The sequence below is a fragment of the Streptococcus sp. 210928-DFI.4.42 genome, assembly GCF_020554365.1.
GTDB classification, from domain to species: Bacteria; Bacillota; Bacilli; order Lactobacillales; family Streptococcaceae; genus Streptococcus; species Streptococcus parasanguinis_S.
In genome coordinates, this window is record NZ_JAJCHF010000014.1 from 1 (window position 1) to 57,671 (window position 57,671).

Sequence of the window (57,671 nt, forward strand, 5' to 3'; positions counted from 1 at the left end):
CTGATGTAGAAGCTGACTCAGATGCTGATGCACTTGCAGATTCTTGTGCTGATGTAGAAGCTGATTCAGATGCAGACGCTGATGCAGATTCTTGTGCTGATGTAGAAGCTGACTCAGATGCTGATGCACTTGCAGATTCTTGTGCTGATGTTGATGCTGATTCAGAAAGTGACTCTGAAATAGATTGTGAAGCTGATTCAGTATTCGATTGAGATTGTGACTTAGATGGTGCTTCTGACTCTGATTGTGATACAGATTGTGACTTAGAAACAGCCTCTGACTGTGACACAGATTGTGACTTAGACACAGCCTGTGATTGTGATACAGACTGTGATTTAGATACTACTTCAGACTCGGATTGTGACTTAGACACAGCCTGTGATTGTGATACAGATTGTGACTTAGATACTACTTCTGATTGTGATACAGATTGTGATTTAGACACTACTTCTGACTCGGATTGCGAGTTTGAAGCAGAGGTAGAGAAAGATTGTGATTGAGATGCAGACTCAGAATCACCCATTTTCTCAAAGTAATAGTTTACATCAGTTGATGGTTTAATCGCAGTAGGAATTGAGTAGTTGTTTGAGAATGATGAATAACCCTTCAATTCAGAGTATACTTTACCATTTGGTGCTGTTGGGTCATTCGCAACAGATCCTTCTGCTTGGATTTCTGGAACTTTACCAGCAATGACATTGTAACTGTTGTTACCAGCACCCGCAGGTGTCAATGATGTGCTTGGAGCACCTTTGAATGGACGTGGATAAGTGTGTAGAGTTCCGTCCATTTGTTTATAAGTATCTGTCTCAGTAGCAGACGACCAACCAGTAATAATGAGTGATTTGCTTCCAGCAGTTTCGTTGACTTCAAGATAGTAATCACCATTTTTACTGTTTACTTTTGTAACTTTAGTCTCATCAGCCTTCCACTCTTCACCAGCCTTATTAACTTTACTTGTATAGATGAGTGTGTATTTCGATACATCTTCTGTACCAATATCAGATGTAGCAAAATTGTTCACTTGAGATGGATCAAGAGCGTAGAATTTCGTTACAGTTGAGCCTTCCGTATCAACGATTTCAGAAATACGTTTCACATAGTAGTGGTTGGCTCCACCTTGAAGTTCGACCAGTTTTTGACCGACAACACCCTTACCAAGGATACCAGATGTTTTTTGAGTAGAATCTGTTGTAGCAGCTACATGCTTGTAACCAGGGATATCACGGTTGTTTGAAGCTGTAAATTGTTGACCAGCAAGGCCTTTTTGCGTATAGCTTGCCAGATCTGTTTCATTTCCAGTAGGTTTGTAAAGTTGACCTGGAGTAGAGTTACCTTGGATAAGCTTATAGTGAGTTGTTTGCTCAGCAACTGCATAAGGAACCGAAGTTTGAACGTTTGGCTTGTCTTCATTTTCGTTACCTGGGTAGTTGGTATCACGAATTTGAAGTGTTTCATACTCAAGGTTAGCGTTGACCAATGAGAAGGTTACATTACCTGGATCACTTCCGTTAGCACCAGTGTAAGTCAAGGTATTGGTTACATCAGAGTTGTTGTTAGTGATGTAGCTTGGAAGAGAGATATTGCTTTCTCCAGCTTTGAGGGTACGTGTATAAGCTTCAGTACCATCAGATTTCTTCACAATACGCAAATGTACATCTGGGTTAGCTGAAAGGCTACCAGTGATGGCTGAACGGTCTACTGAAAGAGTAGCGTAGTAATCAAAATAAGTCTTATTGCCAGAAGCATGATCTGTCTTAAGGAATTGCCATACACCAAAGGTATAACGATCTGCGTTTGGATCTAATGCATAACCTGCTTTGTTGAAGGCTGCATCCTCAATCGTTGCACCGTTAGGATCTGCAATAGCTGGCACAGTAGTTTCAGGACCTTTAGTATCTGTAGAGATTGGTGCCAACTGAGCTGAAATTGCTGGAGCACCATTCACTGTTGTGTTACCAGTAAAACCTGCTGCAGTCAAAGTTGCCATCATGTCATCTACTGACTTGCTCAAGCGTTCGCGTTGGTCTGCGTAAGATTGAGCTGAAGCATTAGCGTTGATCAAGCTGTTGCTTGCTGTCAATTCTGTTTGAACTTTAGCGATGGCAGCTTCAAGTGCTGCTTTCTTTTCTGGAGCTGAAACAGTTGCTGAGTAGTCTCCTGCAATCTTGTTCAACAATGCTGCTTCTGAAGTGTTTTGTTCCAAAACAACTTTATCTTCAGCTTTCGCTACTGTTGTAGTGCTTTCTACACTTGCTTCAGAGCCAGCTGCTACAGTTGATTCGCTTGAAGCTGCTGAAAGTTCTGCTGAACCTTGTTCGCTCAATGAAGCTGAGTGAGATACAGATACGCTTGTAGAGGTTGAAGCACTTGCAGATGCAGAAGCGCTAGCTGATTCTGTTGTTGACTCAGTTGTTGATTCTGTTGTTGATTCAGACTGAGATTCAGTTGTTGAAGTTGTACCAAGTACTGTACTTCCTTGTTCTACAAGAGCTTCACTTGAAAGCTCAGATGCAGTCGCAACATCTGATCCAGTTTCATCTGCTTTTGCAGTGTTCGCTACTGTAGCTGCACCAAGAACAGCCCCAGCTGCTACGATCCCTTTGAGCAAGCCACGGCTTGTCATTTCTTTCACTGATACTGCGTCTTCACGCACTTCAGCTACAACAGTCTCTTCGACTTGACCACGAATGACCTTCAAAAGACCAAAGTTAGAAGTCGCAGCACGCAACCAGTTTTTACCTGATTTGATCAATTGAAACGAGTCACACGATCCGTTTCACGGAATTCACCGTTCGAACGTTTAAAAAACATTTCTGTCTCCTTATTACATTTTTTATTTCCCTTACATTATAGACTAATGTGTCGATTTTTGGAAGCAATTATCCTTAATTATTGCTATTTTTTTATAATTTTTGTTTTAGATAGTAATAAAATCGTTTTCAGTGGGATCAATTTGTCAAACCGGGGAAATTTTTTGAAAATCCTATAATACTTTTACTTTAGAGGTAAAACAAAAAGCCCCATTTAATAGGGACTTTCCTGATAATTATCTGATTTTTTCCAACATGCTTTCAATATGTTGGATGGATTTTTCGCGTCCAAGCAAGTAGATGGTATCTGGCAATTCTGGCCCATGCATCTCCCCTGAAACAGCGATACGAATCGGCATAAAGAGATTTTTCCCTTTGATACCAGTCTCTTTTTGAACCGCTTTGATTTGTGGGAAGATATTTTCTACTACAAATTCATCATCTGACATCGCTTCAAGTTTTGCCTTAAAGGCTTCTAGTACAATTGGCACGGTTTCACCAGCCATGACTTCTCGTTCAGCTTCTGTCAATTCTGGGAAGTCTGAGAAGAAGAGGTCTGTCAATGGAACGATTTCATCCACTGACTTCATTTGTGGTTTGTAAAGTTCCACTAATTTCTCAGCCTTGTCTGTCAAACGTCCTGCTTCTTCGAGGAATGGTTTAGCCATTTCAAAGATGGTCGCAAGATCCGCATTCTTGATGTACTCATTGCTCATCCAGTCCATTTTCTTTTGGTCGAAAGCAGCTGGAGACTTGCTGAGACGATTTTCATCAAAGAGCTTGATAAGTTCTTCGCGAGAGAAGATTTCGTCTTCCCCACCAGGGTTCCAACCAAGAAGTGCGATAAAGTTAAAGACTGCTTCTGGAAGGTAACCTTTCTTCCGGTAATCTTCGATGAACTGAAGGGTATTGGTGTCCCGTTTAGACAACTTCTTACCAGTTTCAGAGTTGATGATCAAGGTCATGTGACCAAACTCTGGCGCTTCCCATCCAAGGGCTTCATAGACCATGAGCTGTTTTGGGGTGTTGGCAATGTGGTCGTCTCCACGGATAACGTGAGAGATTTGCATGTCGTGGTCATCGATCACAACGGCAAAGTTGTAAGTTGGGTAGCCATCTTTCTTCTGGATGACCCAATCCCCACCGATATTACCACCTTCAAACTCGATATCGCCTTTGACCATATCATGCCACTTGTAGATACCAGACTCATTCACTGCCAAACGAACCGTTGGAATCACACCCGCTGCTTCACGTTCTGCGATATAAGCTGCTTTTTCTTCTTCGCTCATCCCAAGGTATTCGTTGATGTAGCGAGGTGTTTCACCTGCTGCTTCTTGGCGTTCACGTTCAGCTGCCAACTCTTCTTCTGTCACATAAGACTTGTAGGCTTTTCCTTCAGCCAAGAGTTGGTCGATGTATTTTTGATAGAGTTCCAAACGTTCAGACTGGCGGTAATTTTCATGCGTCTCAGGACTTTCATCCCAGTCCATGCCCAACCAACGCAGGTTTTCCAGCTGTGAACGTTCGCCGTCTTCTACGTGGCGCTTACGGTCCGTATCTTCGATACGGATGATAAATGTTCCACCATGGTGGCGTGCATACAAGTAGTTAAACAATGCTGTCCGAGCATTTCCGATGTGTAGTAGTCCGGTTGGACTTGGTGCATAACGCACACGAATATCTTTTGCCATGTTTCTCTCCTCTTGTCTTGTTCGCTATTTCTAGCTCATTTTTCAATCGTTCCTATTATACCACAAAGAAAGCAGGACTGAAATGAATAAGTGAGCTTTCTAGCTTTTCTTCCTATATATGAAAAAAAGTCAGAACAACTGCTCTGACTGATATCCAATCTATTTGTATCTTAGTTTAGTCTTTCTTCCAATTCAAAGTCAATTGGCAGGGTTTGTAAAAAGTGCTCCAACTCACGTTCCCAGTAGAACCATTCGTGCTTACCTGGGCTGTGGGTATAGGTGACATCCAAACCTAACTTTTCTAGTTCCTTGACTTCAAAATTATTGGCCTCATAGAGGAAATCCTGCTCCCCACACCAGATCCAGAGTTTGGTCTTCTTATCTGAAAACTTCTTGGCAGCAGTCTCTAGCGAATAGGGACTGGTCGTCCAATCCTCAATCTCTCCAAAGATCCCCTTCCAAAAAGCTGGTTGTTCCAAGTCATTGTTTTCAAAGTCCCGATCGTGGAAACTCAGAGCACCGGAAAAACTAGCCGCATGGGAGAAACGATTCGTCTTGAGAGCCAAGAGCATCGATCCATAGCCACCCATGGATAGGCCAGCAATAAAGGTTTTCTCCCGTTTCTTGGTCATATTAGGGAAGAAGCGAGAAAGAGTCTCTGGCAATTCCTCCGCAATAGCTGTGTAATAGTTGTAGCCATACTGGGTATCTGTGTAAAAACCATTATTGGTATTAGGCAGGACCACGATCAGATTGGTATTTCGCAAAATGCGCTCCACATTAGTCCGCTTCAACCAAGAGTGGTGGTTGCCATTCATCCCGTGCAAGAGATAAAGGACCGGAATATCCGTATCCGCTGGATCTTCCACGCGCGATGCATCGGGATAAAGGACGGACACGCCCCACTCCATCTTCAAGGCTTCTGAATAATACTCAATCTGCATAACTGCCATTTGATTTCCTCTTTCTACTGTTAAAAACACTCGGCAAGCCTCGGGCCGCCAAGCGTTTCGTTTTCTACTATTATTTTACTTCCATCACAACTGGTAGGATGGCTGGACGGCGTTTGGTTTGTTCAAATAAGAACTTAGACAAGTTGTCGCGTACCAAGCCTTTTAACTCACCCCAGTCAAAGCTGTCTTGTGCCAAATAGTCTTCAACGCTTTGGTTGACCAATTCGCAACTTTCACGAAGAATATCCCGACTCTTCTTGACATAGACAAAACCACGGGTGTGCACGCGCGCTTTGGAAATAATTTTCTTCTCTTTGCGATTCACGGTGAGCGCCACGATAAAGATCCCGTCTTCTGACAAGACCTTGCGGTCACGAAGGACGATATTGCCCACATCACCAATGGCATTTCCATCGATCATGACATCTCCAGCTGAGACGCTACCGGCAGGGACGAAGTCCCCCTTTTCGTACTCCATCACAGTTCCGCGTTTTGGAATAAAGATATTTTCAGGCAAGATACCGACTTCCATCGCTACTCGTGCATGGGCATCCAATTCGCGGTATTCCCCTTGGATCGGGAAGAGGTATTTAGGACGAAGAAGGTTGATCATCAACTGCAAGTCCCGTGCGTTTCCGTGACCAGATACACGCAAGCTTGATGTGATCAATTTGACAATCCCACCTGCTTGGTAGACCATGTTTTCCACACGAGCCACCACAGCTTCTTTAGCAATAGATGGCGTTGTAACGATGTAGACCAAGTCTCCATCTTTGATTTCCACATAGCGGTGACGACCAATCGACATCTTGCGCAAGCCGTTGATCGGCTCACCCATCCGGCCTGTTTCCAAAATGATCAATTCATGATCCTCGAAACGGCTCATTTCTTTTGGCTTGATCAAGAGTTTTTCGTTGGCAAGAGACAATTTGTTCAAGCGAATAGCTGTGCGGACGATGTTTTCCACATCGAACCCTGTCAAGACCACCCGACGGCCAGTTTCAGCTGCAGCGTCAAAGACCTGCTGGATCCGAGAAAGGTTGCTGGCTACCGCCGCCACGATGACACGACCATCCCAGTCTGCGATCGTATCTAAGATGGCATCACCTACTTCTTGCTCACTGGCAACTTGAATGTTACTATCCGCATTGGCCGAGTCACTCAAGAGAGCAAGTACGCCTTCACGTCCAATCTCAGCTAGGCGAGCAAAGTCTGTCGCGTAGGACTCGCTGGCAGTTTGGTCAAATTTAAAGTCTCCTGTATAGACGATATTGCCCTCAGGAGTGCCAATCACAATCCCGATACTTTCAGGGATGGAGTGGGTTGTTTGAAAGAAAGAGACGACGGCATCACCAAAATCAATCTCAGAATTTTGATCAATAACATGGAAGTCGTTGAATTTCTTCACACTGTCATTGCTTTTCACAAAGAGTTTAGCCAACTCAATAGTCAACTCTGTCCCGAATACAGGGACTTTCGCTTCCGCCAAAAGATAAGGCAAAGCCCCAATGGCATCCGCATGACCGTGGGTCAAGAAAACACCCGCAATGCGGTCCTTATTTTCAAATAGATAATCCATGTTGGGGATGACGACATCCACCCCAAGTTGCTCATTTTCTGGATACTTCAAACCTGCATCCAAGACAAAAATCGAATCGTTCACTTCGGCAACGTAGAGGTTTTTTCCATTTTCTCGAACACCGCCAAGAGTGACTAATTTAATACTACTCACTGTTGTCTCCTTTAGTGTGATTATTTTAATACTTACGGTCCTTGGTCGCCCAAGTCGAATTACAGCTTTGCAAATATTTGCATATCCACTTTATTATACAATTTTTTTCTCTTTTTTTCAAAAAGCATTCCACGGCAAAAAAGTCCTCTCATCTAAAGTAGATGAGAGGACTTCTAGGCGCCTATTTTTAGGGGGAAAAGACCCTAAAAATGATAATCTCCCCGTTTATTTTCAATGATCCGCATGGCTGCCTTGATCACATGGAATTTGCTTAGCAATTCCTCTAGGCGCTGACTATTTCGTTCGCTCAATTGGCCGTTTTTGACCGCTTGGGAAAGGCGATAAAAATCATCCAAGTCCTCCCCAATGTTTTCAAACAGCTCTTTGGCTTCCTTGAGTCGGTAGCGATTGACTAGGTGGTTCACATCTTTTTTGAAGGAAGCGACATTGTTTTCGTGAATGTCCGTATAGGCTTCCTCTTCTTCCTTAGATTCTTGGTAATTAACCGCCTTAAAGCAAGTGATGAACTCCCGACTTTTGATATTGCAAACAAAGATGACGCCATCACTGGCTACATAGGCTTCTGTGTTGGCGGGTTGAACCACATTACTATCATAAGGAGAGAGGGAGGAGAGGTGTTGGTTGATCCACTTATTCAAGTGCTGATCATCTACGCCAAAGCGCTCAAAAGCTCTTTGCCGAAAATGGTCCCGACAACTATATTCTTGTGCATACGACAATCCCATACTCTCACCTCCTCCTGAGTATTTTATAAAAATGGCCTCCAGTCTTACGGGACTAGAGGCCTGGTCTGCTTCACTGACTTGGTGCAATTAACCTTTTGGCTAACAAAACAATGTTTATGATGTTGATTTCATTTAATAGTATTTGTGTAAAATACCAGAGGTTTTCTTTGCTATCCTAAATCCAAATGATTAGTTTTCGACTGGACGCATCGAAGTTTGAAAACCTTTACAAAAAGCTTCTACCTACTATTTCCACGTTTTCTTATGTCTCCGGACAAACTAAGCAGGTTTGCCCGACCGTCCAACCGATCCGACACACACGACATGACTGCTCTTTTACGATAAGAGCATGAACAGATATCAGCAAAACAGGCCTAAAACGAAGTAACCTAAATTTTAAATCGATAAGGCATTGGTATCAATCCCTTCTTTATCTTTCTAACTATATTATACTCAGCTACCTAAGTAATTGCAAGCGATTTCAACTGAAACTAGTTCCAATTTTTATGCGGTTTTATAGATGATTTAAGAAAAAGAAAAGAGGATGGGAAAAAGTCCTAGCCTCTCAATTATTTTTGGATTGTCGAGCAAGACGCAGTGGTTGAGTGGGCTCTACTACGCTGATTTCATCAGCTTTTACAGCCCTACTCAACTGTGCGGAGGTGGGACGACGAAATCGAATTCTAACGAATTACCGATTTCTGTCCCACTCTCTAGCATGCAGACAAACTACTTCTACATCAAACCACCTAAGTGATGTCGCTTCTGTCCTACTCCCTATTTTCACTTTATCCGCTACGCCCTTTGTATCTTAGCGAAATGCGACAGGACGAAGGTGGATCGATACCATCCACCTGAGGAGTTAGTGAGTCGTGTAGGCAAGGTACCATAGTACTTGCCGTTACACGAATTGAACACGGGCTGCGGATTGTGTCAAAAAGATGAATTCTCCTAGAATCTGAAGATTCTGCGTCGAATTCCCTATTTTGACTGTATCCGCTACGCCCTTTGTATCTTATTCTTTCTCAAACAATTGATAGTAATCTGCGATGGTCATTTGGGCTTTTTCTTCTTGGTTGAGGTCTTGGACGATGTGCCCGTCTTTCATGACGATCAAGCGATTTCCATATTTCAAAGCATCTTCCATATGGTGAGTGATCATAAGAGCTGTGAGGGCATCTTGTTTCACAAACTCATCGGTCAAGGTCATGAGCGCCTGACTGGTTTTTGGATCCAAGGCTGCAGTGTGTTCGTCTAGAAGCAAGAGTTCTGGACGTTTCAGTGTCGCCATCAACAGACTCAAGGCTTGTCGTTGCCCCCCTGATAGAAACTCAACGGCTGTATCGATATGATTTTCCAAGCCATTACCGATCTTAGCAAGGACTGTTTGAAACTCTTCTTTATAGCTGGCCAGGTGACGCGGAATCAAGCCACGTTTTTCTCCACGAAACTTCGCTACCAAGAGGTTTTCTGCTACTGTCATACGAGGCGCTGTGCCCATTTTAGGATCTTGAAAGACCCGCGATAAGTATTTGGCTCTCTTTTCAGGAGAATAGTTGGTTACATCTTCCCCTAGAATATAAATCTTCCCGCTACTAACTGGAAGCGTCCCAGCAATGGTATTAAAGAGGGTTGATTTTCCAGCTCCATTCCCCCCCAAAATCGTGATAAAATCATGCTCTCGAATTTCCAAGGAAACATCATCTAGAATGACTTTTTCTTCGTTCATCCCATTGCTTACGGCTTTGGTTACATTTTTTAATTCTACAATTGCTGTCATTTACTGAGTTTCGCTCCTTTCATGATTTTTCCCTTAAAGGTTGGAATCATCAGGCAGATAGCCAAGATCAAGGCACTGAAGATTCGAATATAGCTGGTATTGATGCCAAGCGCAATCACGGCCCAAATCAAAAATTGGTAGGCGATCGATCCGATCGCAATACTGAGCAAGCGCTCTGTCAAAGTGACATTTGAAAAGAGCACCTCTCCAATAATGAGGCTGGCAAGCCCAATAACAATGACACCAATCCCACGTGAAGCATCCGCATAGCCTTCTTGCTGGGCCATCAGTGCACCAGAAAGAGCAATAATCCCATTTGAAATGACCAAGCCCATCAATTCCATCCGGTCGGTGTTGATCCCAAAGCTCTTGGCCATATCCGGATTGTCCCCTGTCGCAATATAGGCTTGACCCAAGCGTGTATCCAAGAAGAAGATCAAACCAAGGATCACAAGCGTTACGAAAATCAAGCCAATCAGAATCTCATTGAACCCACTAGCAAAAGGAAGAAATTCCTGAATTTTTTTATAGCCCAGAAGTCCCAAATTAGCCCGCTGCATGACAAAGAGAATAACCGAGTTACAAGACGTCATCACGAGGATCCCTGACAAGAGTGTCGGGATTCTTCCTTTTGTGTAGAGAAGACCCGTCGCAAGTCCTGCCAAGCACCCTGCTCCAATAGCAGCCAGCGTCGCAAGGAGTGGATTGACCCCTTTGGTAATCAAGGTTACCGCCACCGCTCCTCCAAGCGGGAAAGAACCTTCTGTCGTCATATCTGGAAAATCTAGAATTCGGAACGTCATAAAGATTCCTAACCCTAAAATGGCCCAAATCAAACCTTGTGAAACAATTGAATTAATCATAGTTTCTCCCTTCGATAATAGTAGTTTAATTGTATCACAAATATGGAGGAGAACCTATAGGAAATTCACAATATTTCTTGGATCACCAGCTTTTTAAAAATAAAACGGAACCCTCCTGATTATATGGAGCAGGAGGGTTCTATAATCTATTATAAATATGCAAAAAAGAAACCTGTGTTTGTTTCACAAGTCTGGTCTTAATAGGCTAACCGACGACAATAAGGGTGTGAAGTACTACCACTCCAAACCCTACTGTATCCCAATTCAAAGTGGATTCATTCCCCTTGTTGCCGGCAGTTTGAAAGATCAAATTACTTTACTAGTATACTGTTTTCCATATTTTAAGTCAACAAAAATCGGCTGAAACTAGTAACAGAATGAAATGACTAATGGAATAATTTCTGAAATATTTCATAATATATACCATTTTTTATAAGTTTCCAACAACAAACAAAGAGGCCTTGCTCTTTCGAGCAAAGCCTCTTCCTGTTGGATCTAAAATTGTCACCTCATCAACAAGTTTGCTGATGTCACCTCAATTTTAGTCTTCGCGTTTTTTGCGTTTTGCAAGTCCCGCAAGGCCAACCATACCAAGTGCAGCACCTAACAATGCAGCAGACGCTGATTGTTCTTCACCAGTTTCAGGAAGTGCTGGAGCTGGAGGAGTTGTAGGTGTTGGCGGTGTTGGCGGTGTTGGCGGTGTTGGCGGTATTGGCGGTGTTGGCGGTGTTGGCGGTGTTGGCGGTGTTGGTGGTGTTGGTGGTGTTGGTGGTGTTGGCGGTGTTGGCGGAATAACAGTGTTGTTGAACTCTGTATCTTCTGGCAGCTTAGTAGTAGCTACTAATACCTTACCTGCTTTATTCACCACGATACCAACAGTAGCAACCATCTTATCGTATTCAACGCTAGAATCTGTGCCACGGATTTCTTCTACATGGTAGAGATGAGTTCCTTCTTCACCACGCTTGAATTCAAGTGCTGAGAATTGGATCTTACCAGCCGCATCATTGGTTACGGTTTCGATCACATTTCCTTTTTCGTCCTTAAGAACGAAGCTGAATTCACCAGCCTTCAACTCACGACCTTCCAATTTCTTAGTAAATTGGAATTGAACCTTAACTGGAATGTTTACTACACGTTTTTCAGTTGGTTTTTCTGGTTTTTCTACAGACTTCTTAGTTGGATCGTATTGGTGTACGATTTGTGAAGCTGTATTTTCGATATCCACACCCTCTTGAGCAGATTGTTTAATTTCTGCAGGGATTTCAAACTTGTAGTAACGTCCGAAGGCCAACTTAGTTGTGTCGATAACTTGTGTATTTTCTGCGTCTCCAAGTGACTTAGTCAATTCTGCTTTAGAAGTTGCAGTAATCACACCGTTTTCAACCTTGATATCAAACTTAGCTGTTACATCTTCTCCTGTTACAGAGTCGTATGCCTTAATATCAGCTCCGTTGACATTCAAGTTTGCACTGTCATATTTATCTGTAACACCAACAGATTGAATATTGTGTGCTTCAGTGAATTTAGTTGTATCCAACCATACTTGGTAGTATACTTTATCACCCTTCTTGAGTGTCTTGGTATTGATATTTTGAGCTTCGTTGTTATCAGTCTTATCAACGTAAGGATTTGCGTTTGTTTCCGCAACTTTATCCTTCAACTCTTTATCATCGTCGAGAAGTTTCACACCTGTAAGATCGAATTTAGATTCGTTCAGGATGTATTTCTCTGGGTTGAATTCTGGAGTTTCAGGTGGACGAACAGTGTTATTGAATTCTTTGTCTGATGGATCCGTTACCTTAGTAAGGAGAGCTTTCGCTGTTCCATCATGAGAAACTTCAACTGTTACAACTGCTTTCATAGTGTCATAAGTAACGGTTGTATCAGTTCCTTTGACTTCTTCTACAGTGTAGTTGTAAGTTCCTTCTTGACCTTTCTTGAATTCAAGAGCTGAGAACTTAACGTTACCAGATGCATCGTTCTTCACAGTTTCAAGAGTCTTACCATCTTTATCCTTAAGAACAAAGCTGAATTCGTTAGCTTTAAGCTCACGGCCTTCCAAACGTTTCGTGAAGTTGAATTCTACTGAAACAGGGATGTTCACAACACGTTTTTCAGTTGGTTTGTTTGGTTTCTTCACTGTCTTGCTTGTTGGATCGTATTGGTGAACGATTTGAGCTGCAGTGTTTTCAATATCCGCACCACCCTTAACAGTATCTTTCACTGTTGCTGGGATGTCGAACTTGTAGTAACGTCCAAACGCAAACTTAGTTGTGTCGATCACTGGAGTATTTTCTGCGTCTCCAAGTGACTTAGTCAAGTCCGCTTTAGAAGTTGCAGAGATCACACCGTTTTCAACCTTGATATCAAATTTAGCAGTCACATCTTCGCCTGTTACAGAGTCGTAAGCTTTGATGTTTGCAACATTGATGTCAAGTTTGTCTTCTTCGTAGTCATCAGTAACACCAACAGATTGGATGTTGTGCGCTTCAGTGAACTTAGTTGTATCCAACCATACTTGGTAAACAACCTTATCGCCACGTTTCACAGTCTTAGTATTGATGTTTGCTGCTTCATTATTGTCAGCCTTATCAGCGTAAGGATTTGCGTTTGTTTCCGCAACCTTGTCTGCCAATTCTTTATCATCATCAAGAAGTGATTTACCAGTAAGGTCGAATTTCTCAGCGTTCAAGATGTATTTCTCTGGGTTGAACTCTGGAGTTTCTGGAGGAGTCACCTTGTTGTTAAATTCTTTGTCCGCAATGTCGCCTACAGTCGCGATAAGTACTTTAGCTGTACCATCGTGTTTCACTGTGACTGTCACATTCGCTTTCATGGTATCGTATGTAACGGTTGCGTCTGTTCCTTTAACTTCTTCTACTGTGTAGTTGTGTACGCCTTCTTGACCTTTCTTGAATTCAAGAGCTTTGAACTTAACGTTACCAGATGCATCGTTGCTTACAGTTTCAAGAGTCTTACCTTCTGAATCTTTAAGAACGAAGCTGAATTCGTTGGCTTTAAGCTCACGGCCTTCCAAACGTTTCGTGAATTTGAATTCTACTGATACTGGTACGCTGTTGACACGTTTTTCAGTTGGTTTTTCAGGTTTTTCAACTTTCTTAGTAGTTGGGTTGTAGTAGTTCACTACTTGAGCCGCAGTATTTTCGATGTCTACTCCGCCTTTAACGTCAGCTTTCACTGTAGCTGGGATATCAAACTTGTAGTAACGTCCGAATTCGAATTTAGTTGTGTCGATGACTTGTGTGTTTTCCGCATCGCCAAGTGACTTAGTGAAGCCATCTTTAAGGGTTGCAGTAATCACACCGTTGTTCACAGTGATATCGAATTTAGCTGTTACATCCGCACCAGTCTTACCATCATAAGCTTTGATTGATGAACCATCAACATCAACTTTAGCCTCATCGTAGTCATCTGAGATTCCTACTGATTGGATATGGTCTTTGTTGTTTGCGTCAAATTTAGTTGTATCCAACCATACTTGGTAAACAAGTTTTTGACCTGGTCTAACTGATTTAGTGTTGATATTCGCTGCTTCGTTATTAGATGCATCGTCCGCATATGGGTTCGCATTGGTATCTGCGTACTTGTCTGCCAACTCTTTATCATCATCTAATAATGAAGTTCCAGTCAAATCAAATTCTTTTTCGTTTAGAACATATTTTTCTGGATTGAATTCTGGAGTTTCAGGAGGTGTTACACGGTTGTTAAATTCTTTATCCGCAATGTCGCCTACAGTCGCTACGAGAATCTTAGCTGTTCCATCGTGTTTTACTGTGACTGTCACATTCGCTTTCATAGTGTCGTATGTAACGGTTGCGTCGCTTCCTTTAACTTCTTCTACTGTGTAGTTGTGTACGCCTTCTTGACCTTTCTTGAATTCCATAGCTGAGAATTTAACATTACCAGCCGCATCATTGCTTACAGTTTCAAGAGTATTACCTTCTGAATCTTTAAGCACGAAGCTGAATTCGTTAGCTTTAAGCTCACGGCCTTCCAAACGTTTCGTGAAGTTGAATTCCACTTCAACTGGAACGTTGTTTACACGTTTTTCAGTTGGTTTGTTTGGTTTTTCAACAGTCTTGCTTACTGGGTTGTAGTAGTTAACTACTTGAGCCGCAGTATTTTCGATGTCTGCACCACCAGGTACATCAGCTTTCACTGTTGTTGGGATGTCGAACTTGTAGTAACGTCCGAATTCGAATTTAGTCGTGTCAATGATTTGAGTGTTTTCTGCGTCGCCAAGTGACTTAGTGAAGCCAGCTTTAAGAGTTGCTGTGATTACTCCGTTATTAACTGTAATATCAAATTTAGCTGTTACATCATCACCTGTTATTGAATCGTAAGCTTTGATCTTAGTTGAATCAAGTTCCAACTTCGCTTCATCGTAGTCATCTGAGATTCCTACAGATTGGATGTTTTCTTTGTTAGTTGCTGAGAATTTAGTTGTATCCAACCATACTTGGTAAACCAACTTATCTCCACGGTTAACAGTCTTGGTATTGATGTTTTCTGCTTCGTTGTTGGTATCTTTGTCAGCATATGGATTTGCATTTGTATCTGCATACTTGTCTGCCAACTCTTTATCATCATCAACGAGCTTGTCACCAGTGATATCGAATTTCTCTTCAGAAACAACGTATTTCTCTGGTTGGAACTTAGGTTCTTCTGGAGGAGTTACACGGTTGTTAAATTCTTTATCCGCAATGTCGCCTACAGTCGCGATCAGAACTTTAGCTGTTCCGTCGTGTGATACAGTGACTGTTACATTCGCTTTCATTGTGTCGTATGTAACGGTTGCGTCTGAACCTTTAACTTCTTCTACAGTGTAGTTGTGAACACCTTCGTCACCCTTCTTGAATTCAAGAGCTTTGAACTTAACGTTACCAGATGCATCATTGCTTACAGTTTCAACTTCTTTACCAGTTGAATCTTTAAGAACGAAGCTGAATTCGTTGGCTTTCAGTTCACGGCCTTCCAAGCGTTTAGTGAAGTTGAATTCTACTTCAACTGGAACGTTGTTTACACGTTTTTCAGTTGGTTTGCTTGGTTTTTCAACTTTCTTAGTTGTTGGGTTGTAGTAGTTTACAACTTGAGCCGCAGTATTTTCGATATCTACACCAGCTTTAACTGTTTGTTTAACTGTTGTTGGAATATCAAATTTGTAGTAACGTCCGAAGGCGAACTTAGTTGTATCGATCACTTGAGTGTTTTCCGCATCGCCAAGTGACTTCGTAAAGCCATCTTTAAGAGTTGCAGTGATCACACCGTTGTTCACAGCGATATCGAATTTAGCTGTTACATCATCACCTGTTACTGAATCGTAAGCTTTGATCTTAGTAGAATCAAGATCCAACTTAGTTTCATCGTAGTCATCTGAGATACCTACTGATTGGATGTTGTCCTTGTTAGCTGCGTCGAATTTAGTTGTATCCAACCATACTTGGTAAACCAACTTGTCGCCACGTTTCACAGTCTTGGTATTCAAGTTTTCTTTTTCGTTGTTTGATGCATCGTCCGCATATGGGTTCGCATTTGTATCTGCGTACTTGTCTGCTAACTCTTTATCATCATCAACGAGCTTGTCACCAGTGATATCGAATTTCTCTTCAGAAACAACGTATTTCTCTGGTTGGAACTTAGGTTCTTCTGGAGGACGAACAGTATTGTTGAACTCTTTATCGGCAGGATCTGTCACGTTTGTGATCAAGGCTTTGGCTGTACCATCATGACGAACTTCAACTGTAACGACAGCTTTCATTGTATCGTATGTAACGGTTGCGTCTGAGCCTTTAACTTCTTCTACTGTGTACTTGTAGGTACCTTCTTGACCCTTCTGGTATTTAAGGGCAGTGACAGTTTCACCAGCTTTATTGGTGTAATCCACTGGAGCAAACTTGATCTTACCAGCTTTGTCGTTGGTTGCAGTCGCAATCACAACATTGTCGCTGTCTTTCAACTCGAATGTGAATTCGCCAGCTTTAAGGTCGCGACCTTCCAATTTCTTAGTGAAGTTGAATTCTACTGAGATTGGAACACTGTTGACACGTTTTTCAGTTGGTTTGTTTGGTTTTTCAACTGTCTTGCTTACTGGGTTGTAGTAGTTAACGACTTGTGCTGCTTTGTTTTCAATATCTGCACCAGCTGCGACATCGTCTTTCACTGTTGCTGGAATATCAAATTTATAGTAGCGTCCAAATTCGAACTTAGTAGTATCAATGATTTGTGTATTTTCAGCGTCGCCAAGTGACTTAGTGAAGCCATCCTTAAGGTTAGCTATCAGAACACCATTGTTATCAGCGATATCGAATTTAGTCGTAACATCCGCACCAGTAACTGAATCGTAAACCTTGATATCTGAAGCATTAACAGTCAATTTATCCTTGTCGTAGTTATCTGTGATACCTACTGTTTGGATGTTATCTTTGTTGTTTGCGTCAAACTTAGTTGTATCCAACCATACTTGGTAGTAAAGTTTAGATCCACGTTCAACTGTCTTAGTATTCAAGTTTTCATCTTCGTTGTTTGAAGTTCCATCGACATATGGGTTTGTATTTGTTTCACCATATTTATCTGTCAATTCAGAATCGTCATCAACGAGCTTCGTACCTGTAATATCGAATTTCGCTTTAGAAACAACGTATTTCTCTGGTTGGAACTTAGGTTCTGTTGGAGGAGTTACCTTGTTGTTGAATTCTTTATCGGCAGGATCTGTCACGTTTGTGATCAAGGCTTTCGCTGTACCATCATGACTGACTTTAACAGTGACAACTGCAGCCATTTCATCGTAAGTGACAGTTGAATCTGTACCCTTAACCTCTGTTACAGTGTAAGTGTACGTACCTTCTTGACCCTTCTGGTATTTAAGGGCAGTGACAGTTTTACCAGCTTTGTTTGTGTAGTCAACTGGAGTGAACTTGAAGTTACCGCTTTCGTCGTTGGTTGCCGTTGCGATCACAACATTGTCGCTATCTTTCAACTCGAATGTGAATTCGCCAGCTTTGAGGTCGCGACCTTCCAATTTCTTAGTGAAGTTGAATTCAACTGAGATTGGAACATTGTTTACACGTTTTTCAGTTGGTTTTTCAGGTTTTTCAACTTTCTTAGTCGTTGGGTTGTAGTAGTTCACTACTTGAGCCGCAGTATTTTCGATATCTGCACCAGCTACCACATCGTCTTTCACTGTTGTTGGAATATCGAACTTGTAGTAACGTCCAAATGCGAATTTAGTTGTATCGATCACTTGTGTATTTTCTGCATCACCCAATGACTTCGTGAAGCCAGCTTTCAAGTTAGCAGTGATCACACCGTTGTTCACAGTAATATCGAATTTATCTGTTACTTCTGCGCCTGTTACAGAGTCATAGGCTTTGATGTCAGCTTTATTAAGATTTAATTTAGCTTCATCATAGTTATCTGAGATACCAACTGTTTGGATGTTGCCCTTGTTAGCTGCATCAAATTTAGTTGTATCCAACCATACTTGGTAAACCAATTTAGAACCACGTTCAACAGTCTTGGTATTCAAGTTTTCTGCTTCGTTGTTTGATGCATCGTCCGCATATGGGTTCGCATTTGTATCTGCGTACTTGTCTGCCAACTCTCTATCATCGTCAACGAGCTTGTCACCAGTGATATCGTATTTTTCTTTAGAAACAACGTATTTCTCTGGTTGGAACTTAGGTTCTGTTGGAGGAGTTACTGTATTGTTGAACTCTTTGTCAGCTGGTTCAGTTACGTTAGCAACCAATGCTTTAGCTGTACCGTCGTGAGATACTGTTACAGTTACTTCTGCCTTCATTGTATCGTAAGTGACAGTTGCGTCTGTACCTTTCACCTCTGTTACAGAGTAAGTGTACGTACCTTCTTGACCCTTCTTGTATTTAAGGGCAGTGACTTTTTCACCAGCTTTATTTGTGTACTCTACTGGAGAGAATTTAATCTTACCATCTGCATCGTTGGTTGCAGTCGCAATCACAACATTGTCGCTGTCTTTCAACGCGAATGTAAATTCGCCAGCTGTTAGCGCACGACCTTCCAAACGTTTTGTGAAGTTGAATTCCGCAGTGATTGGTACACTGTTCACACGTTTTTGAGTTGGTTTTTCTGGAGTTTCTACAGATTTGCTTACTGGGTTGTAAACGTGAACGATTTGGTTAGCTTTATTTTCGATGTCTACCCCACCAGGAACATCCGCTTTAACTGTAGCTGGGATATCGAATTTGTAGTAGCGACCAAATGCGAATTTAGTTGTGTCGATAACTTGAGTGTTATCAGCATCACCTAAAGATTTGTTCATAGAAGCTTTAGATGTAGCTGTAATGACTCCGTTAGCTACTGTAATATCAAATTTAGATGTTACATCAACTCCTGTTACGCTATCGTATGCTTTAATATCAGCAGCGTTAACAGTTAATTTATCTGCATCGTAAGTATCAGAGATACCAACAGATTGGATGTTGTTTTTGTCAGTGAAGTTCTTAGTATCCAACCATACTTGGTAAACTAATTTATCACCACGCTCAACAGTCTTCGTATTGATGTTTTCTGCTTCATTGTTCTTGACTTGATCAGCATATGGATTTGCATTTGTTTCTGTGTACTCATCCTGAAGCTCATCGTCATCGTCCATTAATTTTGTACCTGTTAGGTCAAATTTTTCTTTGTTAAGGACGAATTTTTCTGGTTGGAACTCAGGTGTTTCCGGAGGAGTGATCTTGTTGTTGAATTCTTTATCGGCAGTACCGTCAGTAGCATTACCATTCGCATCTACCCCACCTGTTGATGAAACGTTTGTTACAGTTGTAAGAGCATGACCATTCTTAGCAACTTCAACAGTGATGGTTGCTTTCATCGTGTCATATGTCATACCTACTTCTTTAGTTGCAGGGATCACTTCTTCTACTGTATAAGTATGAGTACCTACTTTAGTGTTGTCAAATGAAATTTCTGTAAAGGTTACAGTTCCATCTTTTTTGTTGGCAACAGTTTCAACTTCTTGTCCGTTTTCATCTTTAAGAACGAATTTGAATTCGCCATCTTTAAGTTCACGTCCAGCTAATTTTTTACTGAAGTCAAACTTAGTCTTAACTGGTGCTACAACATAGTTGTTGAAGATTTTGTCATCAGCACTTGCGGCAAATCCACCTTCACCACTGTATTTAACTGAAGCTTGTAAATCACCTTGAGCGTTTTCAGTTACAGTAACAGTCATCGTAACTGTCATTGCATCGTATTCAACATTTGCATCTGAACCTGGAGTCTCAGTGATTGTGTAAGTGTAAGTTCCCACTTTGTTAAATGTTAATTTGCTGAATGTAGCTTTACCGTCAGCTTTGTTAGTTACAGTTTCTTCATGAGCTGGAAGCGATTTATTTGGTTGTACTTCTTTGAGTTTGAATGTAAACTCACCATTTGCTAATACACGTCCTTCAAGTTGTTTTTCAACTTCTGGAGTTACTTCAACTGGCTCTTGTTTTACATAGTAGTAAACAGGTTGTTTATATGGTGTTAACGAGTTTGCTAAGTCAACTTTTATACCACTACCGTATATTCCACGTTCTAATTGTGCATTATCTATCTTGTATCCAATATTATCCCCTAAGAATGGTACAAATACAGCGTGATATGGTGGCATGTCAGAACCTTTATAGAAATCAAATTCAATTTCCTTACCATTTGGATATTCAGTTTTTACTCCTGTTTTTGGATCAGTTGCTGTATGTGGAATAGTGTAAAGAGGTGTTTTCTTAACAGCTAATTCCTGTGAATTCCAATCACCTGGTTTAATTGGCTTAGTCTCTGCTAGTAACATGTATCCATCTGTGTCTAATGTACCATCAGAACGTTTACTTTGTTGTTTTGGATCTAATAAGTAAACACGAACTACTACTGAACCGTCTTCTCCAACTACTTCTTTAATACGTTTAATACCATAACGGTCTGCATCCATGAATTTAGTTCCAACTGTGTAAGGACGACTTACATAACCTGATTTATCATTTGCGTCAGCTGTTTGGTACAGTTTGTATCCGTCAAATTGACGTTCACCAGATGCTGTGAAGCTTTGTCCTTCTTCAGCTTTAAGAGTATATCTAGCTAAATCTACTTCATTACCATTTTCTTTATAATCTTGAACAGTTTTATCTGTTTTATTTGCATTAAATGTTGGGTTGTTTTTATCAACTACTTTATAGTAAGTTGTTTTATTAATTGTTTCTGGTATTTTAGCATTTGAATCAGTAATTGTACGACCGTTATAAGCTGGTTCTACAACGTTTAGTATATCTGTTGTAGTACGAGCGTTATAAACCGCATTATAAAGTGCTTGTTCTGCCGGTGTAAGTTGGTGCCCTGGTGCCACTAGTCTTGTTATACTACTTCCAACTTCATAACCATTTTGAATAAATGGTTGAGCTGCTTTACCTTTATCACCAATCCCTGCTTTATAATCAACTTGGAAAGTTAATTCACTATTAGATGCAGATGTAGTAGTAGTGAATTTTTGAACTCCACTAGATGAAGTAATAGTTCTTGTTTCTAGTACATTACCAGTACCTTTATCTAGTAATTCAACTGTTGTATCTGTAGATTCATCAAATCTCTTATATGCACGTGCATAATAATTTCTGCTATATCGTTTGTTGAATTCAGTTAAATCCCAGATAGCGTATGTGTACCAATCGCCTTCTTTAGCAGCATATCCTGATGGTACTGTTTGTGAACGAACACTTGCACCATTTGGATCCGTCATCTCAGGTGTAGCAACTTCACCGTCTTTTAGGAAAGTTGCTACAGCAACTGGCTCGTTATTGTGGTCTGTAGCAGCACGACGTCCACGACGGCTACGACTTGTTGCCAAAGCACCAGCATTCGTCAAATCAGTTGCTGCGCGGTCAAGCGTTGCACTACGAACTTCAGCTGTTGCCTGATCTTCTGGATGAACATCAGTAGCACGAAGTGAAGCTGGCTGCACTGTAGGATTGAGGGCTACTGCTGCAGCTTCACTTGCGCTTGCTGCTTCTGAGCTTTCGCTAGTTGCAGTGCTTGTAGAAGCAACTGGTTTTGCTGCTTCTGACGTAGCACTGTGCGCTTGGTTCTTTTCATCAGCTTTTTTCGCTTCTGGTGTAGTAGTTGCTTTCGGTGCTTCAGCTTTTGGAGCTGGTTTTGTAGCTTCTTCAGCTTTAGCTGGTTTTGCAGCTTCTTCAGCTTTAGCTTCCTTGTTTTCTGTAGCAGCTGGTGTTTCAACTACTTCAGCTTTTTCAGTTGCTGGAGCTGGTGTTTCTGAAGTTGCAGCAGCAGTCCCAGAAAGGTCAATTTTTGGAACTGATGCTCCTTCCCCGTATGCCTTAGAAGCAGCTGGTGCTTCTGATTGACTTGACTCTGTTGTAGCAGGTTGTGCTGCTTCTGAAGCTGCTGTTCCCGCAGATTCAGAGGCTGCTTTTGCTTCATCCGCTGACGCAGATTGAGCTCCTGCAGCAAAGAGCGCTGTTCCTAAGAGAACAGAACAAACCCCAATGCTATATTTTCGTAAAGAAAAGCGTTGGCGTCTATTGAAAATATCCTTCATTTATAGGATCTCCTTTTTCATATTTCATGATTCCATGATACAAATAAAATTGTAACATTATTGACATCAAGAGTCAATCTGTTGAAATTTAATTGTAATATTCTTGTTAAAATGTTATATTATACCACATATTTTTTAATATTTTGTGCCAAATTGTCACATTTTTTCCTATTTGGTTCAATTTTTTTACGCCAATAAAAAAGAGTTCAAGAAAACAAAGTCGTTTTGTTTTCTTGAACTCTTCTATTTTATTTCACTTCGGAGATCAATCCGGTATCCACATCATACACAGCTCCTGAAATCACTACATCCTCTGGAATCAAAGGGGAAGCTTTTAAAAGCTCCATATCTTCACGGACACTCTCTTCAATGTCTTGAAAGGGGAGGAAGTCGCGCTCTCCCACATCTACTCCCAGTTCTTTCTTTAGATGCTGCCGGAAAGCTTCGTTTTCAAAGGTTTGTGCGCCACAGTCTGTATGGTGCAAGACGACAATTTCGCGGGTTCCCATCTGCTGCTGGGAAATAACCAAGGAGCGGATCATGTCATCTGTCACGCGACCTCCAGCATTCCGCAAAATATGGGCATCTCCAAGAGCCAGGCCCAGTGCTGGTGCCACGTGAAGGCGGGAATCCATACAGGTCACGATGGCGACTTGTGTTTTGGGCTTAATCGGAAGACGGAGATCTCCATGCAACGCTACATAAGCTTGGTTGGCTGTTAAAAAATTATCAAAATAAGACATGGTCTCTCCTTTGTTCCTTTGAAATTCAAATCATCTATTATTTTACCACATCTCCCTATTTCTGTCAGAGAGGATCTCCCGTCATCTGTCACATCTGAAAAAAGAGAGTGGGACAGAAATCGGTAATTCGTTAGAATTCGATTTCGTCGTCCCACCTCCGCACAGTTGAGTAGGGCTGTAAAAGCTGATGAAATCAGCGTAGTAGAGCCCACTCAACCACTGCGTCTTGTTCGACAATCCAAAAACAATTGAGAGGCTAGGACTTTCGTCCCAGCCTCTTTTCTTCTATTAAAATACTTTCTTCAAGACTTCACTTAGTGTCGTCACACCGATGACCTGGATCCCCGATGGTGTCGTGATCCCCGTCAGAGAATTTTTAGGCACATAAATCTTGGTGAAACCGAGCTTAGCAGCTTCATTGATCCGTTGTTCGATCCGATTGACTCGGCGGACTTCTCCGGTCAAGCCCAACTCTCCAACGAAACACTCTTGCGGGTTGGTTGGCTTGTCCTTGTAGCTGGAAGCAATGGCTACGGCTACGGCTAGGTCGATAGCTGGCTCATCCAACTTGACACCACCTGCAGACTTGAGGTAGGCATCCTGATTTTGAAGGAGCAAACCCGCTCGTTTTTCTAGCACTGCCATGATGAGACTAGCTCGGTTAAAATCAAGCCCTGTTGTCGTCCGCTTGGCATTTCCAAACATGGTCGGTGTCACCAAGGCCTGCACTTCAGCAAGAATTGGACGTGTCCCTTCCATGGTCACTACGATGGACGAACCAGTCGCACCGTCTAAACGCTCTTCTAGGAAAACTTGACTCGGATTAAGAACTTCGACCAGCCCACCTGATTGCATCTCGAAGATCCCAATCTCATTGGTGGAGCCAAAGCGGTTCTTGACTGCTCTCAGAATTCGGAAGGTATGGTGGCGTTCGCCCTCAAAGTAGAGGACCGTATCCACCATATGTTCCAGCATCCGAGGACCTGCCAAGGTTCCTTCCTTTGTTACGTGCCCGACGATGAAGATGGCGATGTTATTGGTTTTGGCCAACTGCATGAGCTCTGCCGTCACTTCCCGCACCTGAGAAACCGATCCCTGGACCCCTGAAATCTCAGGAGACATAATGGTCTGGATGGAGTCAATGATCAGAAAATCAGGTTGGATACGTTCAACCTCTGCTCGCACGCTCTGCATATTGGTCTCAGCATAGAGATAAAACTCACTGTCGATATCCCCCAAGCGCTCTGCCCGTAACTTGATCTGCTGGGCCGACTCCTCTCCACTGACATAGAGAACCGTTCCCACTTGAGACAGTTGGGTTGATACTTGAAGGAGCAGGGTTGATTTCCCAATCCCTGGATCACCACCGATGAGGACCAGACTTCCTGGCACAACCCCGCCACCAAGCACTCGGTTAAACTCCTCCATCTCCGTCTTAGTTCGATGCACATTGATAGAAGTCACCTCAGCTAATTTCATGGGTTTGGTCTTTTCACCCGTCAAGGACACACGCGCATTCTTAACCTCAGCGACCTCAACTTCCTCAACAAAAGAAGACCAAGAACCACAGTTAGGACAGCGCCCTAGGTATTTGGGTGAATTATAGGCACAATTTTGACAAATAAAAGTCGTTTTTTTCTTAGCGATGATAAACCTCTTTCTAAATCTCTATCTCACACTCAATCACTTGGCAAAAATCAATCTTCTCATTTGGCACAAACTGACGCATGAGCATTCCGTGAGTTACAATGATAATAGTTTTATAATTTTTATATTTTTCCAAAGCTCTTAAAAAACGATGACGCATCTCTAGATCAGTTTCATAGCGATAAGGAGAATCTTCAGATAAAGCTCCTTGATGTTTTAGATAATATTCATGAGCTACCAATACACTAGTTAAATCAGAGTTAGTGCCATCTAAGTCTGGACGCCACTCATGAAAAAACGGCTCCACAAATAAGTCCAATCCTGTTTCGACTGCTATATAATGTGCTGTTTCTAAAGCCCTCGTCACAGACGATGAAATAATAATCTCTGCCTTTCTAAAACATGCAGTTTTAGCAACTTCTTTTGCCAGACTGCGACCTTTTCCTGTCAATGGTGCTAAATCACGACCAAAACCACTATAGAGTTGCGGATCTTCAAGTTTATCAAGCATACTATAATCTGGCTCCCCATGACGGACAAAGATAATCTTCATCTTAGTGCCCTGTCGACCCAAATCCACCGGTCCGCACGCCATCTGCTTCATCTCCATCTGCAATCAAGAAAGGTGCAAAGACAGCCTGAACCACGCGTTCGCCAACTTCAAGAACGACTTCTTGGTCGGTAATGTTTTTCATCTGAGCAAAGATATGGCCTTCGTTTCCTGGATTGCCATAGTAGTCTCCATCAATGACACCCACAGAGTTGATCAAGACCAGACCTTTTTTGCGAGGGTTAGAGGAACGGTCATAGAGATAGAGCACTTCACCCGCTTGCATATAGGCCTTGACCCCAGTTGGAACAAGAACGATTTCTCCTGGTGCAATGACCGTGCGCTCTGCCACCTTTAAGTCGTAGCCAGCTGCATGGGCTGTTTCCCGTTTTGGTAGCAAGTTCTGGTTGGTATAGCTTGATACAAGTTTAAATCCACGAATTTTTGTCATCATAATTCCTCTTTCATTCTAAAATGTTTCTATCTCTTCTATTATACCATCACTTTGCCCTAGCGTCTCTTCAATTCTACTATTCGTATTCTTTCAATAAAAACTTACTTTTTCGTCCTTCTTTTTTGTAAATCGGTTGGCATTTTCGTGGTTATTTTCTGAAAGAGAACAAAAGTTGATAAAATCTCTTAAAAGTTCGTAATTCCTGCCTCATTTCATCAATTTTAACTTGAAGCTACTCATTATTTTTGCTATAATTCCCTGTGTAGGGAATAATTTTAAAAGTAAAATATTTTACCCTATAAAATTATTTTATGGAGGTCGTGTCTCAGCACTCAATTCTTATTACCAACAGATTGGATTTGAACGTTCCTATCCTTAAGAGTAATCATGCATTGATAACTAGGCACTAATTTTTTATGAAAAGGGAAGATAAGATGAAGAATAGAAATATTAAAATTTTCTCATTTGTCCTTTGTTTAGTGGCCATGCTTTTCGCTTTAGGTCTAAATCGCACTTCAGCAGAAACTCCTGAAGTGACCGTTAGCGGAAAATTGGTCGATACGATCAAAAATATCAAAGTTACCAATAATGAAGGTGGCAACCTTGATTGGGAATTAGGACAATGGGCAACATTCCGTATCAATGCTGATTTCAACTTGGCTGATAAGAATGTCAAAAAAGGAGATACAACTGACATTACAGTTCCAGACGCTTTGATCATTACGTCGCAAAGTTTTGAGATTCGTGATGTCAATACGAATGAGGTCATTGCCCACTCAACGGTTGACAAAGACAATAAGAAATTGTCATTGACTTACACTGACTATGTCGAAAAACACTCAGATACCCAGGGATCCTTCTTCTTCTATGCGCGGATTGACTTCAAGAAACACCCACAAAAAGGAGAAGTTCCGATTGAAATAACCGTCAATGGGGAAACCAAGATCGGCGGGAAGGTTACCTTTAAAGGGGTTGGAGACGGCAACCCAAGACTTTTAACAAAGACTAGTTGGGTTAATGAAGGTGATAAAAGAGAGGTCCAATACACTATTTCAGTCAATCGTACAAAACAAAACATCAATGGTGTAACGATTGAGGACCACTTGAAATTTACAAATGCTTCTTACGAAAAAGATAGCATTAAGGTTATCAAAGGTAAATTCTCTTATGAAACCGGTGAATGGGTATTCTCTGATAGAGTTGATGTAACAGACCAGCATAAGATTACAATTAGCGAAGATGGTCAATCATTTGTTATTGATTTAGGTGACATTACAGATCAAGATCAGTATCGTATTAATTATAAAGTACGTTTAAATTATGACCCTGTTGATGGTGAATTATTAAAGAATGATGCTACATTAAAAGGTAAAGGTGTCGTTGTTAAAGAAGTGACAAATGGTGCTGCAGTTCAAATTGCTGGTGGTGCTGGTGTTGGTTATGTTTACTCAATCAATATCCATAAAGTAGATGATGCGAATCAACCACTTAAGGGTGCTAAGTTTAGAGTTGTTCGTCAAGCGAATAATCAAGTTATCGGTGAGTTTGAATCAGACGAAAATGGTAATATTGCTGTTGGAAAACTCTTAAAAGATAAATATATCTTAACTGAAATTGAAGCCCCATCAGGTCATATCATTAAAGAAGCTGATACTGTAGTTAATGTTGAAGATTTTGGTGCTGATCATTCAGTAACGAAAACAATTGTAAATCCGAAAGATAAGCCAAAAGAAACAAAAGCTACCATCGAACTTGATAAAACTCTTACCGGTCGTGATCTAACAGATGGCGAATTCAGCTTTGAATTGTACGAGGGTGCAACTAAGCTTCAAACTGTTACAAACAAAAACGGAAAAGTAACATTTGCACCAATTGAGTACACCGAAGAAGGTGAACATACTTACACTGTTAAGGAAGTAGCTGGAAATACCCCAGGTATTACCTATGACAAGACTGATAAACAAGTAACTGTTACGGTGAAAAAAGATGGCGACAACCTGAAAGCAGATGTTGCTTATCCAGAAAATAAAACCTTCTCAAATACTTATACGGCTCCTCAACCAGCAAAAGCTAAAATTTCAGCGAGCAAGATTTTAGAAGGTGCTGAATTGAAGAATGGTGAATTCAATTTCCAATTGTTGGATGAGACCGGAAAAGTTCTTCAAACAAAACAAAATGCTGCAGATGGTACGGTAGCCTTTGATGACATTTCATATTCATCAGAGGACGCAGGAAAAACCTTCCACTACACGATTAAAGAAGTCATTCCTGAAAGCAAAGCAAAAGGAATGACCTACGATGAAGGAAGTATTGATGCGACTGTAACTGTCACAAAAGATGATGCAAGCAATACACTCAAAGCTTCTGTGACATATGGTGATAAGACCTCCTTCACTAACAAATTGGTAACCACTTCAATTCCACCAACTCCTCCGACGGTTGACAAACCTGAATTGAAACTCTACAGCATCCAATTGTACAAAGTGAACCAAGAAGGAAATGCTCTTGCAGGTGCTGTATTTGGTCTCTTTGAAGCTGATGGTACTACTCCTGTAGCAAATCCTTATGGTGCAGGTCAAGCGACCGCAACTTCTGATGCAAATGGTCTTGTAACTTTTACAGGATTTGAAGCAAAAGATTATGTGGTGAAAGAACTTACTGCTCCAGAAGGTTATCAGCTATCAGCAGATGTGATTAAAGTTTCTGCTAGCGAGTTGAAAGCTGCGACTAACCTCGTCGTAGACAAAGGAACAGTGGTCAACAAACCGTTCACTTCAATTCCACCAACACCACCGACTGTTGACAAACCTGAATTGAAACTCTACAGCATCCAATTGCACAAAGTGAACCAAGAAGGGAAAGCTCTTGTTGGTGCCGTATTCGGTCTCTTTGAAGCCGATGGTACGACTCCTGTAGCGAACCCTTATGGTGCAGGTCAAGCAACTGCTACCTCTGATGCCAATGGTCTGATTACTTTTACAGGTCTTGAAGCAAGAGATTATGTAGTGAAAGAACTCACAGCACCAGAAGGATACCAACTTTCAAATGAAGTCATCACTGTAGCAGCTAGTGATTTGGTTGCTTCAAACAGTGTAGTGGATAAAGGAAATGTCGTTAACAAACCGTTCACTGCGATTCCACCAACTCCTCCGACTGTTGATAAACCTAAATTAAAACTCTACAACATTCAATTGCATAAAGTAAACCTAGTAGGTCAAGACTTGGCAGGAGCAGTATTTGGTCTCTATGAAGCAGATGGCGTGACTCCAGTAGCCAATCCATATGGTGAAGGCCAAGCGACTGCTACTTCAGATGCCAATGGCCTTGTATCTTTCACTGGTTTGGAAGCAAGAGATTATGTCATTAAGGAGCTAGTGGCACCGGCTGGCTACCAATTATTAACGGATGTTATTACAGTATCTGCTAACGAATTGAAAGCTGCACCTAACCTTGTAGTAGATAAGGGAACGGTTGTGAACTACCTCATTCCACCAACACCTCCATCAACAGACAAACCAAAAGAAAAACCTAAAACAGACAAACCAAAAGGAGAGAAACCTTCTGGAAGTCAACCAAAGGAAGAGAAGAAACACACCCTTCCTTCTACAGGTGACACAGTTAGCCTTGGACTAGTAACTGCAGGACTTTCTTTGGCAGGTGCTGGAAGCATGCTCGTTGCTAAAAAGCGCCACGAATAATTCTAAAACAGGTTTTCATCTAGCATTGCTAGGTGGACCTGTTTTTTATTAACGATTATCCTGTTTTTCATTTTATTACCAGCATTTTGTCTATATTTTCTAAGACACAAAAAAGAGATCAGCTCAAGTCCAACCTCTCTTTTCTTATAATTCTTGTAATAAATAACGGAAGAGTTCTAAATTTCCTTTTTCTTCATTGACCAAGTATTCTGGATGCCACTGCAAGCCCATAATCCGATGGCCGTCTACCGCTTCAATCGCTTCGATGGTGTGATCGCGCGGATCAAAGGCAGTCGCACGGAAATTTGGCGCGAGATCCTTGATGCTTTGACGGTGCACGGAATTAATCCGACTGGCCTGTCCAAAAAGCTGCTCTACCACACTGCCTTTTTTAGTCTGGATAGAATGGGAAGTCCCAAACGGAAGTCCTTGCCAATGCCCTTCGATCTCTTGGTTGAGTGTTCCTCCAAAAGCCACATTGATCAACTGAACCCCACGGCAAATTCCTAGAACCGGTTTGTTTTGGCGTACTGCTTCCTTCAGTAGGGCAAGCTCAAATTGGTCACGTTCGATATTGTAATCATCGCTCTCGATCGTTTTTTCTTCGCCATAGAGACTAGGATCGACATTTTGGCCTCCACTTAAGATCAATTTGTCAATCGTTTCAACATAGTCCTTAACCAAGGAAGGATCCCCCATCGGGATGACCATTGGAAGTCCACCTGCTTGACGAATCCCTTCCGCAAACTGACTAGATACAGAGGAATGAAGGTTTTTCCCTTCCGGGTCCACCGGACAGAGATTGGCGGATACTCCAACAATTGTTCTGCACATATTCATTCCTCCTTCATTTTTACTAATACTTATGTTACCACCCATTAGTGATAGTGTCTAATATGTATTTTTTAAAACCGTGATAGATTTTATTTATCACCCTCACCTTCCTCACAAAACAATTGATGATCATACAAGTTTTTTTACCTATATTATGTTAAAATAGAGAGGAAAATAGAATCGTCCTTCAAGGCACACATTCGGCCGTTTCGAAGGTGCAAGCGCTAGATTTCCTAGCCTTGTTGAAAAATAGACATAGAAATGGAAGATACAATGGAAAAACAAACCGTTGCAGTATTGGGTCCTGGTTCATGGGGAACAGCCCTTTCACAAGTCCTCAATGATAACGGCCATGAAGTCCGTCTCTGGGGAAATATCCAAGAACAAATCGATGAAATCAATACCGCTCATACCAATCAACGCTATTTCAAAGACATCGTTATTAGCGAAGAGATTACTGCTACGACCGATCTGAAAGCAGCTTTGGACGGCGTGGATGCTATCCTTTTTGTCGTTCCTACAAAGGTGACCCGCTTGGTCGCTAAACAAGTCGCTAAAACACTGGATCACCCTGTAACAGTCATGCACGCTTCCAAGGGACTAGAACCTGGTACACACGATCGGATTTCTCAAATCCTCGAAGAAGAAATCCCTGCTTCTCTTCGCAGTGAAGTAGTAGTCGTTTCTGGACCGAGTCATGCAGAGGAGACCATCGTACGGGATATCACCCTTATTACAGCAGCCTCAAAAGATTTAGAAGTTGCTCGCTATGTTCAAGAACTCTTTAGCAATCACTACTTCCGTCTCTATACCAATACAGATGTTATCGGAGTGGAAACTGCTGGAGCCTTGAAGAATATCATCGCAGTCGGAGCTGGAGCTTTGCACGGTCTTGGTTATGGTGACAATGCCAAAGCAGCCATCATCACGCGCGGTCTCGCTGAAATCACGCGCCTTGGCGTTAAGCTCGGAGCTAGCCCATTGACCTATAGTGGTTTATCTGGGGTCGGTGACTTGATCGTTACCGGAACTTCTGTTCACTCTCGCAACTGGCGAGCTGGGGATGCTCTCGGACGTGGGGAAAAATTGGAAGATATCGAAGCCAACATGGGCATGATCATTGAAGGGATCTCTACGACCAAAGTCGCCCACGAGCTGGCCCAAGAATTGGATGTCTACATGCCGATTACACAAGCCATTTACCAAGTCATCTATGAAGGAAAAGATATCCGCGAAGCCATCCACCACATGATGAGCAATGAATTTAAAGAAGAGAACGAGTGGAAATAAGTCAACCACCCTAACATCAATCCTACCTTTTAGAAAGGAAACTATATGACTAAAGTTAGAAAAGCAGTCATTCCTGCGGCTGGTTTAGGGACACGCTTCCTCCCAGCTACCAAAGCTTTGGCAAAGGAAATGTTGCCAATCGTTGACAAACCTACGATCCAATTCATCGTAGAAGAGGCTCTGAAATCTGGAATTGAGGAAATCCTTGTCGTAACTGGGAAGGCCAAACGTTCGATCGAAGACCATTTCGATTCTAACTTCGAATTGGAATACAATCTCGAGCAAAAAGGCAAGACTGACTTACTCAAGTTGGTCAATGATACAACAGCGATCAATCTTCATTTCATCCGCCAAAGTCACCCTCGAGGTTTAGGGGACGCTGTTCTTCAAGGCAAGGCCTTTGTTGGAAACGAGCCTTTTGTCGTTATGTTGGGAGATGATCTCATGGACATCACTAATGATGATGCCTTGCCATTGACCAAACAATTGATGAACGACTACGATGAAACCCATGCGTCAACCATCGCTGTGATGGAAGTCCCTCACGAAGAGGTTTCTTCTTACGGTGTGATCGCACCTCAAGGCGAAGGCATTAACGGTCTTTATAGCGTTGAAACGTTTGTCGAAAAACCAAACCCAGAGGACGCTCCAAGTGATCTCGCTATTATCGGACGCTACCTCTTGACTCCTGAAATCTTTGATATTCTTGCAAATCAAGAACCAGGTGCTGGCAATGAAATTCAATTGACAGATGCGATCGACACCCTCAATAAAACCCAACGAGTCTTTGCCCGTGAATTTAAAGGCCAACGCTACGATGTAGGTGATAAATTCGGCTTCATGAAAACTTCGATTGACTATGCCTTGAAACACCCTCAAGTCAAAGATGATCTCAAACAATATATTATCGACCTTGGAAAAAAATTAGAAGCATCTGAACAAACTGCAGACTAAAAAAGAAGGAAGAGAGATTTCATTCTCACTTCCTTTTTTGTTGTATCTTATAAACTGTATCGTTTAATGGGTTCTACGTTTTTCGATGTAGTAGCCAAATCCAAAAACTGTCAAAAGAACTCCGCCTACCATCGTCGCGATTGAGATACTTTGTCCGGTTGATGGTAATTTTTTCTCACCTTTCTTCTCTTCAATTTTTGCTGCAGATTTATAAACTACACCATAAGTTGAGAAATGAGAGGTTGTAAATGTTACGGCTGACTTTTCTTCATTTAGTTGGAATTGGAAGGATTCCAATTGACCATTTTCACCGATACCATAAACTGCTTCTACTTCTTTTTGCCCATTGACTGGAATGGTCACAACCGTTGGACTAATTTGATGTATAGGATTATTTTGGTTCGATAATTGAATATTATATGCCTTGTAATCTTTACCAGCTAGTTCTTTGACATCTTTCAAAACTTCAACAAGAAGACTATAGCCACCTTGAGCAAAATCAGGGTTTTGCAAGACGATACCTGTTGCCTGGTCTACTAAAATATATGAATTTGTTGGTAAAACTGGGCGACCAACGGTACTAACACTGTTACTATTTGTAGGAACAATAGTAGTTGTATTACTTGGTGTTGTTTCTTCCTTGCTTGGTTCTGTACTTGCTTCAGTGCTTGGCTTCGTTTCTTCCTTGCTCGGTTCTGTACTTGCTTCGGTGCTTGGCTTCGTTTCTTCCTTGCTTGGTTCTGTACTTGACTCAGTGCTTGGCTTCGTTTCTTCCTTGCTTGGTTCTGTACTTGACTCTTTGCTTGGCTTCGTTTCTTCCTTGCTTGGTTCTGTACTTGACTCTGTGCTTGGCTTTGTTTCTTCCTTGCTTGGCTCGGTACTTGATTCTGTTGGATCCTTGTAGTCATCTGGTAAAGATGCACGGTATGGATCATCTGTACGACCTGCTTCTTTAAGAGTTGCAGATAATTCAGACTCATATTGCTTGAATTGTTTGAAGAGACGTTCAGACCGAGCTAAAGCATCCTCAGTCACTTTATCTTCAACTGCTTTTGCTGCAGCTTCATCAGCTTTCAAGGCTGCATATTTGCTATCACTAACCTTCTGTTCAATGATCAATTGTTCTTCGAGAGCTTTCCAGTGATTTTGAATCGATTTTCCAAAGAGGTCTTGATTATTGATTGCCATCTGGTCAATATGCCATACTGTCCAATACCATGAATTCGGATCATAGGTAGCAGTTTGAGGTTTGAAAGCTTTATAGGTATCTTTTACATTTCCATAGAATGGAACATAAGGAGTATTCCGTGAAGGTCCCATTCCGAGCCATACAGTTCCACCAAATGATTTTGGAAGGTTTGGATTGATTTGGTAGACATGGGCATCGATGACGTTTTCGTTCCCTAAAGCATACTTGTATTGGTCTTTCCGAACAGTATCGTTGCTACCATTATCCCCTTGTTTCTTGACACCAATTTGATCATCTGGAACAAAACGACCATTTAAGTGTTCAAAACGGTTGCGTTGCAATGCAAAAGCATCTTCCAAAGTAAATTTCTTGTTTGGATCTGTTGGTGAGCGGAAGAGTTCATATTCATCATCTTCATAAGTCACTTTTGAGTTTGGATCCAAAAGAGTGATTCCTGCGTAAGTACGTGAACGGTCTCCTTCAGCATATTTTTCTGGTCCATAAGATTTAGCAATATGGAAGTTCCCATCTTTGTCTGTCTTGTAGTTACCAGATTCTTTAGCTACCTTTTCGACATCTTTCGAAGCGATCACGTTTTCCTTATCATTCAAATCCACATGACCAAGGTAGTAGGTATTTGCAAAGACTGCATATTTGTCCTCTGGGACTTTTACCGCTACATATTGGTGTCCAGAAAGAATTTCCATATACCAAGTTTCATTTTGGTCTGCAAAAACGACAACATTCCCTTCTGCCGATCCTTTTTCTTCAATGACTTTAGCTAGGAATTCAACCCCTTCACGAGCAGACTTAACGCGTGGTAACACTACGTCCAACATAGCAGCTTCTGGAATTCCGTTTTCTGTCAACGGGTCAGTCTTCAAGACTTTTTTGTTTGGAATTGCTGTAACAGTTGAGGTCATAGAAACACCGGCTTCGTTAAATCCGTGTTCACCAAAAGCACCGTTACTACCATCTCCACGAGCAGAGTCATAAGTCGCTGTGTATTTCATTTCACTAGCAGCATGTGGATAGGTAAAACCATTGGATTCGTCTTCCAGTTGATCCCCTTCCTTATAATTCTTTGCATCAACAACCACATAATTCTTGTTGTGCTTGCCACCATTTGGATAGTAAGGGTAGTCTTCTGTCCGACCAAAGAGAGTGGTCCCATCCTTGGTCAATTGCCGACCAATGATAAAGCCACAACAGGCTTGAACGGCTTGAACTGGTAGGAGCAAAAATGTCATTGCTACCAATGAAAGTTTAAACAACCATTTCTTCATGGCAAATCTCCTTTTCGAATGTCCCTTTTAAAAAAGGCACTATTCCTGATTTTTTATACTCCTAGTCTACCTCTTTTTAGTTATTTTTGCAAACGCTTACCAGACTTGTTTTTATTCTATTTTTTCCTAAATTATCTTTCTATCAACTCATTTCTATGTAAATTATATATATTTATTGAGATTTCAAACAATTTTCTGTTAGTTTACGATTGCACTACATTTTTTAGGAAAAAAAGAGAGTGGGACAGAAATCGGTAATTCGTTAGAATTCGATTTCGTCGTCCCACCTCCGCACAGTTGAGTAGGGCTGTAAAAGCTGATGAAATCAGCGTAGTAGAGCCCACTCAACCACTGCGTCTTGCTCGACAATCCAAAAACAATTAAGAGGCTAGGACTTTTGTCCTAGCCTCTTCTTAAAATAGATTCAAGATTTTACCTAAGAAATAAAGCAAAAGTAAGAGATAAGATAGGGCAGCACTCATCTGATAGGTTCGGTTCATAAAACGAGCTTCCCCTCTTACTGGAAAGACATAAGCCAACATGACCCCAGCTACTAAACCACCGATGTGCCCCGCCATACTGATTCCTGGCATGAAGCTAAAGATCAAATTGACCACAATCAAGCTGGTATAGGACTGACTCAAATGGCGAATATAGGGACTTTGGACAATAAAACGCAAAGCACCAATGGTCCCAAACAGTCCAAAGAGGGCTGTAGAAGCTCCTGCCGCAATCACATCTGGCGTAAAAATAGCAACAAAAACATTGCCCATCATTCCTGATAAGAGATAAAGAGCTAAGAAAGCCTTCGATCCAAAGAGATCTTCTGCCAGACGTCCCAAGTAATAGAGGGTGATCATATTGAGCACAAAATGTTCTAGGCCGATATGAACAAATGTAGCTGTCACGATTCGCCATAACTGGCTTGGATCAGCTTCCACAACTTCTCCGATAATCCCACCGCTATAGTAAACAGCAGCACCCGTTTGGTAGTCACTTCCAAATCGGATAAACATGGAAAGAAAGACTGCCGTTGTGACGAGCAATAAGATGCTGGTCACAGGATAACGACGATCAAAGAGCAACTTCATAGACTAGCACCTCCTGAACTGCCTGATCAAACGTATCTGGCTGGAACTCCTTCTGCTGGATGGAATAAATCGTACTAACCGTTTTTCCAGTAAAATCTGCTAAATAACGATCATAATAGCCACCACCATAGCCAATTCGGTAGCCTTTTGACTGGAAGACCACGCCTGGTACATGGATCAGATCAATCTCTGACTGTTCCACAACCCTTCCTTTTTCATTGGGCTCCAACAAACCAAAGCGTGTCTTTTCTAAAATGTCAGGATCGTATTCCACAAATTCCATCCGCCCTTGTGGATAGGTACGGGGAACACAGACGCGTTTTCCAAGTTGAAGAGCAGCTTGGATCAAGCCAGCTGTGGAAACTTCATGGCCAAAAGACAGATAGGTCGCAAGGGTCTTTGCCTCCTGAAAAGCTGGTAACTCCAAGAGGCGCTGAGTCAGCTCTTCATCTGCTTGAGTTTTTATAGTTTGCGGCAGTGCTTTCATAGCTGCAATGGTTTCTTTTCGTAGTATTTTCTTCATTCCCTACTCCTTTTGTATAGCTTTAATTGTATCATTTTTTATGAAACATCCGAACAGTTTTTATACAACAAAGAAAAAATCCAACTCCAGACGGAGTTGAATCAATCCTTTATTGGTTAGCCTTCATTTTCAAAAATTTACCAATGTTTTCCACAGCAAAGGGAAGGGCGGCCTCATTGGGGCTCATCTTTGGATGGTGCAAGGCATAAGGGGTATCAATCCCCAACCAGAACATGACACCGGGGACCTTGCTCAAGAGAAAGCCGAAGTCTTCTCCTGTCATCGCAGGCAGAATATCAATCAGGTTCACGTCTTCCTCAGCTGTGAAAAAGTCCATGAGTTCTTTGGCCAATTCTGGTTGGTTTTCCACAGGCAGGTAGCCTCCTTGCTTGAGTTCCAGGTCCAATTTCACATCAAAGGCTGCTGCAACTCCTTCTGCAATGGCTTTGACCCGTTTTTGAGTCAAAAGATTCATCTCCATGGTCAAGGTCCGAATGGTCCCATGAAGGAAGGCTGTCTCAGCGATCACATTATTGGTTGTCCCTGCATGCATGGAACCAAAGGTCACCACAGCACCTTCAATCGGATCGACATTTCGACTCACGACCGATTGGACTTGGGTAATGAAGTAAGAGGCCGCTACAAGAGCGTCATTGGCCTCATGTGGAAAGGCCGCATGCCCTCCCTTTCCTGTAAAGGTGATCTTGACTTCACAGGTCCCTGCAAAAAGGGTACCCGTATTGGTCGCAATGTCCCCCACCTTCAAATCAGGGCGCACATGCAGACCATAAAATTCATCAGGAAGCCAGTCGCCAAAAGCATTGTCCTTATACATGAGCATCCCACCAGCTTCGTTTTCTTCAGCTGGTTGGAAGAGAAAGAGCAGGTTATTTTTTGGTTGCACTTGAACCAGTTGATCCAAAAGCCCAAGAGCTGTCGTCATGTGCATATCGTGACCACAAGCATGCATCCGTCCTTCGTGCTTGGAAGCAAAATCAAGGCCCGTTTGTTCCACAATCGGTAAACCATCGATATCTGTCCGCCAGCCGATAGTTTTTTCAGGTGCAGCCCCATGGAGATAAACCAGGATCCCGGTCCGCCAAGTCCGTTGCTCAACAAAGTCCTTGCCCGCTGTGATCTCTGCGATTCGCTCTAAGAGGTAGGCTTGGGTTTCAAATTCTTCCAAGCCAATTTCAGGGATTTGGTGCAAATCCCGTCTGATTTTGATTAAGTCCAATGTCATAGTTGTCTTCTTTCTATTAGAATAGAGGCCTTGCGGCCTCTACTATCAATATGTTACAAATTACGCAAAGCGTCTTCGAGTGCTGTTTTTTGTTGTGTTTTTTCATCGATTTCCTTGATGATGCGAGCTGGGACACCAGCTACAACCACATTTTCAGGAACATCTTGAGTAACGATAGCGCCAGCGGCAACGACGGATCCGTTTCCTACTTGAACCCCTTCAATCACAACTGCATTGGCACCGACCAAGACATTATCACCGATCCGAACAGGCTCAGCAGAAGCTGGCTCAATGACACCCGCAAGAACGGCACCTGCACCGATGTGGCTGTTTTTACCAACAGTAGCACGACCACCAAGGATAGCCCCCATATCAATCATGGTTCCTGCACCGATTTCAGCACCGATATTGATCACAGCCCCCATCATCACGACAGCATTGTCTTCGATGGTCACTTGGTCACGGATAATAGCGCCCGGTTCGATACGCGCATTTAGATAGCGCTTATCAAGCAAGGGAACAGCTGAATTCCGACCATCTTGTTCCACCACATAATCCTTGTTCTCCGTTAAGTTGGCAAGAAGGGGCTCGATATCTTTCCAGTCACCGAACAAAACATTGCCAAGCTTGGTAACAGAAGCAGGAACAGCCGTTGCCAATTCCCCTTCAAAGGTTACTTTCACATTTGTTTTCTTTTCTGCATTTCCAATAAAAGCGATAATTTCTTGAGCAGACATTTTTTGTGCAGTCATGAGATTCTCCATTCATTTCAATTAAAGGTATCCATATTATACCACAATCCTAGTGAGATGAACACCTAAGGCGACGTGCTTGTAGCCGAATCCTTCAGGCCTGTCATTTCACTAATGGTGCGATTGCTTCCAAAGTGAATCGTAACTAAATGCGCATCAGAAAGTTTGTAGTAAAAGATTAAGAAGGACTCTGAACTCATCATACTCGACCAAGAAACACGGTTAGGAATTCCTACGGTATTCACAAGATCTGAATAGCTGGTTCCTATTTTAATATTGGCAAAATCCTCTCTGTTCAAACTGCCATTTTTATTGGCTAATCGCTCACTGTTTAGGTTCTCAAAATCAAGAGAAGATAAACGGTCACCAACAATATTTGAAAGTAAAACTGTTACGGAAGAAGGAGAGCCTTCCGACTGATAATCCAATTGTGTCATAAAAGGACTGACACCACCTTCTTGGTAGGTTTCTTCCCCACCACTAGCCTTGCCCAGTACAGCTACCACATCCTGCGGAGACAGATAAGTTGAAGAGGTACGACCTTGATCCCCCTCACTTAAACCAGGAATCAGGGAAATCGCCTTCTCATAGGTCACTTGAAACTGAAATTCACCTTCCGGTGCAATCAAGGTACTCGTACCACTCTTCAAGGTTTCCTTTCTGGTTCCATAAGACCGGCCAGGACTTCCGTATTCACTAGTAGTAGAAGAAGGATGTTCCTCACTATGGATACCTCCTGAAGCTAGATAGGCAAATAATCCCAGCATGGCCAATAATCCAAAAAAGGCTGCCAGCGAAGACCCTCCACTATTAGAGGAAGGAGAGTAGGTTTTCGCCCTATCCGATTGGGAGTCTAGTACCGTTTGTCTTGGTTCTGAATGCCTGCCTCCCCCTATTGAAGCCAGGTCAGCTTCTGAAATCAAGCGGCTCCCACCCTGGTGCTCTACTTTTTTCTCAGCTGAAGGAGACTGCCCTATTGTATTTTGTGCTGGTGTTTCTGACCTTGCTTCTTCTGTTAGTGGTGTAGCAAGAACGACCTGAGCTGATTCGTCTTCAGGTGTAGCAAATGAGCCTTCCTTTGGATCATACGATTCCTCCTTCACACCAATCGCTGGTTCGTCTTTTCGTTCCTCTTCTTGTTTCACCTCTTCCTGAAAAGCAGGGACTTCTACCACTTCTGGCTCTTTTGCGAGCGTATCTTCTAGCTTCTCAGGACTTCCTTTTTCTAAGGGTGCTTCTTTCGGCTGGCCTTTCGAAAACCGACTCTGGTGCTCATTTCGTAGATGCGACCAGTCTTTATTTCCCATTGTCCTCTCCTTTTATTTAAAATGCTTCGGCTGATTTTTTTACTGTGCTGTAGATGTAGAGGAAGCTGGTGTGGTCGCTACCTCTTTCGATTTGATATCCTTGATGGTTTGCCGGCTATCAAAATGGATTTGAACCGTTTGAGAATCCGATAATCGATAGGTAAAGGAAGGCGCTTCCCCGTAACCTAAAAGCCCAGATACATATATTTCATCCGGAATCCCTACCGTATTGAGTAGGTCTAAATAAGGCATTCCGACCTTGATAGTGGCAAAATCGTCCTTCGTCAAGCTCCCATTCTTATTAGCAAATCGGTCACTTTTTAAGTGTTTCAAACTTAAAAGAGAGATCCTGTAAAAGGCACCTGTTTTTTCAAGAAGAACCTTCCCATCTGCATCCTTTGATTGGTAATCTAATGTCAGCAAAAAGGGACTGGAACTGCTATCACTATACGTTGCTTCCCCACTCCTCGCTTTACCTAATGCTGCAACGACATCTTGTGGGTCTACCGTCCCAAAAGAGGTCTTTTTTTCTTCCACTGCAAAATTAGGAATGAGAGACATGGCCTTTTCATAGGTTGGCTGAAATTGAAATTCATTAGCTGAGGCGATATAAGAACTATTTTCACTGGTCAGATATTCCGTTCTGATACCATCACGTGATAAACCATTGATCCCCTCACTCGAAGAAGATGAAGAAGAGCTTTTATTAACTTCGTTTTGAAGCACAAACACAAAAGCCATAAACAAGGCGAACCACCCAAAAAATCGCAAAAGCGAACCAATCCCCTCTTTTGAGGAAGAAGGGGAAGACGCCATTGTATCTGAATGGCTTCTAGTATCCTGATGATTGTCCATCCCTATTGAAGCCAGGTCAGCTTCTGAAATCAAGCGGCTCCCACCCTGGTGAGAGGAAGCTGCCTTGATGTCTGTCCGTTGATCGTCCAATGATGTCTCCTTTCTTATACCAACACCAATTTCTTGGCTTTTTTCTTGAATTCCATCACCACTTCTGGTTGCCCTGGTAGCTGGTAAGTCGCGCGATAGCCCATTCCGCCATCTGGCATTTCCCCCCAGACCAAGCGTTGAGGATTTCCTAGTTGCTGAATAAGCTGGGCGAATTCTGTACCTTTTTTCTCTTTTTCAGTAGTGATTTCTTTCTCACTGCTTGCTTTTTCTTTTGCATCCAACAAATTCGTCGCATCCACTGTCGTCAAGCGATACCCCTGGTCTTTTTCCTGTTCAAACCACAAGGTTACACTTTTCTTGCCCTGATCGGTTTGCTTAGCCGCATAGGTTAAGACGAGAACCGTTTTATCCCCTTGAGCTGTCTTTGTGTAGCGAACTTTTTGAGCTTTTCCCCATTCCGTCACAACTGATTCCAAGCGGGTTCCTGGTTGCTGAGTCTGTTTGAGACGAACTTTCAAATTCGCCACAGCTTCGATGGTCCATTTAAACTGCTTGATTTCTTGTTCCTTGCTGACCAAATTCTGATAATCCTTTGGCTGGAAATGGGCAAGTGTTTGGTCCTCCTTGGTATCGGTTCCTTGCTCTTGCACCTGGATGCTTGCAATCGCAAGTAACACTCCTAAAACAAAACACAAAAACGGCAGCAAGAGTTCTTTTCGATTCTTTTTCATCCACTCGATCATCTGCTTCACCCCTTCTTCGTCAAACGATACTGACCAATCTGGTCACGTTCAAAGGTTAAAGAGACCAGTCCATCTGTCACCTGATAAGACAGGGCTAGGACTTGCTTGTCCTTTGCTGAGGTCAAACTAAGAGAATTGGGAAGACCTGATTTTTTCAAGACATCTTCTACTGCTGTCCCCTTTTCCTTTTTTCCATCTAGTGTCTGATAGCCTGTAAAATCTACCAGTTTTACGTTCTTTTTGCTCTGATAGTGAGCCGACTTGGGCGCAAATCCTTGAATCGAGCTCAAATAAAAGGTATCATCCTGCTTTTGAAATTCTATGGTATAAGGATGAATCCCCTGCACAGGAGTCCCATAGCCTAGCTGGACTTGCGCTCCAAAAGTCGTATCTTCTTGTGTAAAACTCGCTGCTTTTCCAAATTTTTTGACAAATGCAGACAAAGTCACCCAATTTTTTTGTGTCTTTCCTTCTTCCCTTGCAAGGTCCAATGACAACAAGTCTTCTAAAGCCGGCTCTTTGGAAGAAGACGCAACAAATTGCTGGCTGTCTTCTTGCATGCGAGACAAACTCAACAAGCGATCTTTGGGCAAGGTTTTCACTGGATGAATCATAAACACCAAGCAAACCCCAACGACAAAAGCTAGCAAAGCACTTGCAGCTTTTTGGAGGATCCGCTTATGATGTTCTATCCACTCTTTCATTTCTTCCATCCTTCATGCTCTTTCTATTCAAACTCTTTCTATTGTATAGAAAATTCGCGTATTTGTCTCGTCTTATCCCAAAAAAGAGGCACTTGCCTCTTTCTTTTATTCAGTGATTTAGTAGCTGTCTTTACTGCTCAAGAGGAAATCTCCATTTTCTTGACGAATAAAGGTCAAATCCACGTAGTCCCCATTTTTCTTTTGGAAGTCCATGACCAATTCTATCTCGTCTGAATCATCAGATGAACTCACCGTCAGATTGACTGCATCACCGTATTTTTCTAAAAGCTCTTTGTAAGAGGTCCCTCCAGCACCGGTTTCACTATCTCCAACCTTGAACCCATCAGCAAAGTTATCCTCAACCGTAAGATTTTTCCCAAATTGATTAAATTCAAATTTGACAAGCTGGAATTCTTTCCCGTTCTTAGAGTAAGTCGCTTTGACCTCTTTATTATAAGAGTTATCATCCCAGAATAATTTCAATTCTCCACTTTCAAATTGAACGGAGCTAGCTTTCCCATAAGCTTCAATCATTTCCTCAGGAGTCTCCCCAGCATCCTTTCTAGTCAAAAACTGAAGTTGTTCGATATCAGATTGTTCCCAGCTAAAATCAGCTTCCGCATCTTCAGAAGTCAATTGCTCCAAATCGATATTGGAAGAAGAACCAGACTGGTTACCTGACCAAGAAGTCTGCTTTCTAGATGATGACGTGCTAGGGCTAGCATGACCAATCAAATAGCCACTGACTCCACCGATAAGAATCCCAACTAAAATCCCAAGGGCAAAACGAATCGCCTTCTTGTCTGCAGTATCCATCGGTCTTCCAACAGGAGAAAGAGGAGCTTGTGGAATAGGTGTCTCAGGAACAGGCACTGTTTGCGGACCAATTGGTTCAGCTGCCATGTTTTGAGGAGCTTGAGGCGCAGGCTGAAATGGAGGAGTCGATTGGGGAGCAGCAACTACATCCCGATGTTCTCCAACAGTTGCTTCATCCACCTTTGGAGGCTCCACTGTTTCTGAAATAACTGGCTCGTCTGCTTCTTCTTTCATTGCTTTCGTCTCCGTCACTGAAAGGCCACTAGCTTCTGGAACGACCAAGTCTTCGGCTTCTTCTTTTGGGACAAAGGCTGGCGCAGCCACATCAAATTGAGGCGCACCCTCTACGGGAGTATGTTTCATAAATTGTTCTTGATCTTTCTCGGACATTTCGAATTCTCCTTTTTATTCTTCTCTTCTACTATAACATAAAACCAAGCAAGGACCAACTCCTGTCTTGATAGACTAAAAAAGATCGGAGAGATATCCGACCTTTTAGAAACTTATCTTAAAATTTCTTGCGAAGGGAGACAATAGCAATCAGTTAACCATATGATTGAGAAACATAACTAGATCGTGTTTTTATAATTGATTCCAGGGGACAAAAATATGAGTTTGTTTAGCAAGTAAAAAAACGACCTCTTGCGAGATCGTTTTGTCTATTGATTAAAGACGAGCGTTGAGTTCTGCTCCAAGTTCTTCAAATCCTGGTTTACCAAGAAGGGCAAACATATTTTTCTTGTAGGCTTCAACACCTGGTTGGTCAAATGGGTTGATCGCGTTCAAGTAACCTGAAAGGGCGATGGCCAACTCGAAGAAGTAGATGGCATAACCAAGAGTGAAGGCATCTTGCTCAGGAAGAGTTACGTACATGTTTGGCACGTCACCGTCTGTGTGGGCAAGAAGAACACCGTCAGTTGCTTTTTTGTTTACAAAGTCAACGTCTTTCCCTTGAAGGTAACCAAGTCCATCAAGGTCTTCTTCCAATGTAGGGATGATCACGTTCTTACGTGGTTTGTCCACACGGACAACTGTTTCAAACATGATACGAGTTCCTTCTTGGATAAATTGACCCAATGAGTGCAAGTCTGTTGAGAAGTTTGCTGAAGTTGGGTAAATACCTTTTTGGTCTTTTCCTTCTGTTCAGGCACACCTTATGGATGCATCTGCTGGAAATTCCCTTGCACTGGCTGGCTAGTTTGATTGACTTCAAGCTCTTTGCGCTTGACCTTGACCGTCTTTTTCTGGCATGCTTTTATCCTTATAAATTTTGTTGATTTGTCATATTGCGAAAACATTGAAAAACAATGACAAATTTTACAATATTAAAACATAAATTATTTTCCCTATCAAAAAGGGAGTGGGAAAGAACTTCAAACAAGTTAAAAAGTTCATCTTCCCACCCCCGCACAGTTGATCAGGCAATCTTTGGGGCTTAAAAAGCGAAGGAAGATGCCAATCAACCACCGCGTCATCTATTTTTTCTAATTTAGACCCAGAAGCCTGGACTTTTTGTCCAAGCTCTGAATCAATTTTTTTGACTTTTATGTTTCTAAATTGCTTGATTTTAAATTTTGTTATGGTCAAGCAGTTTCGAAAATCTGAATGGTAGAGTCCTTTTCAATTACTACTGCTTGGTCTGCTGCAACATGGAGAGTGCCCGGCAGGCTGCCCTCTTTTGAACCATCAAAAGAAATCGTGATATGGCCCAGTCCAGTTAAATTTTTTTCTACTACATTTCCTACGGCAGTAATCGAATATTCCTGACTATCTACCACCAGCTTTCCACCTTCTAGTATTGCACCTAGAAGATTTTTGTTATCGATTTTAAAACAATACTCTGCTAAGTCTTCCGGAGCTTCTTCTCCAAACAAAATGAGCATATTGGCATCTTGAATCATATTCTGAGCTTCAGGCCCCACTTGAATTACTTTAGCTTCAAAAATTTTCTTCATCTAATTCCTATTCATCCTTTCTCAAATCTGTCATAAACTTATGCTTATAGATAAGTTTAACATAATAGTTGCTATGTTTACGTGCATCTATCAAAGGTTTACTGATAAAGGCCAATACTAGCTATCCAAGCTACTAGCACCCGCGGAACACCATTGAGAAAGCGTGAATAAAGCACAGAAGGGACACCAACCTCAACTGTTTCAGCCTTGGCTTCAGATAGACCGAGTGCTACAGGAATGAAATCACAACCGTTTTGAGTGTTGATAGCAAATATAGCTGGCAGAGCCATTTGGGGCGGAATATTCCCTTTGCCGATTTCAACTCCAATTAAGGTTCCAATAATCTGACTGATAACAGCTCCGGGGCCTAACAAAGGAGATAGGAATGGCAAGGAACAGATAAAGCCAATCAAAATGAGTCCCCAGATGTTCCCAGCTAGGGGAACCATTAATTTTGCCAGCCAATTTCCAACACCTGAACCTTGAATAACCCCAATCAGCAAGGAAACAAAGGCCATGAAAGGAATGATCGTGTTGAGCATTGTTTGGATGGCTTCACGAGCAGCCTGGTTGAAAGTCGCAACGACCTTCCCAGCGCCCATCCCAATTCTTGCTACAATACTTGTTTCAGCTTTTTGCTCTGTAATTTTTTTACTAGTATCGTAAGTTGGCTTTTCTGTTACCACAGTTGTCGCTTTTTCGTCTTCATTAGCAGCAGAAATTTGATTAAGGCCAACTGCTGACACATAGATTTCCTCGGTTATATATTGAGCTAGAGGCCCACTTTTCCCTGTAGCTACAATATTTATTGTAGGGATCCCCTTTTTAGGATAAATACCACAGCGAAGAGTACCGCCACAATCCACGATTGCTAAAGCAATTTCCTCATCTGGGATAGAAGTTTTAAACCCATTAACAGCTTCCATACCGGTCAAATCAGCAATTTTATCCACAATATCTGGCTTTTCTCCTCCGCCAGTGATATAGATGAATTTATGCTTAGCTTCACTAGGTGTAATGACCAAAGGTCCTCCGAAACCGCCATTTCCTTTAACAACTTTTATACTCTTATATGACATAATTTCACTCTTTCTATAAATCAAATGTTTTACTCAAGGTAACACCTTGCTGTTTTGCTACATAAGCAGTTGTAAAATCGGTCACCCAACCGCCTACAAAGTTCATGACAAGCCCAACAAGCATGTAACGAATGGCTAAGTCCATTTGACTTAAACCTAAAGTTTGAATTCCTGTTGCAATTCCCATCCATACAAACAATTCCCCAGGATTGATATGCGGAAATACACCATTTGAAGTATGGCAGAACTGCATCTGAGCTGCTACAAAACTAGGTTTATAATATTCTGGTAAGAAACGTCCCATACTGATTGCCATCGGATTCCCCAGCATAAAGGCTGAAATGAAAGGTAAAATCATATACCGGCTAACAGGATTTTTGGCAGAAATCTTAGCCAGGGAATTGACCTTCTCTTCTCCCAAGAAAGCGATAAGGGTATTCATTGCAATCAATAGCATTAAGACAAGCGGTACAATATTTGTCATCCAGCTAATAAAGGTTTCTCCACCTAATTGGAAGAGTTTCATAAAACTCTCTGCAAAATTTGTAATGTGATTCATAAGGAACTCCCTTTCTTATTTTTTTTAAATAACTGTTTAATAGATAATTGTAAGTAATTCGCATAAAAGCCGAATCCCAGAAAAGAATCAGATGAACTTGTCTCTTTCTCAATACCTGCCTCATGCCAAAGATAGACTTTTCTAGCATCTTCTATGGCTGATTGCATCAACTTATTTTCTTTTCTCACAAGAGGATTATACTTGTCAAAATAATGGATGTCTTCTCCAACATAATCGTCCATATTTTGAAAACGTGCTAAGATTGTGACTCCTTGCATTTTGCTAGCTTTAAGAACCCGACCGTTTTCATCAACCGCGAACATGACAATCGTACCGGATTTGATTCTTCCGGACTTCCTGCCAATCGCTACGCGCCCCAGTCTTCGGAGCATCGTATAGGTCTTATTGAAGTCTTTGAGTTGCTGCCAGCCGAGGAACATTTGAAATATATAAGCTGCCATGACAAATACAGCGAAAATTATTAGCGAATTCATTAAAATACTCCTTTGCTCTTAGAAAATGATAGAAACTCTGTCTCTGTTTCTACAGCCCTCAAAGCTTCTTTTAGAGAAGGCTCTCCTGCAATTCGAAAAATGTCGTCATACAATTCCAGCAATTCACTCTCCATTTTGCTTTCAATTTCTGAGGGAATGGCGACTAGAAAGATAAATTCAATCCAATCATCTCCTTTTTGATAAGGCTCTTCTAGCTTTCCAAACATTAAAATAGTCTTTGCATAACCCTGGTTAATTGTATGGGGGAAGGCAATTCCTCCACCAAAAATGGTTGATTGTTTTTTCTCCCTATCAATTATCCGATTTCTAAAACCTTCATCAATCATCTGAAGTTTCTCTAACTCTGCAACCATATTTAGCAAGTATTGCTGATAGGTTTTTTGGGGACTCAACCGAAGAAAACGTAAGCTGACTGTTTCTAGATTTTTTTGATGAAAAGCATTGGCCCTCTGCCATTCTTCCCGCAGCCATTGATCATCAAAAAGATGATTAACTTGAATGACTGGAGATTTAGAATCTTTATATTTTAGAGGAACTGTCGTAAAAATCGCGAAATAGTCCTGATTCAAATCCAGATTAAAATCCTCTTCAGAATACTGAGTAATGTCTACATCATTTCCAAGGATTCGTCTGAGTTGCTGAATAATCATCGCAGCAGTTCCTCTTCCTGTTGTGCAAACTACTGCTATCTGCTTGCGAGAACCATTTACAACAGAGTTTTGCTTTCTTAAAATCATTTCAAAATACAAAGCCAGATATCCGATTTCAGATAATTCCAATTCAGAACCAAAAATTGCAGACAGTTCTTCTCCAGCAATTTTCGCCATTTCAAAAGCAAAAGGATATTGAGTTTGAACCTCGCCATGGAATATATCATTAGCTTGCACATGGAAAATCAGTCGATTGATTAAGGGGCCTAGATGAGACTTGATTTCTTCAAATAATTCTTCATCATCAAAGTTAACCAACATTGTTTCTTTGACTTTCTTGACAATCCCTTGAAAAATGTTTGCAAGCTGTTCAGATTGATAAGACGGCTTGCTTAAAGTGTCAATAAAACGGATATTAAACGGAAAACACAAAAAGTCTATTTCAAACTGACTGAGGGAAATCTTATAAGTCATCTCAATATGATAGATTAATTTTTCAACCAAAGGTGTCTCTGTTAAATCATTCCTATAGTAAGGAATAGGGCAACTCAACACCCTAGATGCATAAATACGCTCCACCATAATTGAAATTGTCTTTCGAAGGAGTTCCTTTGTTTCTTTCGGGATTTTATACTCCTGGAGTAGCGTCTCCAGAAAAGAAGATGTTGCCTCGGTGAGTGTCTTTCCTTCAAAGTAAGGGGCCACTTGGTGAATATAGAGCAAGCGCAAATTCAGCTCGGACCCCAAGACCTCCAGCCCACGGTTGGGCTTTCCTGAAATAGTGATAGAGTAACTCTCTGCCAAAGATTTTACTTGTTTTAAATCCTTATTAAGGGTACTTCTACTAACACCTGCCTCCTCAGCCAAGTCGTCAATAAGAAGAGGGGAGGTTGACTTAATTAAACGTTTTAGTAAATAGGCAATTCTTTTACTGGAAGAATTGAAGTCACTCTCCCGTTTTAAACTACCAGATAAAATCCTTTCCAACTCAGTATAGTCATACACCTCTAACATTAACTTATCATCTTGTGAGATAATCTGGATACTCGGAGCCAAAACATCATTTAATTGTTGGATACTCTTTTGCAAGGTTTGCATACTAATATCCAGCTCTGAGCGCATATCTACCAAGGAATAAGTTGGCTGTGAGACCATTTTTTCTAAAATGTTATACCATCGATTTACTATGGTCAACTCTCTTCCTCACCTTCATTTTTTTAACCGCGAGTTTTCCCCCCGGCAATATTTGTAGTGACTCCAGTTATATAGCTAGAACGGTCTGAAATATAGAATGCTACAAGGTCAGCTACTTCCCGTAGTTTACCACTTCGTCCCAAAGGAGTTGTTGAAGTTGAAGCATAACCAGCTCGAATATCTTCTACCGTCTTTCCACGGGTATAAGCAAGAGCTTCCTCATAAGAAAGAGTTCGAAGTCCCGTAGCTTCCATAATTCCTGGAGCAATTCCAACCACACGTACACCATGCTTACCCAGCTCTTTTGCCCATGAACGAGTGTAACTATAGACTGCTGCTTTTGTGGCAGCATAGGCACTTTGTCCTTCAGAACCTTCCAAGCCTGCTTCTGAAGCCATGTTCACAATTACACCTTTTCCATTTTTCACTAAAATACGTCCCACTGCCTGACTAACCAGATACAAACCTTTTTGATTAATCATCGTTACTTTTTCGAACGTCTCATCGTCCAATTCGTAAGGACCTTTAGGATTTTCTGCATCGATTAATAATCTAGGGATATTAATCCCTGCATTATTGACCACTGCATCAATATTGCCAAATCTTTCAACTATTTTGGCAACACCCTCTTCTACTTCAGAGCGAGAAGTTACATCAACTTTTACAAATAATAGATTTGGATGACGCAAATCGTTGTCGCTAAGATCGAAATTCGCTACATTGACTCCTAATTCCAGCAATTCTTCAACGATTGCCTTACCGATCCCAGATGACGCGCCAGTCACAAGAACTGTTTTGCCTTTTATGTTTAACCAATCATTCATTTTGATACCTCTCAAATTTTATTTACAAGGCAATTATACAGCGCTTTCATAAAAGAATTAAGACACTCTTTTTTATACTGTTCAAAAAAATAATAAACTAATTATGAGGCTTGTACTAAAAAATCCACAAGAAATGAACTTGTGGATCTCTTTTTATACTCTAAATGAACTCAAGGCATATAAGAATCAAAGGCGTGCATTCAGCTCAGCACCCAGCTCTTCAAAGCCTGGTTTTCCAAGAAGGGCAAACATGTTTTTCTTATAAGCCTCAACTCCAGGCTGGTCAAATGGATTGATACCATTCAGGTAGCCAGAAAGAGCAATAGCCAACTCAAAGAAGTAAATAGTGTAGCCCAAAGTGAACTCATCTTGCTCAGGCAGTGTCACAAACATATTTGGAACTCCACCATCAGTGTGTGCTAACAGCACTCCATCTGTAGCTTTTTTATTGACAAAGTCAACATCTTTTCCTTGCAAGTAGCCAAGACCGTCCAAGTCTTCTGCCAATTCAGGAATCAGCACATTTTTGCGAGGTTTATCTACACGTACAACTGTTTCAAAGAGGATACGGGTACCTTCCTGGATAAATTGTCCCAGAGAGTGCAAGTCTGTTGAGAAGTTGGCTGAAGTTGGGTAAATCCCTTTTTGGTCTTTCCCTTCTGACTCACCAGCCAGTTGCTTCCACCACTCAGAGAAGTATTGTAGAGATGGTTCATAGTTAGCTAGAACTTCTGTCAGATAACCTTTACGGTACAAGATATTGCGTACAACTGCATATTGATATGCTTCATTTTCAGCCAACTTATCAGAAGCATAAGCCTTGCGAGCAGCATTTGCTCCTTCCATTAACTTGCTGATATCAGCCCCTGCAGCTGCGATTGGCAAGAGTCCCACTGCTGTCAATACTGTAAAACGACCACCTACACTATCAGGCACTACAAAAGTATCCCAGCCATTAGCATCTGCTTCAACCTTAACTGCACCTTTAGCGCGGTCTGTAGTTGCATAAATCCGTTTATTTGCTTCTTCCTGACCATACTTCTTAACCAAGAGTTCTTTGAAGACACGGAAAGCAATAGCAGGCTCTGTAGTCGTTCCTGACTTAGAAATAACGTTGACAGAGAAATCTTTGTCTGATACATAGTCTACCAAATCAGCCAAATAGCTTGAAGAAATAGAATTTCCAGCATAGAGGATTTGAGGTGCCTTGCGTTCTTCCTTGCTTTGTAGATTTACAAAAGAATTATTCAAGAAATCAATAGCTGCACGAGCTCCTAAATAGGAACCACCAATACCGATTACGATCAATACCTCACTATCAGATTGGATTTTAGCAGCAGCCTTTTGAATACGAGCAAATTCATCTTTGTCATATTCTTCAGGCAAGTTCAACCAGCCAGTCATTTCTGCCCCAGGACCTGTACCATTTCGCAGAGCAGAATCTGCAGCAGTCACTTGAGGCTGCATATAATCTAGTTCATGTGGTGCTACAAATTTATCTAACACCTTTGAGTAGTCAAATTTAATATGTGACATGTTTATCCTCCAATTGTTCTTTTCTTTTATGATAACGCTTTAAGAAAAAATAAGCAAGTGCTTTCACTATTTTAAAACGTTTACATTTTATATTCTATACTATTTTTCTAAATAAGCTAACCTTAGGACATAACCGAGAGCACTCGTTTGCGTAAGACAACAAATTTTAGGCCTATTGAGAAGAACAATTTTGATTGACAAGAAAACAAATACGCTTCTTAAGATTGGATGTCAGCTGAATTCATTTCAGGTCCGTTCAAACTAGATTCGCTGCTCCAATATTCATCTGCACCTTTTAGGCTTGATTCATTATACTTCGGAACCTAGTTCTCACTTTGTTCGAACTGCGTCAATGCACCTAAGTTCATCCGCGTCCGTTGGACTTGATTCACTAAGGGCTATCATAGGTTTACAGCTTTTTCCCTAGCGGGAAAAACTGCATCCATTGCTCTAGGATTCTTCTGCGTCCCTTGGACTTGACTCATCAAGAGCAATAGAAAAGAGCACACAGTTCACTTCGCTTAGGGCTGCTGGATTCCTCCCCTGACCCGCTTCACGCAGAACTGTTGCTCCGATAGGTATTATATCATAATTTGTTCGATTTGCAAAGGTCCGGTTTTTATTCTTGTGTTTCGGCCTTGGCTGCGAGCTTGGCTTGTTTTTTTCGTTCCCGACCTTGGCGGAAGAAGGTCTGCATGATGGCTGCACATTCTGCTTCCAAGATTCCTGTTTCCACTTCCACCCGGTGATTGAGGCGCTCATCTGTCAAAATGTCATAGAGACTCCCTGCTCCGCCAAACTTTTGATTGGTCGCTCCGTAAATCACCTGGGGAATCCGAGCTAGTCCAATGGCACCGCTACACATAACACAGGGCTCAATCGTGACAAAAAGCGTCGTATCCAGCAGGCGCCAGCTATTTTCACGCTGATTGGCCTCCTCGATCGCCATGATTTCCGCATGCATGACCGCCCGCTGCAGCTCCTCACGCGCATTATGTCCACGCCCGATAATCTGACCATCCTTGACCAAGACACAGCCAATCGGTATTTCATCATTGGCGAGGGCAATCTCCGCCTCCTTCAGGGCTTCCCTCATAAACATCGCTTTTTCCTCTATCGTGTAGTCCATCTCTTCCTTCTTCCTTTTAGTTTCTTTGTTCATTATACCATAGGCAGCTTACGACTCACAAAAAAAGCCGCCGATTGGGCGACTCTTATGGGAGATTATTATGAAAAAGTTTAGGAGGTTTAAACAAAGTTAGGAGGTCTTTGTTTATGCTTCTAGTATAGCTGGCCTATCTTAAATAAAGCTTAAGTTCTCTGAGTATTGATGATTTTGGAAATATCACCACTTAGAATCTCAAAAATATCTGACAAATTGCTGGCTTACTACTATCCGCTTTGTCGCAGAACCAACTATTGTGGCATCGCTCATCCTTTACGTAACTCAAGGATTTGGTCATAGCGCTCTTCTTCATCAATATGATGGGCTATTTCTAGTACCGTGATCGGCAAAGAAAAGATTAGGTCTCTAACCAGACGACTATTTTTTTCGTCCAAAGCTGATGTCACTTCGTCCGCTAATAAAATATCCTTCTCGCGTAAGAGAAAACGAGCCAACTCTAATCTGACACGCTGACCTCCTGAAATGTTTTCACCATTATTATGAATTTCTACATTCAAAATATCCTGAAATTCATCTATTAAGCCAACTCGGTCCAATACCTCCAATAATTCATGGTCCTGAAAAGGCTGACCAAAAGTTAGATTATAGCGGATAGTATCGTTAAACAGGAAGGGATGCTGGCTAATTAAACCGATATTCCCTTGGAAATGACTCGTTATTTGATTTCCATCATACTGAACGAAAATGTCACCCTCATCACATACTTCTTCTCCTAAAATCAAGCGAAAAAGAGTCGTCTTTCCAGACCCGCTCGGTCCTTTGATTAAGACCTTCTGACCTACTGAAATCGTCGCCGTCAAATCAGAAAAAAGCTGACGTTCAGCAAAACTTTTTGAAATATGATTTAAGCGCAACGATTCGAGATTTTCAACAAATTGATCCTTTGTCTCTTCGAAATCAGGTTCTTCCTCGATAATCTTAAACAGGCGGTTCGCAGTCGGCAAGGCACCTTGGAGATTGGCTGCACTGTACATCAGAGTTTGGATCGGTTCTACCAGCATCCCCGCAGCAACATACATAGAGATGAGGCTTGTAATAGAAATAGAATTTCCCTGTAAACTCAAATAAAAGCCTAAAGCAAGAGGAACAACCTGACTAAAAAAGACCATAAATCCATTAAAGAAAAAAATAATATTATGTGTGAAACAAAATCTTTGGATGGCTTTTTGATATTCTCCGTTTAAATCATTCACGCGCTCTTCATTCAGCCTCATGGCCTGATTAATCCGTAAGGTTTGGCTGCCTTGCATACTATCCGAGACAAGCCCATGTAATTTCGTTCTAAGCTTGGACCAGCTGTCTCCCGAATCTTGTAAACGACGATTCATGATGAACTGAGGAATAGGTCTCATAATCGTAAAAATGACAAAAATAAGTCCTAAGAGAAAATTTTGTGAAACAATATAAATGGCTGTAACAAGGGCGACAAATCCCCAACTCACCATAACATTTATATTTTCCAAATAATTATCGCCCACATATTCCATATCTTGAGTTAGCAGACTAACTTTTTCATCATTGGAAAATTTAGGATTCAATATGACTTTCTTAAATAAAAGGGCACGGACACTTTTGTTGATTTCTCTTCGGAATATATTGTGCGAATGGTTTGAAAACAGCATCAGACTATAAATAACAAGATAGACAGACAAACCAAATAAAACAAAATTGAGAATTTTTCCATAAGAAAGGCCGTCTTGATCTAACTTCAAGGCCTTCGTTAAAATCAGAGGTTGCGCCAACACCAAACCACTATTCACAATACGCCCTAAAAAAATAGGAAAAAGATACTTCTTATCAATGTACTTATAAATATTTCTCATAATTATCATCCATCAAAATAGAGGGCTAGCACAACCCTCTTCTCTAATTTATTTAAAATCGTGATTATTTACAATCACAATTATAGTTAAATACTCTAGGTTTAGCATTCATTTTGTCATCGAATTTGTTATTCACTTTAACCTTCACCGAAAATTACAATCTCCATGTGTCAAAATTGTTAGTTCCAATAATTCAGCATCTGTATCGCTTATTTTAGATAGATACTTTTCGACCTCATACTCACCCTCACTTAAATATTTATTTTTATCAAGATAAGCATGAAACTCTTTCCTAATCACATCATTGCTGTCGACTACTCTATTCAATTCATTCGTAAGAAAAAATGAATGATTGGTTTTAGTATTAAAATACAACGTACCATCATCAGTACTATATTTTAATATATATCGTGACAAATTCATATTATCACCTCTTAATCTGTGTGACTTAACCTACAGTAAGTATACACCGATAGAAATATTAAATAAAGCAATATTCAGCAGATTAGAAAAGTTCCAACTTTTAATATTTTGGAAAAGGTTATCCTATAAAAGCTGCAATTTCGCCAACTTCTTGAGCAATATAGGTGGCGCCGGCTTCTTCCAATTCTTCCCTGCTTCCAAAGCCATAAAGGACACCGATAGAATCAAACTTTTGCGCTTGAGCGCCAAGCACATCGTGCTCCCTGTCTCCAATCATGATGGTATGCGCCAAATCTGTAATCCCATTTTGCTCCAAGGCATACTGGATAACATCGCTTTTTTTACTACGTTTTCTATCCATGGTCGCACCAGCGACAAAGTCAAAATAATCATACAAACCAAAGTGTTTGAGAATTTGAATGGAAAATTCTTCAGGCTTTGACGTAGCTACAATCAACTGTTTGCCAGCCTGCTTGAGAGAAGCCAGCAAGTCAGGAACGCCTAGATAGACCTCATTTTCATAAAGGCCTTTTTCGGAAAAATACTCATGATAGTAGTCAATGGCCTTTAAACATTCTTCCTTAGAAAATCCATAAAAGCGCTCAAAAGACTCCTGCAAGGGCGGACCAATGAAAACTCTCAATGCTTTCTTGTCTGGCACTTGAATCCCATATTTTCCTAAGGCATAGGCCACCGAGTTGGTAATCCCTAGTTCTGAATTGGTCAAGGTGCCGTCTAGGTCAAATAAAATCGTTTGATACATTTTTTCCTCTTTCTGCTTTCAAAAAGAGGCTGGGACAAAAGTCCTAGCCTCTCAATTGTCTTTGGATTGTCGAGCAAGACGCAGTGGTTGAGTGGGCTCTACTACGCTGATTTCATCAGCTTTTACAGCCCTACTCAACTGTGCGGAGGTGGGACGATGAAATCGAATTCTAACGAATGACCGATTTCTGTCCCACTCTCTTATCTTCATTTGCTTATAAACTAGACCACACACTTTCAAGGATATTGGTTTGGTCACGATCTGGTCCGACTGAGAAGGTTGAAATGCGCACACCAACTAATTCACCGACACGGCGGACATAGTTGCGGGCATTTTCTGGAAGCTCATCCAAGTGGCGGACACCTGTGATGTCTTCTGACCAGCCTGGTAATTCTTCATAGATTGGTTTGCAACGTTTGAGTTGCTCCAAGCTTGCTGGGTAGTGGTCGATGCGTTCCCCATCCAAGTCGTAGGCTACACAGATTTTCACTGTATCCAAGCCGGACAGAACGTCGATCGAGTTCAAGCTAAGGTTGGTAATTCCTGACACGCGACGGCTATGGCGCATGACAACTGAGTCAAACCAACCAACACGACGAGGACGACCGGTTGTTGTCCCATACTCATGGCCGACTTCACGGATCCTATCACCCACTTCATCGAAGAGTTCCGTAGGGAATGGGCCATCACCAACACGGCTGGTATAGGCTTTACATACACCGACAACCTTGTCGATCTTGCTTGGGCCGACACCTGATCCGATGGTCACCCCACCTGCGACTGGGTTTGAAGAGGTTACAAATGGATAGGTTCCTTGGTCGATATCCAACATAACCCCTTGGGCTCCTTCAAAGAGCACGCGCTTGCCGTTATCCAAAGCATCGTTCAAGATAACAGAAGTATCGGTTACATATTGCTTGATTTGTTGACCATATTCATAGTATTCTTCGAAGATATCGTCAAATGACAGAGCCTCTGCATCATAGAGTTTGGTAAATTGACGGTTCTTTTCTTCCAAGTTGATACGAAGACGTTCCGCAAAGACGTCGCGGTCCAAAAGGTCCGCGATCCGGATTCCCACACGCGCAGCCTTGTCCATGTAGGCTGGTCCAATCCCTTTGATGGTCGTTCCGATTTTGTTGTCGCCTTTAGACTCTTCTTGGAGACGGTCCAATTCGATATGGTAAGGAAGGATGACATGGGCACGGTCTGAAATGCGCAAACTGTCCGTTGTCACACCTTCTTCATGAAGATAAGCCAACTCTTTGACCAATGATTTAGGGTTGACCACCACGCCGTTTCCGATGACAGAGATCTTTTCAGGGAAGAAGATACCAGAAGGAATCAAGTGCAACTTGAACTTTTTGCCGTCGATTACGATGGTGTGCCCGGCATTGTCCCCACCTTGATAGCGAGCAATGACTTCTGCATTGGCTGATAGGAAGTCTGTAATCTTCCCTTTTCCTTCATCACCCCATTGGGTTCCTACTACAACAACTGATGTCATAATTCTTTTTCATATACCATAGATAGTTGCCTATCTATGCCTTTCTTCAAACTAAGGGCAGGAGTCTCACCTGCAAGTTTGTCTTACACTCTATTATAAGCAATTTTTAATGTTTTTTCAAGATCCACTCGGCTATCGTTTATTTTTCTCCTTTCTTTTTAAACCAACTTCTCTATGAAACTCGTCTTTTACTTGGAAATTGCTTCTTTCTAGAAATAACGTTCGGAATTTTCTTTTCTTCTCGTCCTTCTTCTGAAACGACTGATTTTCGGAATTCTCCTTGTCCCCACTTTGCTTGATTTGTGCTAAAATAGTAGGTATGGACAAAATTATTAAAACTATCTCAGAAAGTGGTGCTTTTCGTGCTTATGTACTAGACAGTACAGAAACTGTACGAACAGCCCAAGAAAAACATCATACACAAGCTAGCTCCACGGTCGCACTTGGCCGTACCCTCATTGCCAGCCAAATCTTGGCGGCAAACGAGAAAGGAGAAACTAAAATTACGGTCAAAGTCCTTGGGACTAGCTCACTCGGAGCTATCATCACCGTGGCAGATACCAAGGGAAATGTGAAAGGCTACGTGCAGAATCCTGGAGTGGATATCAAGAAAACCGCGACCGGTGAAGTTCTGGTCGGACCATTTGTCGGAAACGGAGAATTCTTGGTCATCACAGATTATGGTACGGGAAATCCTTATAACTCCATGACCCCTCTTGTAACCGGTGAAATCGGAGAAGACCTGGCCTTTTATCT

The 57,671-nt window shown here is 41.7% G+C and carries 40 protein-coding genes, 1 other RNA gene and 1 pseudogene (1 of these 42 running past the window's edge); 5 read left to right on the plus strand and 37 right to left on the minus strand.

Annotated elements, in window-relative coordinates; all coding sequences use genetic code 11:
• From LIZ08_RS06465 to LIZ08_RS06485, 5 genes are all read right to left on the minus strand, one after another.
• Positions 1-2,755: accessory Sec-dependent serine-rich glycoprotein adhesin (locus LIZ08_RS06465; RefSeq protein ID WP_227038516.1), on the minus strand; the 2,755-nt coding region annotated here is incomplete at its 3' end.
• 294 nt (positions 2,756-3,049) lie between these two features.
• Positions 3,050-4,507 (minus strand): glutamate--tRNA ligase, encoded by a 1,458-nt coding sequence (gltX, locus tag LIZ08_RS06470; protein WP_049497081.1) that lies wholly within the window; start codon positions 4,505-4,507, stop codon positions 3,050-3,052.
• 170 nt (positions 4,508-4,677) lie between these two features.
• The gene (locus LIZ08_RS06475) at positions 4,678-5,460 is read right to left on the minus strand and encodes an alpha/beta hydrolase (protein ID WP_155128208.1); all 783 of its coding nucleotides are present in this window, start codon (positions 5,458-5,460) and stop codon (positions 4,678-4,680) included.
• A gap of 70 nt (positions 5,461-5,530) precedes the next feature.
• Complete coding sequence (locus LIZ08_RS06480) at positions 5,531-7,192, minus strand: ribonuclease J (protein WP_227038517.1); 1,662 nt, start codon at positions 7,190-7,192, stop codon at positions 5,531-5,533.
• A gap of 203 nt (positions 7,193-7,395) precedes the next feature.
• On the minus strand, positions 7,396-7,938 hold the full coding sequence (locus LIZ08_RS06485) for a hypothetical protein (RefSeq protein WP_227038518.1): 543 nt from the start codon (positions 7,936-7,938) through the stop codon (positions 7,396-7,398).
• Positions 7,939-8,482: 544 nt separating this feature from the next.
• Between LIZ08_RS06485 and LIZ08_RS06490 the strand changes: the two genes are divergently transcribed.
• Entirely contained in the window at positions 8,483-8,695 is a 213-nt protein-coding gene (locus LIZ08_RS06490) for a hypothetical protein (RefSeq protein ID WP_227038532.1), read from the plus strand.
• A gap of 258 nt (positions 8,696-8,953) precedes the next feature.
• Here LIZ08_RS06490 and LIZ08_RS06495 read toward each other — a convergent pair whose 3' ends face one another.
• The 7 genes from LIZ08_RS06495 to LIZ08_RS06525 form a co-directional block, all read right to left on the minus strand.
• Positions 8,954-9,718: an ABC transporter ATP-binding protein gene (locus tag LIZ08_RS06495; RefSeq protein WP_031575699.1), complete on the minus strand. Its 765-nt coding sequence runs from the start codon at positions 9,716-9,718 to the stop codon at positions 8,954-8,956.
• A complete protein-coding gene (locus LIZ08_RS06500; RefSeq protein WP_003008955.1) occupies positions 9,715-10,581 on the minus strand; it encodes an ABC transporter permease in 867 nt (288 codons plus the stop codon). Before LIZ08_RS06500 ends, LIZ08_RS06495 begins: the two co-directional genes overlap by 4 nt.
• 541 nt (positions 10,582-11,122) lie before the next feature.
• Complete coding sequence (locus tag LIZ08_RS06505; protein ID WP_227038519.1) at positions 11,123-22,171, minus strand: SspB-related isopeptide-forming adhesin; 11,049 nt, start codon at positions 22,169-22,171, stop codon at positions 11,123-11,125.
• 248 nt (positions 22,172-22,419) lie between these two features.
• The gene (locus LIZ08_RS06510) at positions 22,420-22,914 is read right to left on the minus strand and encodes a beta-class carbonic anhydrase (RefSeq protein WP_049491763.1); all 495 of its coding nucleotides are present in this window, start codon (positions 22,912-22,914) and stop codon (positions 22,420-22,422) included.
• A 288-nt stretch (positions 22,915-23,202) separates the two neighbouring features.
• Entirely contained in the window at positions 23,203-24,561 is a 1,359-nt protein-coding gene (radA, locus tag LIZ08_RS06515; protein ID WP_227038529.1) for a DNA repair protein RadA, read from the minus strand.
• Positions 24,562-24,574: 13 nt separating this feature from the next.
• On the minus strand, positions 24,575-25,114 hold the full coding sequence (locus tag LIZ08_RS06520) for a histidine phosphatase family protein (RefSeq protein WP_227038520.1): 540 nt from the start codon (positions 25,112-25,114) through the stop codon (positions 24,575-24,577).
• Between the two features lies 1 nt (position 25,115).
• Positions 25,116-25,562, minus strand: a complete 447-nt coding sequence (locus LIZ08_RS06525; RefSeq protein ID WP_227038530.1) for a dUTP diphosphatase — start codon at positions 25,560-25,562, stop codon at positions 25,116-25,118.
• A 437-nt stretch (positions 25,563-25,999) separates the two neighbouring features.
• On the opposite strand from LIZ08_RS06525, the gene LIZ08_RS10425 reads away from it, so the two are divergent.
• Complete coding sequence (locus LIZ08_RS10425; protein WP_319637119.1) at positions 26,000-29,263, plus strand: SpaA isopeptide-forming pilin-related protein; 3,264 nt, start codon at positions 26,000-26,002, stop codon at positions 29,261-29,263.
• Between the two features lie 144 nt (positions 29,264-29,407).
• Here the strand turns inward: LIZ08_RS10425 and LIZ08_RS06540 are convergent, their stop codons facing one another.
• A complete protein-coding gene (locus tag LIZ08_RS06540; RefSeq protein ID WP_003012927.1) occupies positions 29,408-30,097 on the minus strand; it encodes a gamma-glutamyl-gamma-aminobutyrate hydrolase family protein in 690 nt (229 codons plus the stop codon).
• 273 nt (positions 30,098-30,370) lie between these two features.
• Here LIZ08_RS06540 and LIZ08_RS06545 point away from each other — a divergent pair, with 273 nt between their 5' ends.
• Both LIZ08_RS06545 and galU read left to right on the plus strand, forming a co-directional pair.
• A complete protein-coding gene (locus tag LIZ08_RS06545) occupies positions 30,371-31,387 on the plus strand; it encodes an NAD(P)H-dependent glycerol-3-phosphate dehydrogenase (protein WP_227038521.1) in 1,017 nt (338 codons plus the stop codon).
• Between the two features lie 45 nt (positions 31,388-31,432).
• Positions 31,433-32,341 carry a UTP--glucose-1-phosphate uridylyltransferase GalU gene (gene galU / locus LIZ08_RS06550; RefSeq protein ID WP_227038522.1) on the plus strand — a complete coding sequence of 303 codons (909 nt, stop codon included), beginning with the start codon at positions 31,433-31,435 and terminating at the stop codon, positions 32,339-32,341.
• Between the two features lie 63 nt (positions 32,342-32,404).
• On the opposite strand, the gene LIZ08_RS06560 is transcribed toward galU, so the two are convergent.
• The 24 genes and pseudogenes from LIZ08_RS06560 to LIZ08_RS06675 all read right to left on the minus strand — a co-directional run bounded on the left by LIZ08_RS06560 (position 32,405) and on the right by LIZ08_RS06675 (position 56,915).
• On the minus strand, positions 32,405-34,816 hold the full coding sequence (locus tag LIZ08_RS06560) for a C69 family dipeptidase (RefSeq protein ID WP_319637120.1): 2,412 nt from the start codon (positions 34,814-34,816) through the stop codon (positions 32,405-32,407).
• A gap of 413 nt (positions 34,817-35,229) precedes the next feature.
• The gene (locus tag LIZ08_RS06565) at positions 35,230-35,907 is read right to left on the minus strand and encodes a rhomboid family intramembrane serine protease (RefSeq protein ID WP_024054928.1); all 678 of its coding nucleotides are present in this window, start codon (positions 35,905-35,907) and stop codon (positions 35,230-35,232) included.
• Complete coding sequence (locus tag LIZ08_RS06570) at positions 35,891-36,430, minus strand: 5-formyltetrahydrofolate cyclo-ligase (RefSeq protein ID WP_227038523.1); 540 nt, start codon at positions 36,428-36,430, stop codon at positions 35,891-35,893. The genes LIZ08_RS06565 and LIZ08_RS06570 overlap by 17 nt, the downstream gene beginning before the upstream one ends.
• Positions 36,431-36,539: 109 nt before the next feature.
• Complete coding sequence (locus tag LIZ08_RS06575; RefSeq protein WP_049523271.1) at positions 36,540-37,673, minus strand: N-acetyldiaminopimelate deacetylase; 1,134 nt, start codon at positions 37,671-37,673, stop codon at positions 36,540-36,542.
• A 53-nt stretch (positions 37,674-37,726) separates the two neighbouring features.
• The gene (dapD, locus tag LIZ08_RS06580) at positions 37,727-38,425 is read right to left on the minus strand and encodes a 2,3,4,5-tetrahydropyridine-2,6-dicarboxylate N-acetyltransferase (protein WP_003016885.1); all 699 of its coding nucleotides are present in this window, start codon (positions 38,423-38,425) and stop codon (positions 37,727-37,729) included.
• A 65-nt stretch (positions 38,426-38,490) separates the two neighbouring features.
• The gene (locus tag LIZ08_RS06585; protein WP_227038524.1) at positions 38,491-39,732 is read right to left on the minus strand and encodes a hypothetical protein; all 1,242 of its coding nucleotides are present in this window, start codon (positions 39,730-39,732) and stop codon (positions 38,491-38,493) included.
• 39 nt (positions 39,733-39,771) lie between these two features.
• The gene (locus tag LIZ08_RS06590) at positions 39,772-40,677 is read right to left on the minus strand and encodes a hypothetical protein (RefSeq protein ID WP_227038525.1); all 906 of its coding nucleotides are present in this window, start codon (positions 40,675-40,677) and stop codon (positions 39,772-39,774) included.
• A 14-nt stretch (positions 40,678-40,691) separates the two neighbouring features.
• Positions 40,692-41,381, minus strand: coding sequence for a hypothetical protein (locus LIZ08_RS06595; RefSeq protein WP_049506727.1), 690 nt, complete (start codon positions 41,379-41,381; stop codon positions 40,692-40,694).
• Between the two features lie 5 nt (positions 41,382-41,386).
• A complete protein-coding gene (locus LIZ08_RS06600; protein WP_319637121.1) occupies positions 41,387-42,094 on the minus strand; it encodes a hypothetical protein in 708 nt (235 codons plus the stop codon).
• A 108-nt stretch (positions 42,095-42,202) separates the two neighbouring features.
• On the minus strand, positions 42,203-43,291 hold the full coding sequence (locus tag LIZ08_RS06605; protein ID WP_227038527.1) for a hypothetical protein: 1,089 nt from the start codon (positions 43,289-43,291) through the stop codon (positions 42,203-42,205).
• A gap of 276 nt (positions 43,292-43,567) precedes the next feature.
• Positions 43,568-44,044 (minus strand): annotated as a pseudogene (gene pgi / locus LIZ08_RS06610) (glucose-6-phosphate isomerase); the annotation flags it as partial.
• 440 nt (positions 44,045-44,484) lie between these two features.
• On the minus strand, positions 44,485-44,856 hold the full coding sequence (locus LIZ08_RS06615) for a PTS glucitol/sorbitol transporter subunit IIA (RefSeq protein ID WP_008808177.1): 372 nt from the start codon (positions 44,854-44,856) through the stop codon (positions 44,485-44,487).
• 98 nt (positions 44,857-44,954) lie between these two features.
• Positions 44,955-45,935: a PTS glucitol/sorbitol transporter subunit IIB gene (locus tag LIZ08_RS06620; RefSeq protein WP_020992831.1), complete on the minus strand. Its 981-nt coding sequence runs from the start codon at positions 45,933-45,935 to the stop codon at positions 44,955-44,957.
• Positions 45,936-45,948: 13 nt separating this feature from the next.
• Positions 45,949-46,494 (minus strand): PTS glucitol/sorbitol transporter subunit IIC, encoded by a 546-nt coding sequence (locus LIZ08_RS06625; protein WP_001015684.1) that lies wholly within the window; start codon positions 46,492-46,494, stop codon positions 45,949-45,951.
• Entirely contained in the window at positions 46,491-46,988 is a 498-nt protein-coding gene (locus tag LIZ08_RS06630; protein WP_001086645.1) for a transcriptional regulator GutM, read from the minus strand. Before LIZ08_RS06630 ends, LIZ08_RS06625 begins: the two co-directional genes overlap by 4 nt.
• Positions 46,988-48,814 (minus strand): BglG family transcription antiterminator, encoded by a 1,827-nt coding sequence (locus LIZ08_RS06635; protein WP_080981318.1) that lies wholly within the window; start codon positions 48,812-48,814, stop codon positions 46,988-46,990. Before LIZ08_RS06635 ends, LIZ08_RS06630 begins: the two co-directional genes overlap by 1 nt.
• Positions 48,815-48,876: 62 nt before the next feature.
• Positions 48,877-49,677, minus strand: a complete 801-nt coding sequence (locus LIZ08_RS06640) for an SDR family oxidoreductase (protein ID WP_001000837.1) — start codon at positions 49,675-49,677, stop codon at positions 48,877-48,879.
• 186 nt (positions 49,678-49,863) lie between these two features.
• Positions 49,864-51,213 (minus strand): glucose-6-phosphate isomerase, encoded by a 1,350-nt coding sequence (locus tag LIZ08_RS06645; RefSeq protein ID WP_008808173.1) that lies wholly within the window; start codon positions 51,211-51,213, stop codon positions 49,864-49,866.
• Between the two features lie 485 nt (positions 51,214-51,698).
• Positions 51,699-51,794: signal recognition particle sRNA small type (gene ffs / locus LIZ08_RS06650), an RNA gene on the minus strand.
• 38 nt (positions 51,795-51,832) lie between these two features.
• On the minus strand, positions 51,833-52,342 hold the full coding sequence (tadA, locus tag LIZ08_RS06655; protein ID WP_207801603.1) for a tRNA adenosine(34) deaminase TadA: 510 nt from the start codon (positions 52,340-52,342) through the stop codon (positions 51,833-51,835).
• Positions 52,343-52,644: 302 nt separating this feature from the next.
• Positions 52,645-54,222, minus strand: a complete 1,578-nt coding sequence (locus LIZ08_RS06660) for an ATP-binding cassette domain-containing protein (protein WP_049498605.1) — start codon at positions 54,220-54,222, stop codon at positions 52,645-52,647.
• A 144-nt stretch (positions 54,223-54,366) separates the two neighbouring features.
• A complete protein-coding gene (locus tag LIZ08_RS06665; protein WP_003009004.1) occupies positions 54,367-54,645 on the minus strand; it encodes a hypothetical protein in 279 nt (92 codons plus the stop codon).
• A 118-nt stretch (positions 54,646-54,763) separates the two neighbouring features.
• Positions 54,764-55,408 carry an HAD family hydrolase gene (locus LIZ08_RS06670; RefSeq protein WP_031575622.1) on the minus strand — a complete coding sequence of 215 codons (645 nt, stop codon included), beginning with the start codon at positions 55,406-55,408 and terminating at the stop codon, positions 54,764-54,766.
• Positions 55,409-55,622: 214 nt separating this feature from the next.
• Positions 55,623-56,915 carry an adenylosuccinate synthase gene (locus LIZ08_RS06675; RefSeq protein ID WP_003014816.1) on the minus strand — a complete coding sequence of 431 codons (1,293 nt, stop codon included), beginning with the start codon at positions 56,913-56,915 and terminating at the stop codon, positions 55,623-55,625.
• Between the two features lie 319 nt (positions 56,916-57,234).
• On the opposite strand from LIZ08_RS06675, the gene hslO reads away from it, so the two are divergent.
• Positions 57,235-57,671, plus strand: partial view of an Hsp33 family molecular chaperone HslO gene (gene hslO / locus LIZ08_RS06680; RefSeq protein ID WP_227038528.1) — the 5' portion only. The gene runs 436 nt beyond the window's last position; 437 of the gene's 873 nt are visible here — the first part of the coding sequence; its start codon is at positions 57,235-57,237; its stop codon lies off the right edge, out of view.

Bases quoted from the DNA above. Each gene is read 5' to 3' on its own strand.
- LIZ08_RS06570 (WP_227038523.1), bottom strand. From the start codon at position 36,430: ATGAAGAAAATACTACGAAAAGAAACCATTGCAGCTATGAAAGCACTG.
- LIZ08_RS10425 (WP_319637119.1), top strand. From the start codon at position 26,000: ATGAAGAATAGAAATATTAAAATTTTCTCATTTGTCCTTTGTTTAGTG.
- dapD (WP_003016885.1), bottom strand. From the start codon at position 38,425: ATGACTGCACAAAAAATGTCTGCTCAAGAAATTATCGCTTTTATTGGA.
- LIZ08_RS06665 (WP_003009004.1), bottom strand. From the start codon at position 54,645: ATGAATTTGTCACGATATATATTAAAATATAGTACTGATGATGGTACG.
- galU (WP_227038522.1), top strand. From the start codon at position 31,433: ATGACTAAAGTTAGAAAAGCAGTCATTCCTGCGGCTGGTTTAGGGACA.
- LIZ08_RS06615 (WP_008808177.1), bottom strand. From the start codon at position 44,856: ATGAAGAAAATTTTTGAAGCTAAAGTAATTCAAGTGGGGCCTGAAGCT.
- LIZ08_RS06495 (WP_031575699.1), bottom strand. From the start codon at position 9,718: ATGACAGCAATTGTAGAATTAAAAAATGTAACCAAAGCCGTAAGCAAT.
- LIZ08_RS06635 (WP_080981318.1), bottom strand. From the start codon at position 48,814: ATGGTCTCACAGCCAACTTATTCCTTGGTAGATATGCGCTCAGAGCTG.
- LIZ08_RS06510 (WP_049491763.1), bottom strand. From the start codon at position 22,914: ATGTCTTATTTTGATAATTTTTTAACAGCCAACCAAGCTTATGTAGCG.
- LIZ08_RS06475 (WP_155128208.1), bottom strand. From the start codon at position 5,460: ATGGCAGTTATGCAGATTGAGTATTATTCAGAAGCCTTGAAGATGGAG.
- LIZ08_RS06620 (WP_020992831.1), bottom strand. From the start codon at position 45,935: ATGTCATATAAGAGTATAAAAGTTGTTAAAGGAAATGGCGGTTTCGGA.
- LIZ08_RS06505 (WP_227038519.1), bottom strand. From the start codon at position 22,171: ATGAAGGATATTTTCAATAGACGCCAACGCTTTTCTTTACGAAAATAT.
- LIZ08_RS06490 (WP_227038532.1), top strand. From the start codon at position 8,483: ATGGGAAAAAGTCCTAGCCTCTCAATTATTTTTGGATTGTCGAGCAAG.
- LIZ08_RS06660 (WP_049498605.1), bottom strand. From the start codon at position 54,222: ATGAGAAATATTTATAAGTACATTGATAAGAAGTATCTTTTTCCTATT.
- LIZ08_RS06605 (WP_227038527.1), bottom strand. From the start codon at position 43,291: ATGTCCGAGAAAGATCAAGAACAATTTATGAAACATACTCCCGTAGAG.
- LIZ08_RS06565 (WP_024054928.1), bottom strand. From the start codon at position 35,907: ATGAAGTTGCTCTTTGATCGTCGTTATCCTGTGACCAGCATCTTATTG.
- LIZ08_RS06640 (WP_001000837.1), bottom strand. From the start codon at position 49,677: ATGAATGATTGGTTAAACATAAAAGGCAAAACAGTTCTTGTGACTGGC.
- LIZ08_RS06625 (WP_001015684.1), bottom strand. From the start codon at position 46,494: ATGAATCACATTACAAATTTTGCAGAGAGTTTTATGAAACTCTTCCAA.
- LIZ08_RS06600 (WP_319637121.1), bottom strand. From the start codon at position 42,094: ATGGAAGAAATGAAAGAGTGGATAGAACATCATAAGCGGATCCTCCAA.
- LIZ08_RS06585 (WP_227038524.1), bottom strand. From the start codon at position 39,732: ATGGGAAATAAAGACTGGTCGCATCTACGAAATGAGCACCAGAGTCGG.
- LIZ08_RS06560 (WP_319637120.1), bottom strand. From the start codon at position 34,816: ATGAAGAAATGGTTGTTTAAACTTTCATTGGTAGCAATGACATTTTTG.
- LIZ08_RS06545 (WP_227038521.1), top strand. From the start codon at position 30,371: ATGGAAAAACAAACCGTTGCAGTATTGGGTCCTGGTTCATGGGGAACA.
- LIZ08_RS06595 (WP_049506727.1), bottom strand. From the start codon at position 41,381: ATGATCGAGTGGATGAAAAAGAATCGAAAAGAACTCTTGCTGCCGTTT.
- LIZ08_RS06670 (WP_031575622.1), bottom strand. From the start codon at position 55,408: ATGTATCAAACGATTTTATTTGACCTAGACGGCACCTTGACCAATTCA.
- LIZ08_RS06630 (WP_001086645.1), bottom strand. From the start codon at position 46,988: ATGAATTCGCTAATAATTTTCGCTGTATTTGTCATGGCAGCTTATATA.
- LIZ08_RS06485 (WP_227038518.1), bottom strand. From the start codon at position 7,938: ATGGGATTGTCGTATGCACAAGAATATAGTTGTCGGGACCATTTTCGG.
- LIZ08_RS06645 (WP_008808173.1), bottom strand. From the start codon at position 51,213: ATGTCACATATTAAATTTGACTACTCAAAGGTGTTAGATAAATTTGTA.
- tadA (WP_207801603.1), bottom strand. From the start codon at position 52,342: ATGGACTACACGATAGAGGAAAAAGCGATGTTTATGAGGGAAGCCCTG.
- gltX (WP_049497081.1), bottom strand. From the start codon at position 4,507: ATGGCAAAAGATATTCGTGTGCGTTATGCACCAAGTCCAACCGGACTA.
- LIZ08_RS06520 (WP_227038520.1), bottom strand. From the start codon at position 25,114: ATGAAGATTATCTTTGTCCGTCATGGGGAGCCAGATTATAGTATGCTT.
- LIZ08_RS06675 (WP_003014816.1), bottom strand. From the start codon at position 56,915: ATGACATCAGTTGTTGTAGTAGGAACCCAATGGGGTGATGAAGGAAAA.
- LIZ08_RS06575 (WP_049523271.1), bottom strand. From the start codon at position 37,673: ATGACATTGGACTTAATCAAAATCAGACGGGATTTGCACCAAATCCCT.
- LIZ08_RS06525 (WP_227038530.1), bottom strand. From the start codon at position 25,562: ATGACAAAAATTCGTGGATTTAAACTTGTATCAAGCTATACCAACCAG.
- LIZ08_RS06540 (WP_003012927.1), bottom strand. From the start codon at position 30,097: ATGTGCAGAACAATTGTTGGAGTATCCGCCAATCTCTGTCCGGTGGAC.
- LIZ08_RS06500 (WP_003008955.1), bottom strand. From the start codon at position 10,581: ATGATTAATTCAATTGTTTCACAAGGTTTGATTTGGGCCATTTTAGGG.